Origin of the sequence: Nitrosomonas sp. Is35, from assembly GCF_033063295.1 — a bacterium.
In the GTDB taxonomy this organism is placed as follows: domain Bacteria; phylum Pseudomonadota; class Gammaproteobacteria; order Burkholderiales; family Nitrosomonadaceae; genus Nitrosomonas.
Genome location: NZ_JAWJZH010000001.1, coordinates 1,956,700 through 2,014,370, shown reverse-complemented (window position 1 = coordinate 2,014,370; position 57,671 = coordinate 1,956,700). Strand labels below are relative to the sequence as shown.

49 protein-coding genes and 2 pseudogenes (2 of these 51 only partly in view) are annotated in these 57,671 nt (G+C 49.2%); 18 read left to right on the top strand and 33 right to left on the bottom strand.

Features of this window, described 5'->3' with window-relative positions:
* Both earP and efp read left to right on the top strand, forming a co-directional pair.
* Positions 1-596, top strand: the 3' portion of a protein-coding gene (gene earP / locus R2083_RS09470) for an elongation factor P maturation arginine rhamnosyltransferase EarP (protein ID WP_317538309.1). Its footprint begins 541 nt before the window's first position; 596 of the gene's 1,137 nt are visible here — the last part of the coding sequence; its start codon lies beyond the left edge, outside the window; its stop codon occupies positions 594-596.
* Positions 597-677: 81 nt separating this feature from the next.
* Entirely contained in the window at positions 678-1,241 is a 564-nt protein-coding gene (efp, locus tag R2083_RS09465) for an elongation factor P (protein WP_132428623.1), read from the top strand.
* A gap of 60 nt (positions 1,242-1,301) precedes the next feature.
* Here the strand turns inward: efp and R2083_RS09460 are convergent, their stop codons facing one another.
* The 8 genes from R2083_RS09460 to iscR all read right to left on the bottom strand — a co-directional run bounded on the left by R2083_RS09460 (position 1,302) and on the right by iscR (position 8,349).
* Positions 1,302-1,862 carry a NifU family protein gene (locus R2083_RS09460; protein ID WP_132428621.1) on the bottom strand — a complete coding sequence of 187 codons (561 nt, stop codon included), beginning with the start codon at positions 1,860-1,862 and terminating at the stop codon, positions 1,302-1,304.
* Positions 1,863-1,974: 112 nt separating this feature from the next.
* Complete coding sequence (gene sufU / locus R2083_RS09455) at positions 1,975-2,454, bottom strand: Fe-S cluster assembly sulfur transfer protein SufU (protein ID WP_317538308.1); 480 nt, start codon at positions 2,452-2,454, stop codon at positions 1,975-1,977.
* Positions 2,454-3,713, bottom strand: a complete 1,260-nt coding sequence (locus R2083_RS09450) for a cysteine desulfurase (RefSeq protein WP_317538307.1) — start codon at positions 3,711-3,713, stop codon at positions 2,454-2,456. The genes sufU and R2083_RS09450 overlap by 1 nt, the downstream gene beginning before the upstream one ends.
* Entirely contained in the window at positions 3,710-5,017 is a 1,308-nt protein-coding gene (sufD, locus tag R2083_RS09445; RefSeq protein ID WP_317538306.1) for a Fe-S cluster assembly protein SufD, read from the bottom strand. The genes R2083_RS09450 and sufD overlap by 4 nt, the downstream gene beginning before the upstream one ends.
* Positions 5,014-5,808: a Fe-S cluster assembly ATPase SufC gene (sufC, locus tag R2083_RS09440; protein WP_317538305.1), complete on the bottom strand. Its 795-nt coding sequence runs from the start codon at positions 5,806-5,808 to the stop codon at positions 5,014-5,016. The genes sufD and sufC overlap by 4 nt, the downstream gene beginning before the upstream one ends.
* Entirely contained in the window at positions 5,805-7,241 is a 1,437-nt protein-coding gene (gene sufB / locus R2083_RS09435) for a Fe-S cluster assembly protein SufB (RefSeq protein ID WP_090449356.1), read from the bottom strand. The genes sufC and sufB overlap by 4 nt, the downstream gene beginning before the upstream one ends.
* Positions 7,242-7,362: 121 nt before the next feature.
* Positions 7,363-7,704, bottom strand: a complete 342-nt coding sequence (locus R2083_RS09430) for a HesB/IscA family protein (RefSeq protein WP_317530442.1) — start codon at positions 7,702-7,704, stop codon at positions 7,363-7,365.
* A gap of 183 nt (positions 7,705-7,887) precedes the next feature.
* Complete coding sequence (gene iscR, locus R2083_RS09425; RefSeq protein WP_108699241.1) at positions 7,888-8,349, bottom strand: Fe-S cluster assembly transcriptional regulator IscR; 462 nt, start codon at positions 8,347-8,349, stop codon at positions 7,888-7,890.
* 418 nt (positions 8,350-8,767) lie between these two features.
* On the opposite strand from iscR, the gene R2083_RS09420 reads away from it, so the two are divergent.
* Positions 8,768-9,160 carry a hypothetical protein gene (locus tag R2083_RS09420; protein WP_317530443.1) on the top strand — a complete coding sequence of 131 codons (393 nt, stop codon included), beginning with the start codon at positions 8,768-8,770 and terminating at the stop codon, positions 9,158-9,160.
* 117 nt (positions 9,161-9,277) lie between these two features.
* Here the strand turns inward: R2083_RS09420 and R2083_RS09415 are convergent, their stop codons facing one another.
* Positions 9,278-10,726 carry an undecaprenyl-phosphate glucose phosphotransferase gene (locus R2083_RS09415; protein ID WP_317530444.1) on the bottom strand — a complete coding sequence of 483 codons (1,449 nt, stop codon included), beginning with the start codon at positions 10,724-10,726 and terminating at the stop codon, positions 9,278-9,280.
* Positions 10,723-12,009 carry an XrtB/PEP-CTERM-associated polysaccharide biosynthesis outer membrane protein EpsL gene (epsL, locus tag R2083_RS09410; RefSeq protein WP_317538064.1) on the bottom strand — a complete coding sequence of 429 codons (1,287 nt, stop codon included), beginning with the start codon at positions 12,007-12,009 and terminating at the stop codon, positions 10,723-10,725. Before epsL ends, R2083_RS09415 begins: the two co-directional genes overlap by 4 nt.
* A 392-nt stretch (positions 12,010-12,401) precedes the next feature.
* Here epsL and R2083_RS09405 point away from each other — a divergent pair, with 392 nt between their 5' ends.
* Positions 12,402-16,157, top strand: a complete 3,756-nt coding sequence (locus R2083_RS09405; protein WP_317538304.1) for an ATP-binding protein — start codon at positions 12,402-12,404, stop codon at positions 16,155-16,157.
* A gap of 10 nt (positions 16,158-16,167) precedes the next feature.
* Here R2083_RS09405 and R2083_RS09400 read toward each other — a convergent pair whose 3' ends face one another.
* From R2083_RS09400 to R2083_RS09380, 5 genes are all read right to left on the bottom strand, one after another.
* Positions 16,168-17,400 carry an EAL domain-containing protein gene (locus R2083_RS09400; protein WP_317538303.1) on the bottom strand — a complete coding sequence of 411 codons (1,233 nt, stop codon included), beginning with the start codon at positions 17,398-17,400 and terminating at the stop codon, positions 16,168-16,170.
* 206 nt (positions 17,401-17,606) lie between these two features.
* The gene (locus R2083_RS09395) at positions 17,607-18,188 is read right to left on the bottom strand and encodes a hypothetical protein (RefSeq protein WP_317538302.1); all 582 of its coding nucleotides are present in this window, start codon (positions 18,186-18,188) and stop codon (positions 17,607-17,609) included.
* Positions 18,185-18,625: a hypothetical protein gene (locus tag R2083_RS09390; RefSeq protein ID WP_317538301.1), complete on the bottom strand. Its 441-nt coding sequence runs from the start codon at positions 18,623-18,625 to the stop codon at positions 18,185-18,187. Before R2083_RS09390 ends, R2083_RS09395 begins: the two co-directional genes overlap by 4 nt.
* Before the next feature lie 219 nt (positions 18,626-18,844).
* Entirely contained in the window at positions 18,845-19,426 is a 582-nt protein-coding gene (locus tag R2083_RS09385) for a hypothetical protein (protein WP_317530450.1), read from the bottom strand.
* 276 nt (positions 19,427-19,702) lie between these two features.
* Entirely contained in the window at positions 19,703-21,211 is a 1,509-nt protein-coding gene (locus tag R2083_RS09380; RefSeq protein ID WP_317538300.1) for an NAD(P)H-hydrate dehydratase, read from the bottom strand.
* A gap of 91 nt (positions 21,212-21,302) precedes the next feature.
* On the opposite strand from R2083_RS09380, the gene purL reads away from it, so the two are divergent.
* Genes purL through R2083_RS09365 form a run of 3 tightly spaced genes read left to right on the top strand, consistent with a single transcriptional unit; the run spans position 21,303 to position 28,613 of the window.
* On the top strand, positions 21,303-25,289 hold the full coding sequence (purL, locus tag R2083_RS09375) for a phosphoribosylformylglycinamidine synthase (protein ID WP_317538299.1): 3,987 nt from the start codon (positions 21,303-21,305) through the stop codon (positions 25,287-25,289).
* Between the two features lie 44 nt (positions 25,290-25,333).
* The gene (locus tag R2083_RS09370; protein ID WP_317538298.1) at positions 25,334-26,557 is read left to right on the top strand and encodes a ChaN family lipoprotein; all 1,224 of its coding nucleotides are present in this window, start codon (positions 25,334-25,336) and stop codon (positions 26,555-26,557) included.
* Positions 26,558-26,573: 16 nt separating this feature from the next.
* Positions 26,574-28,613: a M1 family metallopeptidase gene (locus R2083_RS09365; protein ID WP_317538297.1), complete on the top strand. Its 2,040-nt coding sequence runs from the start codon at positions 26,574-26,576 to the stop codon at positions 28,611-28,613.
* Between the two features lie 912 nt (positions 28,614-29,525).
* On the opposite strand, the gene R2083_RS09360 is transcribed toward R2083_RS09365, so the two are convergent.
* Both R2083_RS09360 and R2083_RS09355 read right to left on the bottom strand, forming a co-directional pair.
* Positions 29,526-30,131 (bottom strand): pyruvate-binding protein, encoded by a 606-nt coding sequence (locus R2083_RS09360; RefSeq protein ID WP_317538296.1) that lies wholly within the window; start codon positions 30,129-30,131, stop codon positions 29,526-29,528.
* Between the two features lie 236 nt (positions 30,132-30,367).
* Positions 30,368-31,129, bottom strand: coding sequence for a DUF5765 domain-containing protein (locus R2083_RS09355; protein ID WP_317538295.1), 762 nt, complete (start codon positions 31,127-31,129; stop codon positions 30,368-30,370).
* A 339-nt stretch (positions 31,130-31,468) separates the two neighbouring features.
* On the opposite strand from R2083_RS09355, the pseudogene R2083_RS09350 reads away from it, so the two are divergent.
* Positions 31,469-32,008 (top strand): annotated as a pseudogene (locus R2083_RS09350) (type II toxin-antitoxin system HipA family toxin).
* 221 nt (positions 32,009-32,229) lie between these two features.
* Here the strand turns inward: R2083_RS09350 and R2083_RS09345 are convergent.
* The 7 genes from R2083_RS09345 to R2083_RS09320 all read right to left on the bottom strand — a co-directional run bounded on the left by R2083_RS09345 (position 32,230) and on the right by R2083_RS09320 (position 38,085).
* Entirely contained in the window at positions 32,230-33,114 is an 885-nt protein-coding gene (locus R2083_RS09345) for a hypothetical protein (protein WP_317530457.1), read from the bottom strand.
* Between the two features lie 560 nt (positions 33,115-33,674).
* Positions 33,675-33,827 (bottom strand): ATP-binding cassette domain-containing protein, encoded by a 153-nt coding sequence (locus R2083_RS09340; RefSeq protein ID WP_317538294.1) that lies wholly within the window; start codon positions 33,825-33,827, stop codon positions 33,675-33,677.
* Positions 33,828-33,877: 50 nt separating this feature from the next.
* The gene (locus R2083_RS09335) at positions 33,878-34,291 is read right to left on the bottom strand and encodes a hypothetical protein (RefSeq protein ID WP_317538293.1); all 414 of its coding nucleotides are present in this window, start codon (positions 34,289-34,291) and stop codon (positions 33,878-33,880) included.
* Between the two features lie 83 nt (positions 34,292-34,374).
* Positions 34,375-35,256 carry a hypothetical protein gene (locus tag R2083_RS09330; protein ID WP_317538292.1) on the bottom strand — a complete coding sequence of 294 codons (882 nt, stop codon included), beginning with the start codon at positions 35,254-35,256 and terminating at the stop codon, positions 34,375-34,377.
* Positions 35,257-35,360: 104 nt separating this feature from the next.
* Entirely contained in the window at positions 35,361-36,965 is a 1,605-nt protein-coding gene (locus R2083_RS09325; RefSeq protein ID WP_317530461.1) for an ABC-F family ATPase, read from the bottom strand.
* Between the two features lie 305 nt (positions 36,966-37,270).
* Positions 37,271-37,390: a hypothetical protein gene (locus R2083_RS15410; RefSeq protein ID WP_411172537.1), complete on the bottom strand. Its 120-nt coding sequence runs from the start codon at positions 37,388-37,390 to the stop codon at positions 37,271-37,273.
* Positions 37,336-38,085 (bottom strand): DDE-type integrase/transposase/recombinase, encoded by a 750-nt coding sequence (locus R2083_RS09320; RefSeq protein ID WP_317537419.1) that lies wholly within the window; start codon positions 38,083-38,085, stop codon positions 37,336-37,338. Before R2083_RS09320 ends, R2083_RS15410 begins: the two co-directional genes overlap by 55 nt.
* A gap of 492 nt (positions 38,086-38,577) precedes the next feature.
* Here R2083_RS09320 and R2083_RS09315 point away from each other — a divergent pair, with 492 nt between their 5' ends.
* A complete protein-coding gene (locus tag R2083_RS09315) occupies positions 38,578-40,002 on the top strand; it encodes a hypothetical protein (RefSeq protein ID WP_317538291.1) in 1,425 nt (474 codons plus the stop codon).
* A 244-nt stretch (positions 40,003-40,246) separates the two neighbouring features.
* On the opposite strand, the pseudogene R2083_RS09310 reads toward R2083_RS09315, so the two are convergent.
* Positions 40,247-40,387, bottom strand: a pseudogene (locus R2083_RS09310) (ATP-binding cassette domain-containing protein); the annotation flags it as partial.
* A 515-nt stretch (positions 40,388-40,902) separates the two neighbouring features.
* Between R2083_RS09310 and R2083_RS09305 the strand changes: the two are divergent.
* From R2083_RS09305 to R2083_RS09290, 4 genes are all read left to right on the top strand, one after another.
* Positions 40,903-41,666, top strand: a protein-coding gene (locus tag R2083_RS09305; protein ID WP_317529838.1) for an IS5 family transposase whose coding sequence is annotated in 2 segments (ribosomal slippage) — positions 40,903-41,218 and positions 41,218-41,666 — 765 coding nt in all. Because the reading frame shifts where the segments join, the coding sequence is not laid out codon by codon here.
* 153 nt (positions 41,667-41,819) lie between these two features.
* Complete coding sequence (locus tag R2083_RS09300; RefSeq protein ID WP_317538290.1) at positions 41,820-42,491, top strand: hypothetical protein; 672 nt, start codon at positions 41,820-41,822, stop codon at positions 42,489-42,491.
* Positions 42,492-42,713: 222 nt separating this feature from the next.
* The gene (locus R2083_RS09295; RefSeq protein WP_317538289.1) at positions 42,714-43,199 is read left to right on the top strand and encodes a VOC family protein; all 486 of its coding nucleotides are present in this window, start codon (positions 42,714-42,716) and stop codon (positions 43,197-43,199) included.
* Between the two features lie 94 nt (positions 43,200-43,293).
* Positions 43,294-44,145 carry a PA4780 family RIO1-like protein kinase gene (locus tag R2083_RS09290; RefSeq protein WP_317538288.1) on the top strand — a complete coding sequence of 284 codons (852 nt, stop codon included), beginning with the start codon at positions 43,294-43,296 and terminating at the stop codon, positions 44,143-44,145.
* On the opposite strand, the gene R2083_RS09285 is transcribed toward R2083_RS09290, so the two are convergent.
* Positions 44,142-44,780, bottom strand: a complete 639-nt coding sequence (locus tag R2083_RS09285) for a glutathione S-transferase family protein (RefSeq protein WP_317538287.1) — start codon at positions 44,778-44,780, stop codon at positions 44,142-44,144. The two genes, R2083_RS09290 and R2083_RS09285, sit on opposite strands and share 4 nt — an antisense overlap.
* 298 nt (positions 44,781-45,078) lie before the next feature.
* On the opposite strand from R2083_RS09285, the gene R2083_RS09280 reads away from it, so the two are divergent.
* A complete protein-coding gene (locus R2083_RS09280) occupies positions 45,079-46,764 on the top strand; it encodes a GIY-YIG nuclease family protein (RefSeq protein WP_317538286.1) in 1,686 nt (561 codons plus the stop codon).
* A gap of 194 nt (positions 46,765-46,958) precedes the next feature.
* On the opposite strand, the gene R2083_RS09275 is transcribed toward R2083_RS09280, so the two are convergent.
* From R2083_RS09275 to R2083_RS09250, 6 genes are all read right to left on the bottom strand, one after another.
* Positions 46,959-49,157: an endonuclease/exonuclease/phosphatase family protein gene (locus tag R2083_RS09275; RefSeq protein WP_317538285.1), complete on the bottom strand. Its 2,199-nt coding sequence runs from the start codon at positions 49,155-49,157 to the stop codon at positions 46,959-46,961.
* A 51-nt stretch (positions 49,158-49,208) separates the two neighbouring features.
* Complete coding sequence (locus R2083_RS09270) at positions 49,209-50,159, bottom strand: alpha/beta hydrolase (RefSeq protein ID WP_317538284.1); 951 nt, start codon at positions 50,157-50,159, stop codon at positions 49,209-49,211.
* Positions 50,156-50,548 (bottom strand): hypothetical protein, encoded by a 393-nt coding sequence (locus R2083_RS09265; protein ID WP_317530469.1) that lies wholly within the window; start codon positions 50,546-50,548, stop codon positions 50,156-50,158. Before R2083_RS09265 ends, R2083_RS09270 begins: the two co-directional genes overlap by 4 nt.
* Before the next feature lie 136 nt (positions 50,549-50,684).
* Positions 50,685-51,938 carry an OFA family MFS transporter gene (locus R2083_RS09260; protein ID WP_317538283.1) on the bottom strand — a complete coding sequence of 418 codons (1,254 nt, stop codon included), beginning with the start codon at positions 51,936-51,938 and terminating at the stop codon, positions 50,685-50,687.
* 296 nt (positions 51,939-52,234) lie between these two features.
* Positions 52,235-53,092 carry a porin family protein gene (locus tag R2083_RS09255; RefSeq protein WP_317538282.1) on the bottom strand — a complete coding sequence of 286 codons (858 nt, stop codon included), beginning with the start codon at positions 53,090-53,092 and terminating at the stop codon, positions 52,235-52,237.
* Between the two features lie 606 nt (positions 53,093-53,698).
* Positions 53,699-54,664 carry a methyltransferase domain-containing protein gene (locus tag R2083_RS09250; RefSeq protein WP_317530472.1) on the bottom strand — a complete coding sequence of 322 codons (966 nt, stop codon included), beginning with the start codon at positions 54,662-54,664 and terminating at the stop codon, positions 53,699-53,701.
* Between the two features lie 216 nt (positions 54,665-54,880).
* Between R2083_RS09250 and R2083_RS09245 the strand changes: the two genes are divergently transcribed.
* The 3 genes from R2083_RS09245 to flhC all read left to right on the top strand — a co-directional run bounded on the left by R2083_RS09245 (position 54,881) and on the right by flhC (position 56,241).
* Positions 54,881-55,210 (top strand): hypothetical protein, encoded by a 330-nt coding sequence (locus R2083_RS09245; RefSeq protein ID WP_317538281.1) that lies wholly within the window; start codon positions 54,881-54,883, stop codon positions 55,208-55,210.
* Between the two features lie 145 nt (positions 55,211-55,355).
* Positions 55,356-55,673: a flagellar transcriptional regulator FlhD gene (gene flhD, locus R2083_RS09240; RefSeq protein WP_317530474.1), complete on the top strand. Its 318-nt coding sequence runs from the start codon at positions 55,356-55,358 to the stop codon at positions 55,671-55,673.
* A gap of 31 nt (positions 55,674-55,704) precedes the next feature.
* Positions 55,705-56,241 carry a flagellar transcriptional regulator FlhC gene (gene flhC, locus R2083_RS09235; RefSeq protein WP_317530475.1) on the top strand — a complete coding sequence of 179 codons (537 nt, stop codon included), beginning with the start codon at positions 55,705-55,707 and terminating at the stop codon, positions 56,239-56,241.
* Between the two features lie 29 nt (positions 56,242-56,270).
* Here flhC and R2083_RS09230 read toward each other — a convergent pair whose 3' ends face one another.
* A complete protein-coding gene (locus tag R2083_RS09230) occupies positions 56,271-57,464 on the bottom strand; it encodes a pyridoxal phosphate-dependent aminotransferase (protein ID WP_317538280.1) in 1,194 nt (397 codons plus the stop codon).
* Between the two features lie 78 nt (positions 57,465-57,542).
* Here R2083_RS09230 and uvrB point away from each other — a divergent pair, with 78 nt between their 5' ends.
* Positions 57,543-57,671, top strand: the start of a protein-coding gene (gene uvrB / locus R2083_RS09225) for an excinuclease ABC subunit UvrB (protein WP_317538279.1). The gene runs 1,902 nt beyond the window's last position; only the first 129 of its 2,031 coding nucleotides appear in the window; its start codon is at positions 57,543-57,545; its stop codon lies off the right edge, out of view.

Genomic DNA, 57,671 nt, shown 5'->3' with positions numbered 1-57,671 from the left:
GCCGGTCCGGTGAGATCCGCATTGCGCTGTTTTGTTACGACACAGCACCGGTTGAGGACCTGATCGGTGTTTTGTCAGAATCTTCAAGCCCGGTTTTGCTGATTGTGCCGCAGGGGTGTGTGGCGGATCGTATCGAGATAATCTTAAGTCATGTTGCTTCGCCGAATGAATCATTAATCAAACATCGGCAGTTAACCGTGCAGATCATTCCGTTTATGGCGCAAAATGATTTCGACCGGTTGCTGTGGAGCTGCGACATCAATTTTGTGCGCGGTGAAGACTCTTTTGTCCGTACGCAGTGGGCAAGCAATCCTTTTATCTGGAATATTTATCCGCAGGCGGAAGGTGCGCACTGGAAAAAGCTGGAAGCTTTTCTTGATCTGTACACTGCGGGTATGCCGCCGGAAATGGCCATCGCAGTGCGTGAAATGTGGTTTTGCTGGAATGGCGGGAAGGCATTGAATGCTACGATGTGGATGAACTTCTTGGCATTGCGTGAGTCTCTGATCCAGCATAATAAAAAATGGGTTAAACAATTGCTCGAACAGGATGACTTAGTGTCTGGTCTGGTGCAGTGTGTTGAAAATCAGCTATAATTCGCCGTTTTTGAATCCGATGTTGGCGCTGCAACATAACATCATCTTTGCTTATAACTTAATTTTGGAACTGACAGAAATATGAAAACCGCAATGGAATTACGCTCAGGTAACGTCGTCATGGTTGGTAATGACCCTATGGTTGTGCAGCGAGCAGAATTTACGAAATCTGGCCGTAACGCATCTGTGGTTAAAATGAAGCTGAAAAATTTGTTTTCCAGCACCACGACGGAAACGGTTTACAAAGCGGATGAAAAGTTCGATTTGGTCGTTCTCGATAGAAAAGACTGTACCTATAGCTACTATGCCGATCCGCTCTATGTTTTCATGGATGCCGATTACAATCAGATCGAAGTGGAAGCGGATAATATGTCGGATGTTCTGAATTATCTGATCGATGGCATGGAAGATGTTTGTCAGGTCACTTTTTACGATGGTAAAGCGATTTCCGTTGAATTACCGAACACGATTGTGCGTGAAGTGGAATATACCGAACCTGCGGTACGGGGCGATACCACCGGAAAAATCATGAAACCAGCCCGGCTTCTGGGAACAGGCTATGAAATCCAGGTTCCCGGTTTTGTGGAAATTGGCGACAAGATCGAAATTGATCCGCATAACCACGAATTCAGAAAACGTGTTTGATCGATTACTGTGATCTACTCAATAAAAAAGGTGACCGAGGTCACCTTTTTTATTGGAGTGTTAACTGGCGATTACTTGGATATCCGGTTCAAGCGTTTTCAGCATATTCTCGATTCCTCTCAGGGTACCGGATATCGAGCTGGGGCATGTGCCGCATGCGCCTTGATAATGAATGCGCAAAATATTGCCTTCCAGTCCCAGAATGTGCAAATCTCCGCCGTCGTGCTGCAAGTACGGGCGCACTTCTTCGTCCAGCAGGACATTGATTTTCTCCAGACGCAATTGATCTTCCGGACTTAAATCGGCGAGTGCATTACTGGCAGCCGCTACGGTTTCGGCGGATTGCGCCGTGGCAGCGGGCGCCGCACGGATAGGATCGGCGATTTCGCGCGCCAGATCCTGCCAATTGGCGTCTCCGTCTTGAGTGACGGTGATCCAATGATCGATGTAAAAAACATTCGTGACATGATCGATATCGAATAGCGCGGAAGCCAATGGATCGTCCTTGGCAGCTTCGGCGTTATCGTACGAGCGTGCAACCCCCCATGTCAGTGGTTCCTTGAGGATAAACTTCAAAGCGTTTTTATTCGGCGTACCTTCAATATCAGCAATTTTTGGCATTTTGATGGGTGTTAATATTGAGTCCAGCAGTTAATCAATGGGGCTACACAGGGCCGCAATATGAGATCGAATCGGCATATACGAACCTGGCGTTGAACGTTGTTTTGTTACATCAAGAATGATCCGGCATCGTTGGCGCGGAATCGTCTGCTTCAGTCGATGCGCTATCGAGCGAATTCAATGCGGCATGTAATGTATGCCACGGTAGAATCGCGCATTTGACCCGTGTCGGCAGATCCCGTATGCCGGAAAAAACAGTTAACCGGCCCAGATGATGCGGTTGATTGGTATCCAGTTTTCCGGTAGCCAGTTCACGGAATTCATGAATCAATGTTTCCGCGTTCGCGCGCGACTTTCCCTTGACCGCCGCAGTCATCATCGAAGCGGATGCTTTGCAGATGGCGCAGGATTCACCTTGAAACGCGATGTTGTTGATCTGATCATCTTCCAGTTGCAGCGTAATATCCAGGCGATCACCACAGAGCGGGTTATGCCCGGTGGCATGATGGCTGGCATGATCCAGTTTACCGTAGTTGCGCGGTTTCCGGTTATGGTCAAGGATGACCTCTTGATACAATGAATTGGTATGCATTATAAAAAAATCTTTTGGACAGTTTTTATGCCCGCCACCAAAGCATCAACTTCTGTTTTCTTATTATAAAAAGCAAATGAGGCGCGGGAAGTGGCCGGTACATTAAAGCGTTGCATGACGGGTTGGGCGCAGTGATGTCCGGTACGGACTGCAACGCCATCCTGATTCAGGATGGTGCCGATATCATGCGGATGAATGCCGTCGATGGCGAACGAAATGACCGCTGTTTTCTCTGCGGCGGTGCCGATGATTCTGACCCCGGGAATGTCGTTGAGGCATGCCGTCGCATACTTCAGTAATCCTAATTCATACGCAGCGATTTGTTCGATACCGATTGCCGTCAAATAGTCAACGGCTGCACCGAAACCGATGGCGGCAGCGATTGGCGGCGTGCCAGCCTCGAATTTGTGCGGAATGGTGTTGTAGATCGTTTTCTCAAATGTGACGGAAGTGATCATATCGCCACCGCCTTTAAAGGGTTGCATCGCTTCAAGCAAGGCCGCTTTGCCATAAAGAATGCCGATACCGGTCGGGCCGCACAGTTTATGAGCGGAGAAGGTGTAAAAATCGCAATCGAGCGCTTGCACGTCGATGGTGATATGCGGAGCTGCCTGCGCACCGTCAATCAATACCGGCACACCGTGCCGATGCGCGAAATCGATCATTCCTTTGATGGGATTGATCGTGCCGAGTGCATTTGATACGTGGATCAGGCCGACAAACTTGGTACGTTCGTTAAATAGTTTCTCATATTCATCAACTTCCAGTTCGCCCTTGTCATTGACCGGAACAACACAGATCGTTGCGCCTTTCTCGTTAGCAAGCATTTGCCACGGCACGATGTTGGAGTGATGCTCCAATGTGGTCAGAATGATTTCATCGCCTGCTTTGATGAATTTCCGGCCATAACCATGCATTACCAGGTTAATGGAATCGGTCGTGCCGCTGGTGAAAATGACTTCCCGGTCTTCGCGTGCATTGATGAATTGCTGCAACTTGCATCGCGCGTTGTGATACTCCAGCGTGGCGACTTCGGATAAATAATGGACAGCACGGTTGATGTTGGCGTGTTGCGTTGTCTGATATCGCACCAAACGATCAATCACTTGTTGCGGCATTTGACTGGATGCTGCATTGTCAAGGTAGGCCAATGGCTTGCCATCAATGTGGAGTTGCAAAATCGGAAAATCGGCGCGAATCTTTTCCCAATCCGGACTGGAAGAAACGTCAGATTTCAAAGAAGCATTCGCTGGCGTCATGATGGGTTACTCTGCGTTTGATCGAGTACCGCTTGCTCGAGTTGCTGTCTCAGCGAAGAGACAGGGATATGGCTGATAATTTCGGCACCAAAGGCATACGTTAATAAATTGCGTGCGGCCGTTTCTGACAAACCCCGGCTGCGCAAATAAAAAATTTCTTCCTGATCGAGCTGCCCGACCGTTGCACCGTGCGAGCATTTCACATCATCGGCAAAAATTTCCAGCTGCGGTTTGGTATCCACTTGTGCTGTTTTACTCAGCAATAAGTTACGGCTGGATTGCGATGAGTTAGTGCGTTGTGCCTGAGGGCGTACGATGATTTTTCCATTAAACACGGCGTGCGCGGCGTCATCGGCGATGCACTTGTGTTGCTGATGGCTGGTGCCATTCGGTTTGGCATGATCGATACAAGTATGGGTATCGGCCAGCTGGCGATCCGATATCAAAGTCAATCCGTCTATGGTGCATTCAGCTGCTTCATCGGTTAAACGCACATCCAGGTTATAGCGCGAAATCTGCGATCCTAGCGAAATGCTGACCGATTGATAATTGCTGGCATGGGCGAGCGATACCGCGCAATTCGCCAAATGAAAAGCTTGCGCGCTTTCGCGTTGCACGCGAATATGCTTGGCCTGTGCATTTGCGGCCAGACTGATTTCCGTGACTGAATTGGTAATGTAAGCCGCGTGCTGAAGTGCGACATAATCTTCGATCAACGTAACATGACTGCCCGTTTCGCCGATTAACAAGCAACGCGGGTAACTGGTGACTTCATGTTGTGTTGCAATGAACAACAGGTGAACCGGTTCAGCAATGACGGTATTTTTGGGCACGATGACGACAGCGCCATCCTGCAAAAAAGCGGTATTCAATGCGGCAAACACATTGTGGTCAAATGGCACGTATTGACCCAGATGAGATTCCAGTATCGATGCCTGCGTGGATAGCAATGCCGAGAGATTACCAGCGATCAGTGCCGCAGGTTCGGCGATGGCCGATAATGACTGAGAAAAGTGACCGTCAACAAACACCAGACGATTTTTAGCCTCATTCAGAAACAAATGCTGAATGTCTTCTATTTTTAGGGTCGGATCCGGTTGAGATGGCCGATAGGGCAGAGTGGTGAGCGGTGAAATATCCGTAAAGCGCCATTCCTCGTCACGCTTGGTCGGCAGTTTTTGTGTACTGACGCAATCGATGGCCTGAGCGCGCAATTGATTCAACCAAGCGCGTGATTCAGCCGGCTTCGCCTGCCAGGACTTCAGCAGGCATTCAAGGTAGCTGGTACTGATCGCTTCACTCATGCGCTAACTCCGGCAGCCGGTTGCTTGTTCGCAGTGATCCAGTCATAACCGCGTGTTTCCAGTTCCAATGCGAGCTCTTTGCCGCCGGTCATGACAATGCGGCCTGCCTGCATGACATGCACAAAATCGGGCACGATATAATCCAATAAGCGCTGATAATGGGTTACCAGAATCGTTGCATTGTCTTTGTTGGTGATCCGGTTGACGCCATTGGCGACGATTTTGAGCGCATCGATATCGAGACCCGAGTCGGTTTCATCGAGTATGCTCAATCTGGGTTCCAATAACGCCATCTGCAAAATTTCGTTACGTTTCTTTTCACCACCGGAAAAACCTTCATTGACACTGCGGTCGAGAAAATCAGCTTTCATTTCCAGTAGTTTCATTTTCTCACGCACAAAATCATCGAATTCGAGCGGATCCAATTCTTCTTTGCCGCGTTGCGTTTGTACCGTGTTATAGGCAAGGCGAAGGAATTGCGTGTTGGCTACGCCTGGAATTTCAATCGGATATTGGAAAGCCAGGAATAATCCGGCACGGGCACGTTCTTCGGGTGGTAATTCCAACAAGTTTTTATCTTCAAATTGAATCGATCCGCCGGTGACTTCATACGCGGAATGACCTGCCAGCACTTTGGCAAAAGTGCTTTTACCCGATCCATTCAAGCCCATGATGGCATGTATTTCGCCACTTCTGACCGTAAGATCGATTCCTTTGAGAATTTCAGTACCGTTGATGCTGGCGCGCAGGCCTTGCACCGAAAGGATGGTGGGACTATTTGCAATAATCATCCGACACTGCCCTCCAGTTTGAAGCTCAGAAGCTTGGTAGCTTCAACCGCGAATTCCATCGGTAATTGTTGAAATACATCTTTGCAGAAACCATTGATAATCATCGAGACAGCTTCTTCGGCGTCTATGCCGCGTTGTGAAAAGTAAAAGAGCTGATCTTCACCGATTTTTGACGTGGAAGCTTCATGCTCAACCTTGGCGCTGTTATTGTGCACCTGAATATATGGAAACGTATGCGCGCCACATTGGTCACCGATCAGCATGGAGTCGCATTGCGAATAGTTGCGTGCACCTTCCGCAGTTGGCGCAATTCGCACCAATCCGCGATAGCTGCTATTGGAATGACCTGCGGTAATGCCTTTGCTGACGATGGTGCTGCGTGTGTTTTTTCCAATATGGATCATTTTGGTGCCGGTATCGGCCTGTTGATAATTGTTCGTGACCGCGACCGAATAAAATTCGCCAACAGAGTTATCGCCGCGCAAAATGCAAGAGGGATATTTCCATGTGATCGCAGAGCCGGTTTCCACTTGCGTCCAGGAAATCCGAGAATTGACGCCTTTGGCCAGTCCTCGTTTCGTGACGAAGTTATAAATACCGCCGACACCATTTTCATCACCGGCATACCAATTTTGTACCGTTGAATATTTAATATCCGCATTATCCAAGGCGATCAGTTCAACAACAGCAGCATGCAGTTGATTCGTATCGAATCGCGGAGCAGTGCAGCCTTCTAGATAGGAAACGGATGCACCTTCTTCCGCTATGATGAGCGTTCTTTCAAATTGCCCGGAACCTTCCGTGTTAATGCGGAAATAGGTTGATAAATCCATGGGGCATTTGACGCCTTTCGGAATGAAACAGAAAGAACCATCGGTGAATACTGCGGAATTCAAGGCTGCAAAGTAATTGTCGCCAACCGGCACAACAGACCCCAGGTATTTCTGAATGAGCTCAGGGTGAGTATGTACTGCTTCCGAGATGGAACAGAAAATAATGCCTACTTCCGCCAGTTTTTGCTTGTAAGTGGTGGCCACTGAAACACTATCGAATATCACATCGACAGCGACACCGGCCAGTGCAGCGCGTTCGTGCATCGGCACGCCCAGCTTTTCAAATGTGCGTAATAATTCAGGATCGACTTCGTCCATGCTGGCCAGTTTTTTCTTCGGCTTTGGTGCTGAATAGTAGCTGATATCCTGGAAATCGATTTTTGGATAGTGCACATTCTGCCATTCGGGTGCGGTCATGGTCAGCCATTTTTCATAGGCTTTCAGACGGAATGACAAAAGCCACTCGGGTTCATTTTTTTTAGCCGATATTAACCGGATTATTTCTTCATTTAATCCCTTAGGGGCGATATCGGACTCAATATCGGTAACGAAGCCATGTTTGTACGGTTGATTAACCAGACTTTGCAATACTGCACTCATTTGGTTTATTCCTTTTTAGTATCTTTTGTTTGAAACAGATCGCTTTGAATCTTAAATTGCCGGATAGCTGGTTTGGTTAATTCGCAAATTGAGAAACCATTGTAATTGAAGTTGTTGTTGCTTAAATCTTAGCAGATTCTTTAACACTGAAACTATCGCCGCAGCCGCAGGTATTATCAATATTAGGATTGATAAATTTGAAAGAATAATTAAGACCTTCTTTGGTAAAATCAATTTGCGATCCGTCCAGATAAGGCAAGCTGTTGGTATCTACAACCACCTTGGTTTCATGAGACTCGAATAATTGATCATTCGAATTGATCTCATCCGCATAGTCAAAGGTATAAGCAAAGCCCGAACAGCCGGATTTCTTGATTCCGACGCGCAGGGCAAAACCCTTACCCCGTTTTGCAAGTTGTTGCCGGACATGTTTCGCGGCATTTTCAGTTAATGTGATTGGCATAACAGTTCAATTTTCTCAATTTAAAATCAGGTGCGATACTTTAATTTTATGAATTCCGTGCTATTAAACGGGCTTCAGATATCAATGAAGTTACCGGAAAATTGGACACGGATTCAATTAAAATGTTCTGTAAAGTATTGTGATTTCATGGCAAATTGAGTGCTTTGATCAACTGGTTTCAATTTACGCAGCGGTTGATTCACGCATATCAAGGAGCGGCATAATGGTGTCACCTTGTTGATTGATTTGATTATCAACCAATTCTTTAAGTGTTACCGCACCCAGATATTCGAAAATAAGTTCATTCAGTTTTGCCCATAAGTCATGTGTCATGCACTTTCCGTCGTTATGACAATTTTCTTTACCACCACATTGGGTTGCGTCAATAGGCTCATCGACGGCGAGAATGATATCGGCCACCGAAACTTTGTCCAAATCTTTCGCCAAGCAGTAACCGCCCCCAGGACCACGAACACTATCCACAAGCTCAGATTGGCGCAATTTTGCGAACAGCTGCTCCAAATACGAGAGCGAGATTTTTTGCCGTTGACTGATGTCAGCTAGCGTTACGGGATGATTGCTTTGTTGTAAAGCAAGATCTAATAGTGCAGTTACTGCAAATCTTCCTTTCGTTGTTAATCTCATGATTGACTCCTTGTAAGAATCGGATGGGTTGATGGTTATATATAAAATACTTGTTGTTAAATAATACTTGATCAATATAGTCAACTATACAATACCCGATTGATTTAGTCAACTATAAATCTTTTTTATGTGAAGCTTGCAGGGATTTGCTGGGAATGCACTCTTGGTTAATGGTTAACTGGATGATAGATAAGTGAAAACAAAATGAATAAATTTGTTATGGGGTGAGACTACAAATAGAACTAATTTAGCTATAATCATCAAGCTCTAAAATAGCCTGGAAAATAAAAAAGAGTGATCGGTTTTGTGCATGCATACTCGATTTTTGCTGACGTCGAATACATGAATTCATGATCGTTTTTGATGGTTTTATAAGTTTGGATAATCTTTAAATTATTTTGTTAAGAGGGAGAGGAATATGAGTATGGAAAGTGAGTTTAGAATGAGATTCGGAGGTTTTTGGAACTCCCTCATTTTGCTCTTTGTGATTATTGTTTGTCTTCGCTTCTCAAGTCTTGAGTTCGCTGACGAGAATCTGACCAAGCGAATCTTTTGTGCGCTGCATCTATTTCTAGGCTGTATTGCCACGGGTGTGTTACTGGGGATATTAAAAATATTTTTGGCGTTTTCCAATCAGACATACACGCGTGCTCCGGCATCGGCCAATTTTGCACGGGGTCTCAAATATGGAATTGTTGCTGGCGGTTTAATGATACTTATCGTTGGCGTGCTGCAATTGAATAATTTCTTGGGTGTATTCCAACCTATATTGAATGGATTGGTAGCGAAATTGACTGCTATTTTTGTATAAGCAGTAAAGGGAAGGGCCAGTTAGAATGGCTGGCCTTTTTCAATTGGAATATTGTCTTTCAAAGATTTTTATCGTGTTTCTTCATCCGATGACATTGTCATATCGAATTTTCCTAAGTTAGTAAGCATTATCTTTTTTGAAGACGACCAAGACGGTTTTGAAGATGATCCAGAGGTCGAGCCAGATGGACCAATTTTTGAGGTAGTAGAGATCGTGTTCGATGCGGGCTTTCATTTTTTCCAGCACATCGGTTTCGCCGCGCCAGCCGTTGACCTGAGCCCAGCCGGTGATGCCGGGTTTGGCCATATGGCGCAGCATATAACCCTTGATTAACTTGCGGTAGAGCTCATTATGCGCCACTGCGTGCGGACGCGGGCCGACGATACTCATTTTACCTTCTAGCACATTAAAGAACTGCGGTAACTCATCCAACGACGTGCGGCGCAGGAAGCCGCCGATTTTGGTCAGACGCTGATCGTTCTGTTTCGCTTGTTGAATCGTGGCGCCATCCTCGGTCACCGTCATCGAGCGGAACTTATACACGATGATTTCCTCCCCATTCAAACCATAGCGGCGCTGCTTGAAGATCACCGGGCCGGGCGACGTGACTTTCACCGCCAAGGCAATACACGCCATGATGGGTGATAGCAAAATAATGATCAGCACAGCCAATATAAAGTCACTGATACTTTTCACCACCCCGTCGACACCGATGAAAGGCGACTCGTTCATGGCCACGACCGGCGTATCGCCGATGTACTCGAAACGCGCCTGCATCAAATCGAAGATATAAATATCGGGCAGAAAATAGATCGACGACGTGGTATCCGGCAACTCATCCATCAATTTCTGAATGCGCGGCTGCGACGACATCGGCAGACTGATGAACACCATCTCGGTATTATGCTTCTTGATATAAGGAACAACATCGTCCAATCCCCCCAAACGCGAACCGAAGTCGTCCGGTCTGGTGATGGCAACGGCGGACGAGGGATCATCCGGCTCATCGGACTGGGAGCCGAAGTTGCCGGCGGCGATGCGTGAACTGTTGCGCTCATCGAAGAAACCCTGATAACTGATCAGCAAAAAGGGCAGCTCGGCAATGTGACGAATGAACGCCAGACTGTTTTCATTCGCCCCGATCACAATCGCCGAACGCAATTTACCCTTGTTGTACAGATTGTTGATAATGCTTCGCACCGTAATGTGGCTCGCAATCAGCATCAACGGCGTGACGATGAACCAAGTCAGCAGCACTTGCGGAGAAAATTGGTTGTGAAATTTGGTGGCATACCCCAGAAACACCAGGATAGTGATAATCATCAGCCAACCCACCACCGTATCGCGCATATAAGCAAACAAACGCCCCTTGCGCCAATTGCGGTAAATGAGAATGCGCTCGTAAATGTAGGTGGAAACGAAAAAGGTAATGATGACCAGCACCAGGTAGTAACTGGTGAAATCTTCATCGTACAACCAGGCGGTCAGTATCAGCATGCTCCAGATGATAAAAGGATCGAGCAGATGCTTGAAAAAGGCTACTATCGGTAAATCGTTAACTGTCATCGTTTTCCGTACGTGTATTGCAGATTGATATTGGCGCCATTGGCGTTAAATCCGCCCAATCTGTTATTGGTTTGTAAATCATTGTGATAGACCGAAGCCATCAGCTGCAAACCAGGGTAGGGGGCGTATATGAGTTTTACCGCGGCATTGCGAAGCGTATTGTGCGTGCCGATCGGTGCGAAGGAATCGGTAAAGATTGAAAAGTTATCAAACTTCAGATCCTGATAGGAAAAATCTCCTTGGAGTTTCACTTTTTGTGTGATATCCCAATACGGTATAAAACTGCCCCCGGTGTTAAGGCTGAAGCTAGCGGTAAGCATTTGCAGTGCAGCGGTCTCGCGCCAACCGCTCACCGATAATCCAACCCGGTCGGTGAGTTGCCAGCTATAGATTAGGCGGGCATTAAATCCGTTAAAGTCACGTACGGGGAAACTTGCATTGGTACGCTCTACCCATCCGCCCGTTCCGTAAAGATTCGATTTAGCGGTTACGGCCCAGTTGATTTTTGCCAATGCCTCTTTCTGATGATAGCTATTGTCTGTTAATGAACCATCGGCTGCCAGGACACGAACCGGAAAATCACCGATGGTGCCGCGAAACAGCACGCCGATGGTATTTCTGCCCGATGTCACAAAATCGATTCCGCCTTCGAAGCGATCTTCAATACGGTTAAGAAAGCGCAAGTTGGGACTGTTTGAATTGAGATCGTAGCGGGTGTAAGCGCCATTCAAGCGCCAGCGTGGATGGAGACTCCAGCTGGCGTTAAAAAACTCGGTTTGTTCGGTTCTCACATTTTTAACGCCCGGCTGAAACAAAAACGGCGCCAGTGACTGCACATAACTGGCACCCATATTACCTTCCAGACGGTTGCCAAGAAACCAACGCCAGCTGCCACTGAAATTCTTCAGGTTATTATTCATCTGGTCGAATCTCTCAAAACGGGTATGCGACCAGTTTAAATTCGCATTCAAGCGTTGCCGCCCGACTTCTTTCTCAAACATCACGCCGCCGGTAAAGCGATGGGAGATATCAAAAAGATTACTCGTACCCAGCAGCGGCACGGGATCCATACCAGTGCGCAAACGCAATATATTGTCGTCCGCGGTAAAGCCATAGCTGCCGAAAGGCTGTATCAGCTTACCAAATGCAGCGGCCCATGCGGTGTGGCTGCACAGCAGCAATACCATCCCCGCAGCCGTGAGCGCCTGCAGCCGGGTGGTTCGTGAGAAGCAGATTGCGATAGGCGTAATGGACTGAGTGATACGAGTAAATGTAACTTCCATGAATTGATGGTTCATTAACTTGAGATTCTCAGAGTTTCCAGTGGACAAAAATCAATGCGTTTGACACAACGACACAACCTAACCTTCCCATAGCATGTTCTCATAAAATTATTTCTAACAACACTTTTTTATTCTTTTGCTTTCCTTAACCGGTACTTCTTACAGTTTGGATGAGATTCATGAATCAAATTAAGTATCGGCTGTGGTGCGGAAATAATTGTGGATGGGATTACGGCATCCGAGCGCAGTAAGATTAGCCGGGATAATATAAGCCGCTATCAATAGCACTTAATCAACCCAAAACTGTCTTTGTTTCATCCTGTTTGATTTTCTGATCAAATACAGGAGAATAGGCTAAAAAACCGGTTTGCAGCTCATGCAAGGAGGAACTGATGAAATTCACTTCACTGACACAGCGTTTTGCTGTTTGGTTCACATTGGTTTCTTTGCTGCCCATATTGGTGATTGGCAATAGCCTGCTACATACTTTTGAGAAGGAAATAAAAAAATCGGCTATCCGGAATGTTTCTGCGATCGCCGATAAAAAGATCGAGCAGATCGATAGCTACTTGAAGGAGCGCTTTCTTGATTCCAGCTTGGTGCGTGATTCCAGCACGACACATAATGCTCTGATGGAATTTACCAGAATATTTGAGCAAAGCGGGGTGGATTCAGATGATTACCGCCAATTGGACGCCAGTTACCGTGAAAATTTCAAGCGTTTTGTTGAGGAAGCGAAATATTACGATATTTTTCTTATTTCCACTAAAGGCGATATCGTCTATACACAGGCACATGAATCCGATTTTGCCACTAACTTGCTCACAGGTCCTTATCGCGATACGGCACTCGGTAAAGTTACCCGTTATGCACTGGATAATTTAAAAAGCAGCATCTCAGATTTTGAGCGCTATGCGCCATCTCGCGGTGCTATCGCAGCATTTGTTGCGACGCCGGTAATAATAAACGGTGAAATTAAAGGGGTACTGGCGCTGCAAATCTTTAGTGAACGTGTATTTGCTGTGATTGCGAACAATGTCGGGCTGAGCGAGAGTGGTGAAACAGTTGTAGTGCGCCTAGAGGACGATCAGACCGCATTGGTCATGGCACCGTTAAAATACGATTCCGCTGCGGCGCTGGAGCGCAGAATTTCTCTCAAGATACCTTCTGCGGAGTCTATCCGGAATGCCCTGAGCGGTGATTCCGGGGGGGCGCTGACTCTAGATTACCGCGGCAAGGAAGTGGTTGCCGCCTGGCGCTACTTGCCGCTCATGAGATGGGGCATCGTGGTGCATATTGATGCCGATGAAGCGTTCGCCTCCGTGCACAAAGTGCATTATGTTGGTTTGATGATTCTGGTTTTGACGTTACTCGCCGCGCTATTGGGGGCCGTTCTGTTTAACCGCCGTGTTGTTGATCCTCTGAAGCATTTGAACCGTAGCGCCATGGAGATTTCGGCGGGTAATTTGCATCAGCGCGTGGCAATTGAAGGCTGGGATGAAATGCGGCAATTAGCGAATACCTTCAACTTCATGGTGGAGCAGCTGAATGCCAGCGATCAGGAACGCAACAAAGCGGAAGGAAATCTGGTGCAGCTCAATCTGGAACTGGAGCACCGCGTTGCAGCGCGGACCGACGATTTGCAGCGCGCCAATGTGGCTTTGGCGATCAAAGAAGAAGAAATGCGTTCGGTGGTCGAACATATGGTGGATTGCGTGGTGACCACCAATGAAATCGGCACGATACTTTCCGCCAATCCGGTGATGGAAAAATTATTCGGTTACAGCCACGAGGAAATGATCGGTCAGAATATATCCATTATCGTGCCCGAGCCGGATCGCAGCAAACATATCGGCTATATGGAAAACTATTGCCGCACCGGGCATGGTCAGGAGTATGTCGGCCGTGCTTATTTATCCGGTTCGCATGGGATCGGTTTGGGCCGGGAAGTGGAAGGCGTGCGCAAGGACGGGGAGCGGATTGAATTGTATCTTGCGGTCAGTGAATATTTTGTCGCAGGGAAGCGGCATTTTACCGGTGTCATGCGTGATATCCGCGAACATGTGCACATCATGAAGGAACTCAGGCAAGCCCGGATAGAAGCGGAGCAAGCCAGTAAAGCCAAATCGGCGTTTCTGGCCGCCATGAGCCATGAAATCCGCACACCGATGAATGGTGTGATCGGTATGATCGACGTGCTCAGGCAGACCAGTTTAAGCGGTTATCAAATGGAAATGGCCAATCTGATCCGTGATTCCGCTTATGCCTTGCTGGCCATTATTGAAGACATTCTTGATTTCTCCAAAATCGAAGCGGGTAAGCTGGAAATCGAAAAAATTCCGATGCCGCTGGCCAGCATCATCGAGAATGCGTGCGGCATGCTGGCGCATTTGGCGCTGAGTAAGAAGGTGGAGCTGACGCTATTCATCGATCCCGCGATCCCGGAAAATGTCTTGGGCGATCCGCTACGCTTGCGCCAAGTACTGGTGAATATCATTAATAACGCGATCAAGTTTTCCAGTAAACAGGAAAAACAAGGCAAAGTCTCGGTGCGGGTATTACTGACGGAATCCAATCCGGATCAGGTGTTGGTGACCTTCCAGGTAACCGATAACGGCATTGGCATGGATAAGGAAACGCAGGAAAAGCTTTTCAAATCATTTTCCCAAGGCGACCCTTCCACCACAAGGCGCTTTGGCGGAACCGGACTTGGCTTGGCGATTTCCCATCATCTCGCGGAGCTGATGGATGCGGAAATAACCGTGCAAAGCGAGCCGGAACAAGGCTCGACCTTTATCATACAAATGCCCTTCAAACCGCTGCCGGCGGCTGCCGTTGCCGACCATAAGATCGAAGATCTGGAAGGTATGAATTGCTTGATACTGGGTGACAACGATAGTCTGAGCAATGATCTGGCTGTTTACTTAAAAAGCGCCGGTGCGCAAGTTGAGCAAGTGACCGATCTTGACCGGGTTGATCAGTTTATTCAGGAGCTCGCGCCGGGTTTGTGGCTCGTTGTCATTGACGCCGGACAGCATGTTCCACTCATCAAGGAATTGCGTGCCGCGTTTAACGCCCGTTCAAAAAAAATAACAGGCGCAGCGAAAACCGGGCTGGAAACATCGCAATCTTCCATCGAACCGCGCTTTGTCGTGATCAAACGTGGCCGCCGCCGGCAAGCACGTATCGAGGATATCGATATCATTACGCTGGACGGCGATGTCATGTACCGCCAATCGTTACTGCGCGCGATGGCGATCGCTGCCGGTAAGGTGGAAATGAACACGGAAACCGCGCCGGTTGTCAATTTACTGAAATCCGGACCGGTGCCGATGCCGCGCGAAGAAGCCTTGCGGCAGGGTAAGCTCATCTTGGTGGCGGAGGATAACGACATCAATCAGAAAGTCATCCGCCAGCAGCTCAACTTGCTCGGCTATGCAGCGGATATTGCCAACGATGGGCGTGAAGCGCTAAAACGATTGCAGAACTGCAATTATGCGTTGCTGTTGACCGATTTGCATATGCCCGAAATGGACGGTTTTGAATTGACGCAGGAAATCCGCTCCCAAAATTCCGTCTGGAAGCACATGCCGATTGTCGCGCTGACCGCCAATGCGCTGAAAGGCGAAAGGGAGCATTGCCTGAACGCCGGTATGGACGATTATCTGAGCAAACCGGTGCAGCTTGACGATTTACGCCGGGTTCTGGAGCAGTATCTGCCGGGTGACAAACCGGCTGCAGCGGCGCAATCCGTTATTCCCGCAAACGTGACCGTACGCGAAATGGAAATAGCCACAGTGCCGGTCGACGTGCAGGTGCTGGAAAAATTAGTCGGTGATGATCCGGCGATGATCCAAGACATGCTGCGGGATTTTCGCGCCAGCGCGGAAAAAATCGCAACCGAATTGCACGCCGCCTATCAAGCAGGCCAGTTTGCTGCGGCCGGATCATTGGCGCATAAACTTAAATCGTCTGCGCGTTCGGTGGGCGCGCTGGCGCTGGGTGAGCTATGCGCGGCGATGGAGCAAGCGGGGAGAAAGAACGATGCGGCGGAATTGGCCGTGCTGTTGCCGCAGTTTGACGCGCAGCTGATTGCAGTCAAAGCCTATCTCGATGGGTTATGCGCGCAAGACGGGAAAAACGCCTGATCCTGCTTGATTAGGATGCCGGGGAATTGTCCAATAATCCGGCGTGCACGCGGTTTTTCCATTCCGCCATCCAGCGGGGCAAGTCATCGGCAAGCAGCGGTTCGGATATAAAATTCCCTTGCGCCATATCGCATCCCGTCTCGCGTAACAGTTCCCAATCGTTGCGATCCTCAACGCCTTCCGCGACGATGTCCATGCCGAGCTGTTTGCCCATCGCCAAGCTGGCATCGTAAATGGCGCGCAGGGTATCGTCGCTCCAAGCGCGATGCACAAACCCCTGGTCGATCTTCAGTTCATTGAATGGAATATCGCGCAGTTGTGCCAGGGATGAGTGTCCGGTGCCGAAATCGTCAATGGATAAATGAAACCGTTTGAGCCGCAGGCGGGTGAGAATTTCCAGCGGAATGCGCGCGTCCGGCCCCATGACCTGACTTTCGGTGATTTCGATGACGATTTTTTGCGGCGGCAGATTATTCTCGTTGACGAGATTGACCACCATGTCTTGAAAATTCAAAGAAGCGAGATTTTCCATGGTGACATTGATGGACACGCGCAATGTGAGCCCGCTTTGATGCCATTTCCCCGCCTGAACGATCGCTTGTGTCAACACCAAACGTGTCAGATCGTCGATCAGATTGTTGTCTTCCGCAATGTGAATAAACCGGTCCGGCATGATCACGCCATCTTGCGGGTGATGCCAGCGCACCAGCGTTTCCACGCCAATGACGTCACCGTTTTCAACCGATACCTTGGGCTGGTAATAATTCACCAGCTCCTGACGGGCAATGGCCGATTTAATATCGTCCGCGCTATAAATTTTACGGCTGGGTGACAATGGATTCACTGCATCCGCTGTCCATCCTAGCAGTATTTCCGCTAATTTAACGGGATCGACGGGTTTATGCACATAGCCGAGCATCGATATCTTGTGCGCGTGGACCAGCCTCTCAGCGGTTTTTAACATCCGTTCATCTTCGCCGCTGACTAAAATCAGCTTGCCGTGATATTGGCGATCCACCAGATAGCGGACAAACTCAATGCCGTCCATATCCGGCATATTCAGGTCGAGCAGGATCAAATCCGGGCATGTATCCGCATGATCGATTTTCTTGAGTGCATCCGAACCGTTGTCACAAGTTGCGATAGCGCTATAACCCAGCTTGATCAGCATCCGCGACAGTAGCTTGAGCATAAAGGTGTCGTCATCAAGGATCAGTATCTTAATGTGAGATGCGCTATCCATATGGTTTTTTCTAATAGGGACGGATTGGAATGCCAAATGCAATGATTCTCGGAATATCAGCGCATGATCATACACTGTGTATCGATAAAGAAGATAGCGATCGTTTTTTTCCGCTATGCAACGGGACGATAGCGATGGTTACCGGCTGGGAACCGGTTTAAGGTCATAGGGATGCAGGATTGCAGGCCAATGACGGAAAGATGGAATCAATCATCGATCAGTACATGGCCGAAGAGAGCGAAAACACCGATCGCGATGCCGGTGACGAATTGCGCATGTACCAAATAGGAAAATTTCTTGAACTCGACCGGTGAATAGCGCAAGGTCAAAAACAAACCGAAAACCCCCTGCCACAGCACCAACGCCAATAATGCCGGGAAGAAAAGAATATGGCTATAACGCGAGAATCCCATCATCCCGATGTGCAGCAAAATGATCGCAACCGCCGCGATACCGAAATAAATATGCGTGCGGTTCAACCAGATCAATAAACGATTCAACTGCGATGATTCAATTGGAGCGATATAGTCCGGGAGCAGGCGCTGCGCCAATTTTCCTTGACCCAGCGCCAGTTTTAATAAGGTGCGGAAATAAATAAATACCAACAGCGCCAGCCCCGCTTTGCCAAACCCTTCACCGATTTCGGTGAGGAACGTTTCGCGTTCTTCCGGGATGGGATGAACCGAGTAAGCGTAAATAAAATACGCCAATGAAATCAGCGAGATTACTGCCGTATAGAGCAGAATGTTGCGAATATTTTTCAGTGATTGCTGCATATTATCAGTCATTTGTTTACCGGATAACCCGTCACTTTTAGAATTTCCCAATTGAAATCATGAACACCGGCGACATCATCGGGCAAAGCCATCGATAGCGCACCCTTGGATAGCGGTGGCAGGTCAAGATCGATGCGATGCACTTTCGCATCATGCGACATGTTTGCATGCATGTGCATATGGTGATGGTCATGCACCGGTGTCATGCTGACCACGAGTTGCGTGATATGGTATTGGTTGTTGCCGTTGTAGATCGTACCGCTGAAAATCCCCCAGCCGAATCCGGCGTCGATTTTTAGCTTCTGGACGGCTTCTTCAGGTAATTCAATCAGTTCTGCGTTCGGTGGCGGTTGAACCGCTTGCGCGTTCGATGAAACGATCAGTAAAGCCAGTAATAATCCGGTGAACAGTCTGAAAAATTTTTCCCGTTTAACGGTGTGTATAACCATTGGATACCTTCAAATATTATGTGCGTAATTTTGTTAAGAATAGGGATTATGCCAAAAATGAAACAGCCTCGTGAGACTTTGCTCAGAGGCTGTTTCATTAATTTCTAAAAAATTTAATGTCTCGTAGCTTGTTGCAGGAATGCCTTATTAAATTCGCTTTAGAAAGCCTTTAGAAGTTGATATCAAAGGTTGATTATTAAATGCCGATGCAGAACTGGATTAAGCAATTACATCGAGAAATGGTAAGAATCCGGCTTGCGTGCCTACCATATGAATTTGCAAATCAGAGCCACCGTATACATCCGCAGTAAACATTCCGTTAGCTGAATTGTAAGTCATTTGACTCGATGTAAAAGCCTGATTTCCTGGGAGGAAAAGATCGGCATCAATTGTTGATAAATCAATTTTATCGCCTTGACCCCAATTGAAGTAATAAAGTTGATCAACCGCGCCGCCCGCCGGGCTGTCGCTGACTGAGTCAAAATCAAATATATCCGCGCCTAGACCGCCAACCAATGTATCTTGGCCATTTCCACCATTGAGATAGTCATTACCGTTACCGCCATCTAAATAATCATTTCCGTTTTGACCAAAGATGCTGTCATTGCCATCATCACCATAGAGTAAATCCCCGCCTTCTGAGAAATACCAAAAATCCGGGCTTTGAGAATATCCATAAATCGTGTCATTTCCACCATTGCCATGAACCACATCACCCCCTCCAAACCCTTGGATAAAATCAGCAAAAGGTGTTCCGTTGAGGTTATTATCATTAAAGATTGATCCATTAATATTTGCCATAATATAACTCCTTGTTTATTTGTGATTGAATGTATATAGCGCATATCACATATGCCAAGGCAGATTAATTTAATAGTGATTATTTGTAAGTGATTAAAGTCACAAGATTCGTGAAATTGAATCTGTCGATTGAAACTTCATGGATAAAGGGCCGATGTGTTGATTGAGTGCAGTGCAGTATTTCTGTAAAAAATTTGAAACCCGGGGCATTCGGCGAGACAGGGAAGAAATTTTTCATGGGATCGAGTGGAATCTAAACTGCTATGAGAAACATGCTCAAATAATCCACTCATTCAGCAACAATCGCGCTTCAGCAATCACTTCCGACGCCACCATCCCCAGCATTCCGTGATGCTGCTGCACCCAGCCATCTGCCGCAGCGCCGTGCAGATAAACCGCCAGCAACAATGCGTGTCCGGGATTCAAACCTTGGGCGATTAGCGCACCCATTATTCCGGCTAATACATCGCCGGTCCCGGCGGTGCTGAGTGCGGGATTGCCGCTGGTGTTCAGGTAGCGTGTTCCATCAGGGAAGCAGCAAATGCTGCCTGCGCCTTTCAGCACGACATGGCAATGGAATTGCTGTGCGATTTGAAGCACTGCATTCATGCGGTTTTGTTGCACGGCGGCGGTGCCGGTGTTCAGCAGGCGCGCCGCTTCGGCGGGGTGGGGTGTCAGGATGGTGGCGGCATTGCGCTGACTGAGTTTCTTCGCCAGCGGTGAATGCTGTGCGATCAGATTAAGCGCATCGGCGTCGATGACCAGCGTGCAATTACTATCGAGTGCTTTCTCCAGCCACCGCAATGCCTCCGCCGATTGCCCCAAACCGGGGCCAACGATCAAGCAATCGAGCGGCGCTAATTTGAACAACTCGGATGGCGCGCGCAGCATCAGCTCCGGTTGGGAAAAATCGACCGGCGGCGCATTGTCGGCCAGCAAACCGAGATAAACGCGTCCCGCACCCAGATGCAAGGCAGCGCGTCCTGCCAACAGTGCCGCGCCGGTCATGCCGGTGGAGCCGCCGAGGATGGCAGCGTTACCGAACGTGCCTTTATGGCTATTCGCGCGACGCGCAGGCGGCAGTATCGATTGCGCAAGTTTATGATTCAGCAGCCAAGTGTGCGGCTCAGGCGGCGAGAGTAATTGAATATCCAAGTCGCGCAACACGATCGTGCCGCAGCATTCCGGGCCGGAATGGGTGAACAACCCCGGTTTTAAACCAATAAAAGTGATCGTCAGCGTGGCGCGAATGGCGATGCCATAAATACAACCGTCGTCACTACCCAGCCCGGACGGAATATCCAGCGCGACAATGGGAATCGCCATTGGATTGACGGTTTCAATCCATTCGCGGTATTTTCCTTCAATCGGGCGATGTTGCGATTGATCCAGCCCGATGCCGAATAAACCGTCGACCACGATATCCCAGTTTCGGTCGCCATCCGGTATTTCGGCGTAAATATCGCCGCCGATATCGAACCAGGCTTGCAGCGCTTGTTTAGCATCCGGCGGAACACGATTGCCATCACCCCCGAATACCACGGTGACGGCGTTGCCCCATTCCTGCAAATAACGCGCCACGACGAAGGCGTCGCCGCCGTTGTTACCCGGCCCGGCCAGCACCAAGATTTGATGACCTGGGCCTTTCAATAACTGGTCGCGGATCACTTGCGCCGCCGCCAAGCCCGCTTTTTCCATCAATCGGGGCGGTTTGGGCAGCCTTGCCGCTTGCTGTTCAATGTCGCGGATTTCAGCGGTGAGAAAAACCGGGTCGGCGGATATCATGGTTGTACGCGGATTGGGATTGGATGATCAGCGATAAGTACATCTTCTCGTGTAAAATTGCAATCTTTAAATAACCGCCTTATTTCCTCTGATGCTCCAATTTTGTGGTGGACGTGCGCTTTCTCCGTTTCGTCTGGAAAAATTACGACAACAAATTAACTCGCTGAATCTGCCGGTATCCGCGCTGAATACCGAGTACTGGCATTTTTGTTCGCTTACACGGAACTTGCAAGACGCTGAGCTGAACGCACTGCGCAAATTGCTCAACCATGATCATACGCAGGAAAACACGCGGCATCCCGGTGAGTTCTTTTTGGTGTTGCCGCGTCCTGGCACGATTTCGCCGTGGTCGACCAAAGCCACCGATATTGCCCGGCACTGCGGATTAGCGGCGGTTGAGCGTATTGAACGCGGCATTGCCTATTACATTCAATGCGATGCGCCGCTGTCTACCGAAGATAAAGCGCGCCTCAAGGCATTACTGCATGATCGCATGACCGAAGCGGTTTTTTATTCATTCGACGATGCGGCCAAATTATTCCAGCATTTTGCAGCGAAGCCGCTCAACACCGTCGATGTGCTCGGTGGCGGCATCGATGCATTGCGGCAAGCCAATCAAAGCATGGGGCTGGCGTTGTCGGAGGATGAAATCGAGTATCTGGCGCATAACTTCCAGCAAATGGCGCGCAATCCGACCGATGTCGAATTGATGATGTTTGCGCAGGCGAATTCCGAGCATTGCCGCCACAAAATCTTCAATGCGGATTGGATTATCGACGGCAAACCACAGGATAAATCCCTGTTTGCGATGATCCGCAACACGCACCAAACTCACCCGCAAGGCACGCTGGTGGCGTACGCCGATAATGCCAGCGTGATCGAAGGCGCAACCATCCAGCGGTTTTATCCGGGCGGCGGGCAGATTTATGGCTACGCACAGGAAAAAACGCATGTGCTGATGAAGGTGGAAACGCATAATCACCCGACCGCGATTTCGCCATTTCCCGGTGCCGCGACCGGCGTCGGCGGGGAAATCCGCGACGAAGGCGCGACTGGACGGGGGGCAAAACCGAAAGCCGGGTTGAGTGGTTTCTCCGTGTCCAATTTGAATATTCCGGGTTTCGTGCAACCGTGGGAACTCAATCGAAGCGATGAACAATCAAACTACGGCAAGCCCGGACGCATTGCTTCGGCGTTGCAAATCATGCTGGAAGGGCCGATTGGCGGCGCGGCGTTCAATAACGAATTCGGCCGTCCCAATCTGGCGGGTTATTTCCGCACTTTCGAGGAACGCGTGGGCGGGGAAATGCGAGGTTATCACAAGCCGGTCATGCTGGCGGGTGGCGTTGGCCAGATTTCCGACCGCCATGTGCGCAAGGAAAAATTCCCACCGGGCGCGCTGCTGATTCAATTGGGCGGCCCCGGCATGTTGATTGGTCTGGGTGGCGGTGCGGCGTCCAGCATGGATACCGGCGCCAATACCGAAGCGCTGGATTTCGATTCGGTGCAGCGTGGTAATCCGGAAATGCAGCGGCGCGCGCAGGAAGTGATCGACCGTTGCTGGCAATTGCAACGCAGCGGTGAGGAAAATCCGATTTTGTTCATTCATGACGTCGGCGCGGGTGGTTTGTCCAATGCCTTTCCCGAATTGGTGCACGATTCCGGGCGCGGCGGGCGTTTCAATTTGCGCGCGGTGCCGTCCGAGGAAACCAGTATGTCGCCGATGCAGATCTGGAGCAACGAAGCGCAGGAGCGCTACGTGCTGGCGATCAAACCGGAGTCGCTGGCGTTGTTCCAAAGCATCTGTGAGCGGGAACGCTGTCCGTTCGCCGTGGTGGGCGAAGCGACCGGCGATGAACAGCTGGTAGTCGAAGATCCGCAATCCCCCACGCCGCCGGTCGATATGCCGTTGCCGGTTTTGCTTGGTAAACCACCGAAAATGACGCGCGATGTGGCGCATGGAGAACGAATCCTGCCCGCGCTCGATTGGTCGGGTGTAACACTGACTGAAGCCGCGTACCGGGTTTTGCGCTTGCCTGCGGTCGCTGATAAGAGTTTTCTGATTACCATCGGTGATCGCAGTGTCGGCGGTTTGTCGGCGCGCGATCAAATGGTCGGCCCGTGGCAGATCCCGGTCGCCGATGTCGCGGTCACCAGCATGGGGTATCAAACCGTTTTGGGTGAGGCGTTCGCCATCGGCGAGCGCACGCCACTGGCGTTGATCGATCCGAAAGCCGCTGCGCGCATGGCTGTGGGTGAGTCGATCACTAATATCGCCGCGTCGGCGATTGCCGGGATCGGAAAAATCAAATTGTCAGCCAACTGGATGGCGGCCGCCGGACATCCGGGCGAGGATGCCGGGCTGTACGACGCGGTGCACACCGTCGGCATGGAACTGTGTCCGCAATTGGGTATCAGCATCCCGGTCGGGAAAGATTCGATGTCGATGAAAACCGCTTGGGACGAAGCGGGCGCGCGCAAGGAAGTCACGGCGCCGCTGTCGCTGATTATTTCGTCTTTTGCCACGGTGACGGATGTGCGCAAAACTTTGACGCCGCAGTTGTGCACCGATTGCGGCGATACTGAATTGATTCTGATTGATTTAGGGCGAGGACAGAATCGTCTGGGTGGTTCGGCATTGGCGCAAGTGTATAAACAAGTCGGCAATCACGCGCCGGATATTGACGGCGAAACCGGCGCGCAACAATTGCGTAATTTCTTCAACGCCATCCAGCAACTCAACGCAGCGGACAGATTACTCGCGTATCACGACCGCTCCGACGGCGGTCTGTTTGTAACGCTGTGCGAAATGGCGTTTGCCGGGCATACGGGCATAACGGTGAATCTGGATCAATTGTGCTTCGATCCGCAATACAGCGATCTCGACGGATCGGAATTGCGCCCGGAGCAGCTCGGAGGGCGCTTCCTGGAGCGCATGCTTGCGGTGCTGTTTAATGAAGAGCTGGGGGCGGTGATACAAATTGCCGCCGCACAACGTCAAGAAGTCATGCAAGTGCTGGCCGATGCGGGGCTGCGCGATGCCAGTTTTATCATCGGTCAATTGAACCGGTCGGACGAGATCCGCCTGATGCGCAATAACAAGGCGGTGCTGGCGGAAAAACGGGTGGATGTGCAACGCGCCTGGTCGGAAACCACCTATCAGATGCAAAAACTGCGCGACAACCCGGTCTGTGCGCAACAGGAATTCGACCGCATTCTCGATACCGCCGATCCCGGTCTTCAGGTTGTACTGAAGTACGATGCAAGTGACGATATCGCCGCGCCGTTCATTCAAACGGGTGTGCGCCCGCGCATCGCCGTTCTGCGCGAGCAAGGCGTCAATGGCCATGTGGAAATGGCGGCGGCGTTCGACCGCGCCGGTTTTACTGCGATGGATGTGCACATGAGCGACATTATCGCAGGGCGTGTTTCCTTAAGAGACTTTAAAGGGTTCGTTGCGTGCGGCGGATTTTCGTATGGCGACGTGCTGGGCGCCGGAGAAGGCTGGGCCAAATCGATTCTGTTCAACCCGCGCGCGCGCGATGAATTCGAAGCATTCTTCCAGCGCGGCGACACGTTCGCGCTGGGCGTTTGCAATGGTTGCCAAATGATGAGCAACTTGCACGAAATCATTCCCGGCGCGGATACTTGGCCGCTATTTAAACGCAATTTGTCGGAACAATTCGAAGCGCGCTTTGTCATGGTGGAAGTACAGCCCAGTCCGTCGCTGTTTTTTGACGGTATGGCGGGCAGCCGGATGCCGGTCACGGTAGCGCACGGCGAAGGCAGAGTTGAGTTTTCCTCTGCTCAACCCGAAAGTGTGAAGGCCTTGGTGACGTTGCGTTTTGTCGACAATCACGGACAAGTCACCGAGCGCTATCCGTTCAATCCGAACGGCTCGCTGCATGGAATGACCGGTTTAACCACACCCGACGGGCGTTTCAATGTGTTGATGCCGCATCCGGAGCGAGTGTTCCGCGTGACGCAGCATTCCTGGTATCCCGATGTGCGTTCCGGTAAAGCGGAAGACGGTCCGTGGATGCGCTTATTCCGTAATGCGCGTAAATGGGTAGGGTGAACGAGTCCGTTGTGATCAATTGAACCTTTAAAAGAATGAATAAAATGACAAATTTCAAGATAACCCAACGCAACAGCCTCCTGTATCTCACCTTTTTGCTGCTGAGCCTGGCAATGCATCCTGCGGCTGCGGTGATTACTCCGGCAAAGAAACCGGTGCCGAATAACTGCGTGCCGCTGGGGGACTGGATTGTTCCCGGCTCCGGCAAAACCTCGCAACAGGAAGTCATCGCGCGTGCCGCCAAAGCCTCGGTGGTGTTGCTGGGCGAGACGCACATCAACGCCGATCATCACCGCTGGCAATTGCAAACGCTGGCGGCTTTGCACGCGCAACGTCCGAATATGGTGATCGGTTTTGAAATGTTTCCGCGCCGCGTGCAAGCCGCGCTGGATAAATGGATTGCCGGTGAATTGAGCGAAAAAGAATTCCTGCGCGCGGCGGAATGGGATCAAGTCTGGAATACCGATGCCAACCTGTATTTGCCGTTGTTTCATTTTGCCCGAATGAATCGCATTCCGATGCTCGCGCTGAACATTGAAACCAGCCTTCGCCGCCAAGTGGCAGAAAAGGGTTTTTACGGTGTTCCGGTGGAAGAACGCGAAGGCTTGACGCGTCCGGCGGAGCCCAGTCAGGCGTACGTCGATTTTTTACTGCCGATCTATAAACAGCACGACCGTAAACATAAAAATGAAACCACGCAGGACGATCCGGATTTCCGCCGCTTCATCGGCGGGCAGCAATTGTGGGATCGCGCCATGGCGCAAATTCTGCAACAAGCCGTGACGCAATCCGGTGGCGCGGAAAAACCGTTAGTCGTTGGCATCATGGGCACGGGTCACGTGTTGCACGGTTTTGGCGTGCCGCATCAATTGCACGACTTGGGCATCAAATCCGTTGCCGGATTGCTGCCGTGGGATAGCGATAAATCCTGCAAGACCTTGGTTGCCGGTGTGGCCGATGCGGTATTCGGTGTGTTGCCGCATGTTTCCGAATCTTTCCGGCCGCAGTTTCAGCGTCTCGGTATCCGCTATGAAATGGGCAGGGGTGGCGCGGTGATACTGCAAGTGGAAAAAAACAGCATTGCCGATGCCGCTAAGTTACAGGATTCCGATGTGATTTTGGAAATGGCCGGTCTGCCGGTTAAAACGCTGGAAGACGTGACCACCATCGTAAAGCGCCAAGCGCCGGGAACCTGGCTGCCGCTCAAAATCAAGCGAGATGAGCAGGAAATGCAGATTATCGCCAAATTTCCGGCCTTGCAGCATTAATTCTTTCAACATAACCATGACTACTTCCACTTTCATCAGAACTTGTTTTTTTCTGCTACTTACCAGCATTATTGTTCAACCCGCGTTATCAGCGCCTGTGCCGGTCAAACACAATGATGTCGAGTACGACATCACGGTGAAAATCGATCCGGTTAACCGCACGATTGAGGGGAAAAGCCTCATTACCGTGGATAAACCGAGAGAATTACAGTTGGTGCTGGGCGCAGGGTATGAAGTGATTCAAGCGGAATCTAACGACGGGCCGATGGGTGCAGGCCGCGAACAGGCCAATCAACCGCATATTTGGAACATTCCGTTTCTTTTCCGGCACCGGGTTCAATTCCTGATTCGTTGGAAAGGCGTATTAGCGCCGCTGGATACCTCACTCGACCACCAGCAGACGCTGGCCAGGCCGGTCGCTGTCAGCGGCGAAGCCGGTACTTTCCTGCCGGATAGCTCGGATTGGTATCCGCGCGTTGTTGGGCAGCTGGTGCGCTATAAAGTCAGCATCGAATTGCCGTCCGGCCAGAAAGGTTTGGTGGCGGGCCGTTTGATCGAAGAACATGAATCGCCGCAAAGCTATCAGGCGGTGTTTCAATTCTCGCATCCCGCCGAAGGGATCGATTTGATGGCGGGTCCATACGCGATCGAAACGCAGACGTATCAAAATATCAATCACAAGCCGATTCAATTGCGTACCTACTTTCATCCGCAGATCAGCGGTTTGTCGAAGGATTATCTCGACGCCGTGAAGCGCTATCTGGAACTGTACGAATCCTCGATCGGCGAGTATCCCTATACGGAGTTCAGCGTCGTATCGAGTCCAACGCCGACCGGTTTCGGCATGCCGACGTTGACTTATCTCGGTGTCGATGTGCTGCAATTGCCATTCATCCGCAGTACTTCGCTTGGCCATGAAGTGCTGCACAACTGGTGGGGCAATGGCGTTTATCCGGATTACAAGAGCGGCAACTGGTCGGAAGGACTGACCACGTTCATGGCCGATTACGCGTACAAAGAACAGGAAAGCGACGCCGCCGCGCGCGACATGCGCTTAAGCTGGCTGCGCGACTTCGCCGCATTGCAGCCAGGGCAGGATGCGCCGCTGACGGCTTTTACCTCGCGCACGCATGGCGCATCGAAAATTGTCGGTTACAACAAAGCCGCGATGTTTTTCTTCATGCTGCGCGATCATCTGGGTGAGACGCTTTTCCAGCGCGGCATCCAGGGGTTGTGGAAGGTGCAGCGCTTTAGAATGACGTCTTGGCTGGATGTGCAAAAAATGTTTGAAATGGTTTCCGGGCAACCGCTCGGGCCTTTTTTTGCGCAATGGCTGAATCGCAGCGGTGCTCCTGCAATCGAGCTGGCTGAGGTGAAAAATGCGGCGGCGGGTTCCGGGTATGAATTGTCGATCACGCTGAAACAAGCCGAACCGGCGTATCAGCTGCAAGTTCCGGTCGCAGTCGAAACGCAGCAAGGCAGCACAATCCACCGATTCGATTTACAGCAAGCGCAACAGACATATACGCTGAAATTGACGGACAAACCGCTAGCCGTTTCACTCGATCCCGATCTGCGTCTGTTCCGGCACTTGGCCCCCGGCGAAGCGCCGCCGATTCTGCGCGAAGTGATGGTCAACGCCGCCACGCAGACGGTGCTGTTGTCCGATCAACCCGAAGTCCGCAAAATTGCCGAAACGCTTGCCAGCAAATTGCAAGATCGCAAGCTTCACACGGTAGCGCCCGGCGATCTGCTCTCTGCCGCACCGACCCTGATTATCGGCCTGCAAGCCGAAATCGACACCTGGCTCGCCGCCAAACAACTATCACCCAGACCGGATGAGACCGGTAAAAAAGGCAGCGCGCAAGTCTGGACATTGGCACGCACCGATGGCGCATCGCTCGCCATCATCTCCGCGCAAGATGCCGCATCGCTCGAAGCGCTAATCCGCCCGCTGCCGCACTACGGACGGCAAAGCTATTTGGTGTTTGATGGCCGGCAAGCGACTGAGAAAGGGACTTGGCCGATGTTGGTGCAGAGGGTGGTGATAGAGTGATGATTGGATGTATAACGGTGAATGGGTTTATGTTTTGGGTAACCTGCGATTCATTACCCGATGCTGGTTTTTGTTGGAATTGAATACTCTTGATTCTGGAACTGACAACGTTTTACCGTTCTGGTATAACACGCGATCGAATAATAATAAGGATAGAAAGATGTTTCAGAGAAATCTCATAATAATTGTGCCGGTGGTTACCTTAGGGTTCTGTTTATGACTTTACCTTTACCTGCCGACTTCTGCACATATACTAATATCGCTTATGTAGTTGCACTCAGTGGTCTTGTTATATGCATATTGATAGCTAGATTCAGAGTGCGTGTTGTGCCCCATAGTTCGGGATCTTCAATTGTTCGAACCCGAACCGGATACAAAGGCAAAACATTGGGTTTTGTCGCCTCTTTTTTTAATCTATTAAGTTTTCTCTTTGCGGTTATTGCAGTTGCTGGAATTGGAGTGATAGTTTACTGCAACTAAAAATGCAGTTGGCAAAGTTAAGCATCTTAAGGGGAAGTCAAATCGGTTCCGCCGCGTGAAAGTGCTTCATCAGTATGATTCTTTCCCTCATATGATCCGGTCAAATGATCGAGAATTTATGCAATGTTGCTGGCGGGTCTCGGTATTATCGGTTTTGCCGGTCGACGATTCAGAAATAGTTAATTTCTCTATCCGGCAAACAAAAACCTCGCTGTTAACGGTAGCGGGGTTTTTTATTGTTTCATATTCCATGCGGTGCCAATATTTATACTGCGTTACGGCTTGAGCTGTTCTTTTGAGGTCTGGCCAGGATTAAACACGAGGTGATTCTGGCAGGGAAGGTACAGCAGGATTCTTGATTGCAAGGTCGCGGAGCAAGAATCATGCGGTCATATTTTTGACCCGCGACTTATCTCTATCGTCTACGGTGACTTAAAGCTTATTTCTTGAGAAATAAGCTTTACTGGTGCGGCGAAGTGTAAGGCTCAGTAATAAAAAACCAACCAGTATCATCTCGACAATTTTCGGTTCAGGTATCGTGCTGGTCATTGAAATCATATCGAGTGAGCCACCGAGACTGTCGCTTCTTCCGACCGCACTGAAAGTCAGTAGCGCCTCACCATCAAAGTTAAATAGCGCCGAATAATTTTGCCAATTATGATCGCTTCCTCCACCGACACCGGTCAAAACAGTGACCGGAGCCGAGCCGTCCAATGTGAACGACAAATCGTTGGTGTCACTAGCGGTACCGGGGCGGGCCGAAAACCAGAAGCTGAGTTGATACAAGCCAGGCGTGCCAATCAATAACTGAGAAATAGAACTGTTTGAATTTGTGTCCAATTCGATAAAATTTGAGCCATCAAAAGCGGATCCGGCGACATTGTTGCGCAGTTCGATATCCGGAGCGCCGCTCCATCCAATCAAAGTTGAATAGAGATTCCATGAGCCATTGTCTTGCAAATCGGCTTCAAAGCTTCCGTTAGTGACAAGATCGACGGCAGCCGAAGCGTATATCGGGGCTACAAGTAGAATGCTCATTACAGATTTATAAAAATTTTTCATTACAATCGTCCCTTAAAATTGAAAAATAGACTGGAAACAACCCGTTGTTTACAACGATGCAATGAGGTAAAAGCTTTAGCGCACCGGATCAAACGGTGCGCTAAAGTAGACTGATATTTTGATTGAGAAGGGTTATGTCCGAAACGGAGGGGCTTAGATTAGTGCGAGTGAGCCGCAACCGTTTGATGCGATGATGCTGTTTTAAGGCAGTTTCAAGTGTGCGAGGATGCGCGCAAAAATTTTGGTAACGGTAATCCGTACCAGCTGTTCACATACAAATATTGCCGGATCGGTGTTTTAATCATCAGCAACAGCAAACCGATGGAATACAAGCACCAGACGGCTGCCCATTCGTTCATGTCATCAGTGGTCATATAGGCTAGCAACGGTCCCGATAGGAAATGGTACACCACCATTTTCCAGGAACCGTACAACAGAGGCAGTACAAAAGCGGTATAGCCGTAAACATTTGCCATGTACACATTGCCGTTGGCGGGAATGGCCCAGGCGATATGCCAAGCACCCGAAGTCGAGCAAATCTCTTTACCGCAGAACGGCATGGTGTATTTCGCGCTGGTGAAAAATGTCATGTTGTAGTCTCTATCGAAGCAGTAAGTCATCCAATCGAATGGATAAATACGCATCATAAAGACAACCGCAGCAGCGGCGCATATGGTGTAAACCGCAGGCGCGATGCGGCGGCGCAAACTGTCCGGAATGAAATGCATCGCGACTGCATTGACAAAAAACGGTTGAAAAGCGATATGCATGTAACCCAGAAACGTGGCAATCTGATTACGCGGATCCGCGCACTGATCGATCACTGTATAGGTATACGCTTGCAACAATTCCATCAACGAAAAATACGCCAGCGCGGCACACAACACGCCAGACTCGCCTTTCCGGTAAAAATAGGCGGTACTGGCAAGACCCGTCACCGCAAGCACAGCAGATGCTTCACCGCTCCAGCACATAGAACCTCTATAAAAATATGAATATGCGCCAGATTGGTTGACAGGCTAACCGGAAGATTTCAGCGGCACGTCAACCGTCTGTTCACTCGATAACCGCTGGCATGGAAGAAACCGGAAAATGGCAGGACAGGGATACAAAGGGCATTGCCGCTGATTGTACACATTTGCCTATAAAATAGACAGCGCATTCTCAACGTCACACATGAGAATTGCTGTGAAAATATTGTTGAAGATGATAGGGAATTGGAACAGATTTCAAATCAAAATTTGGCTGGTAGTGCCGGTGCCAAGGAGGTGATTACCTGGAATCCTGTAACCAACGAAGCGCGCTCCGGCTAGGTGAAGGTGCTGAAAGACTTCGGTTATTTTTTGCTGAAGTTTGACGGCGCTAGCGGCAACAAGGACAAAGAATTGGAAGATCCCAAAGGCTATGGTGAGATTGAGTATGCCTATTGCCGGATGACGTGTGCTGCCGGTATCCATATGAACGAATGCCGTTTGCTGGAAGAAAAAGAACGCCGTCATTTCATGACTAAACGTTTTGATCGTCTCGACGATGGTGACAAATTGCACATGCAATCTTTGGGCGCTCTGGCACATTAAGATGACAATCTGGTGTGCGCCTACAGCTACAAACAAGTGCTGCAGGTGATCAAACGACTGCATTTGCCCATGCGCGACGTGGGGCAGCAATTCAGGAGTATGATGCTCAATGTCGTCGACTGCAACCAGGGCAATCATGTCAAAATCATCGCGTTCCTGGTGGATAAGCAAGTTAACTGGTCATTGGCGCCCGCGTTTGATGTCACCTACAATTATCAACCCAGCCGGACGCTGGACTTATTCGCATCACCTAATACTGAATGGCAATTGGGATGAATTCGATCTGTCTGATTTTGTCGCGGTTGAAAAATTGGCCGGTTTGAAACGCGGGTAAGCCAAAGCGATCCTATATGATGTGCAGCACGTGGTATCCCACAGGCAGCAACTTTGCAGATGCTGCGAGCGTGAGCAATGATCATCGTGACAAAATTCACACTGTGTTACAGCTTGAATCGTTCCTCTGAAATCCAAAGACAACGGAAGCCATGAAATGTTTTCTAGTCTGGTGTATTGCCGATCCTGAATTGCCAGAAGGTTTTTGAGCTTAAAGATGCTTTGGGGGAAAAATATAAATGGTTCCATTCATGATCAATCCATGTATAACTATCAAAACTTGCTGGGTCATCCGATGAGATTGAAGCCGTTCCCCATTGGCAGCCTAATAAATTACTGATGTCATCGGGGGACATCGATGTATTAATGGCATGATAATCCGCTTCTGTAATTAGGTTGCATACGGTAGGCGGATTGCTATTGGGCGTGATTAAATAACTGACTAACTCGTATCGATTGCCATCGTGGAATTTGATGTAAACATCGGATACGGTAGCAACATTGTCTATTATTACATATTGTATGTAAAACAATTTTTTGCTGATATCGTAGGGATAAAAAGCAGTGTAAAGATTACATCCCATTTTATTTTTTTCGACTGATGAGAAACTAACGCTGTTAGATGATTGATCGAATCCGACAGAGAGTGTTTGACAAGACGCATCCAGCCAGGAAAAAGCTGGACCATTTTCCTCATTATTAAACGAAGACCTTTGTTGGCTGTACCAGTGGCATCCTAATAGGGAGTTGGCTTCATCTTTACCTTTGGCAGATTTGATGAGTTCCAATGTTGCACTGGTGAAATTGCCGCTACATACAAAGGGCAGTGCCGATTCGATGCCGCTTTGAATGATGTAAGTTCCATCCGGATTTAATTTTATGACAGCATTCAATAACGATTGAGTGCCATTTATCAAGTGAGGCAGAAATAATTCGCCCGTTGCGGAGTTGAAAGTGCCCGCCTGAGTATTTCCAGTGAAGGATAAACTGGTAATCAAAAGTAGTATCGATAAATTGTGATAAATAGTCGACTGATAAATATAATTCATAAGATTGATTAACCCTAAGTAAGATGTGATAGTTAGCTGATTGAGTGAAGAGTTTGCCAGTTCAAGTCTTTTTGTTGTTCAAAGGCTTTGATTTTAGAGCCCTATACTTCATCTCGCCAATTTAAGTTTGCATGGATGTTTACCACAACGTAGTACTCTCCGCCTTGAGTGCCACTGCCTGATTATCCAAACTGCCTTCGATGGGTGAGTTCCTCCTAAAGACCAAAAGTAGTGCCTCAGATTCAAACAAAAATTCGCGACCAGGGCAAAATTTATCTATAGCGATAGTGGTGATTGGTCGGTTCGTTCATCAAAAAACATTGGATTTCTAAAGGAGCCGCTGGCCAAACGGCATACGGCTTTGTTTTTCGCGAGAAATCACGTGCGTAGATTTTTTCACATCGTCGCTGCGGAGAACAGTAACTGGCCCGGCGTGTCATGGATCGTTTAACCGTCGCCATTGATCCTTCCATTCGGTCAATGACAATTCTTCCGCGAATCGACCGCATAAATAGTCGGGGCGGGTTTTTCCGCCCATTTGATCACACCGGAATCCGAAGTTAAACGCCGGTAAGGCAACGCAGCAGCGTGGTTTTACCGATACCGTTCGGGCCGATGATGGCGACTTTCTCGCCCGCTTCGATGTCCAGGCTCAAGCCATCGATAACGGCTTGTCCATGCCGGGGAAACTTAAAAGGGATATCACTCCGCACCCCGCCAGCACGTTTGCGCTCGTGCTTTAGCGGGTAATGTCATTGCATCTTTACTGCACTTCTATCAAGCAGTAGTTTTGTCCAAGTCTTTTGTTATTTGCACCGTAAACACCGACTCCTATATTTGAAAAAATACCTTTAGGCGCGTCAGCTGGAAATTTCGTGGTCAAATATTCGGTTGTAACACGTTCAAATGGATTGAGTTTCACGGAAATTGGAATCACATAAGGGCCTCTGACATCCAAACTTCCCAAATGAATAATAAGACCACTCTTGGCAATGTTGGTGTCGGCATAACTCACCAAATTTAATTTGATATTTAATGTGCCTCCTGGGGTAATCGTTGTTGGGCATTCGAGTGTAACATCGACTACATCCGCATAAGCGGCTTTCATGGTTGCGACAAACAATACTGCACCCAATGACAGCTTCAAAAAACGATGTTCTCTAATGGCTGAAAACAATTTTTTCTCCTCATTAAAAAGTTATCAATAGAATGACCAAAGTTAACGCTGCATTGTACTGTATTGCCGTATCTGAAAGTTGCTTAGAACCAAATGGATTTTTGGAAAACATGATTAAATAACTCAACCTCGACATCATCCAAAATATCGTTGTATTCGACTGGTGAGGAAATCTGGTGCAATTGGCAGCTACCGTCGTGTAAGAATCGATAAAAATCACCGGATCCGTGATGATGGCCATTCAGTTGATATGCTTCTGGAAAAAACAAGCCATTATGATTATTTGACCAAATTGCCAATGCGGCTGAGATTGTACATTGAGAAGATTTAAAAATTACATTGCGTTCAAATTTCAGGTTCGTTGTATCGGATGTCATCCTTGCATGGCTTGCACTTAATGTCATGACCTGACCATTGACCGGTTTGAAGTTGATTTGGATATCATCAATCAGTATTCGATTTAACCAACAACCTTCCAGGTTTTTATTTGATTTAATTCGTTCCTTTGAGATCCCGGTTGTTTTTTTAAAGCTTTCAAAATCCAATTGCAAGCTGGGCCCATGGATAGGTTGATCCAGCACCATGTTATGCAAATTAAGTTCGTAATAGTTCTTAAAGAGGAATTTCTGACCTTTCCGCGGGCTTTGGATTAAAGAATCGGCCTGCACCTGGTACAAAATAATCGAATCATCGGAATGAACGGAAGAGAATCCTTGGATTGAGAATTTTTGCCCGCATTGGTTTTTGCCGGCGTGATCAATGAATAGCGATTGTTCCTCTGCTTTCTCGATGGTATGCGCCAGGAATAGCATCAATAGACAGAGCGAGATTATCCATGCATGAGATAATTCTTGGATTTTATGACCATATCCAGAATTCCGGCTAAATACATTCAATCGCATCAATTTGATTCTCCAATCCATGTTGACCGGTTGAAGCGAACCTGAACATGCTTGAATGCGCAACGCCTATTTTTAATTTCCCCGTCTTTCTTCCATAAATCTGCACATCGCGAATCCAGCAAAGAGAAATATATAGCAATATCTTAGAGATTACAGGGGCTTCAGCGTCACTCAATCCCTTGCGAACGCAAATAATCCTCGTAATCGCCCTTGAAGTCGTTGATGCCGTCCGGTGTCATTTCCAGAATGCGGGTGGCCAGCGAGGAGACGAATTCGCGGTCGTGGGAGATGAAAATCAGTGTACCGGTATATCGTTCCAGCGCGCTATTGAGCGATTCGATTGATTCCATGTCGAGGTGATTGGTCGGTTCGTCCATCAGCAGCACGTTCGGTTTTTGCAGGATCAGCTTGCCGAACAGCATGCGGCCTTGTTCTCCGCCGGAAATGACTTTCGTGGATTTTTTGGTGTCGTCACCGGAGAACAATAATCGGCCGAGCGTACCGCGAATCGTTTGATCGTCGTCACTGCCTCGCCGCCACTGATCCATCCATTCCATCAATGACAAATCTTCCGCAAAATCGGCCGCATGGTCTTGCGGGAAATAGCCGGGGCGCGCCTTATCGGTCCATTTGATTTCGCCGGAATCCGGCGCGAGATCACCAGCCAGACAACGCAATAGCGTGGTTTTGCCGATGCCGTTCGGGCCGATGATGGCGACTTTCTCACCGGCTTCGATGCTTAGGCTTAAATCCTTAAACAGCGGTTTATCCATGCCAGGAAAGTGCTTGCCGATGGCTTGAAGGGAAACGGCCAGGCGATGCAATTTTTCCTTGTCGTGAAATTCAAAGCGGATGAATGGATACTGGCGGCTGGACGGCTTGACGTCTTCCAGCTTGATTTTTTCAATCTGCCGTGCGCGGCTGGTGGCCTGCCGGGCTTTCGACGCGTTGGCAGAAAAACGGCTGACAAACGACTGTAAGTCGGCGATCTGCGCCTTCTTCTTGGCGTTGTCGGCCAGCATACGCTCGCGCGCCTGGGTCGAAGCGGTCATATAATCGTCGTAGTTACCGGGATAAATGCGCAACTCGCCGTAATCCAGATCGGCCATGTGGGTGCACACGCTGTTCAAAAAATGCCGGTCGTGCGAAATGATGATAATGGTGTTCTTGCTGGCGTTGATGACATCTTCCAGCCAGCGGATGGTATTGATGTCGAGGTTGTTGGTCGGCTCGTCCAGCAGCAGGATGTCGGGATTGGAAAACAACGCCTGCGCCAGCAACACGCGCAATTTGTAACCCGGCGCGATGGCGCTCATCAATCCCTGGTGCTGGGCAGTGGAGATGCCAACGCCGAGCAGCAGTTCCCCGGCGCGCGCTTCTGCCGAATAGCCGTCCAGTTCGGCGAACTCGGACTCCAATTCGGCGGCGCGCATGTAATCGTCCTCAGTCGCCTCCGGGTTGGCGTAAATCGCGTCGCGTTCCTGCTTGATGCGCCATAAATCCGCGTGCCCCATCATCACCGTATCGATCACCAGACAATCTTCAAACGCGAACTGATCCTGCCGCAATTTGCCCACCCGTTCGCCGCTGTCGACCGAGACATTGCCGGAAGTCGGCTCCAGATCGCCGCCGAGAATTTTCATGAACGTCGACTTGCCGCAACCGTTCGCGCCGATCAACCCATAGCGGTTACCCCCGCCGAATTTAACGGAAACGTTCTCAAAAAGCGGCTTGGCGCCGAATTGCATGGTGATATTGGCGGTTGTAATCAAAACGGATACCTACGGATGATAGTTACTAGAAAGGGGCGCACATTCTAAACGTTTTTCAAGGGGATTGCTGGGTTATGGTACGAGTTAATTTAACTCATTGCATGATGCGGCGGTTGGGTGGGTATGTTTCGTAAGCATGGAATTTTGAGGTATGGGTCTAAGATCTTCTGACAAAATATTATGGCGAAGTTTAAAACAGTGATAACCTCATAAAAAGTAAAGAGATAAAATGAATGCTGCGGGATTAACTATTATGCTTGACGTAATAGATCACGCTATTTTGAACGCCTAATTTGTAAGAAATCTCAGGGTTGTTTACAGAGAGGTTGATTGAAATAAGCGTGAAGTATTTCATAAGGGGTAGCATTATTCAAACTCTTATGAGGTTTGACGGTATTGTAGAAGTTAATGAAACGGGAAAGCAGAACGCGCCGATCGGCGCAGTCTTTAAAGGAAATCTGGCTGTGCCACTATCCATCAGGGTGCGGATGACTCGTTCGGCTTTGCCGTTGGTTTGCGGACGATTGATGCGGGTAAACTTCTGTCCGATACCGTGTTGTGTGCAAGCTTTGCCGAAAGCATGGCCGTCAGTTCCTTTAAATTCCTTGCCGTTATCGGAATAAGCGCAGTCGATCTGATACGGACATTGGGCAATGACAGTGTCTATGAGAAAGCGAGCTGCGCTGTGTTGAGTTTTATCGGGAAAAATATCGGCATACAGCTCCCTGGAAAAATCATCGATGGCCACAAACAGGTACTCGCGAGGTTCATTGGCGGATTGCCCTTTCAACAAGGAAAGCCGCTTGGTATCAAAGTGAACAAGCTCACCTGGGTAAGACTTGTTATAGCGTTTGGCTTCACGCTTGAGCCGTTCCTGGATGGCTTGTTCGACCTTAGCCAGGCGCTTAAGACCGTATTGCAACGTCTTGAACCGCTGATTGGTGCTGTCACGCGGCGTAAATTCCTGCAGTCTCGCGCGTTTCAGTACATCATAAATCGTTGGCCGGCTGACATGAAAGCGTTCCGCCAAATGCGCCACCTTCCACAGCCGGGTTTGATAAAGCCGCCAGATTTCCTGACGATCTAATAAAGTTAATCGGGTGCGTTTGTGTATGTTCATCTACAGTATTCTCCCAAATACTGTAAACAACGCTAGTAATTCTTACACCTAATTTTAGTTAGATTTCAATGTAGTGGAATCCTAAAATCCTTAGCAAGCTCCTGGCTCCCGACATCACTAAATATATCTCCACGGACATACCTGATTTGTCGCAACGCTTTTCGGAGCCTCCGCATGGGATTAGCAATCACTTCCTGAACAACGTGTTCCGAGGTCACTTCAAGGACTGCTGGCGACAAGTGGTTTTGGCATACATCAGGCGAGCTCAAAATGCTTTATTCGTCCCATAAAGCTGAATGAATTCGCAAGTGAAGAATGGGGAATTGTAATAACTTAAAATGCTGTGTGATAACTCATAAGATTTACACAGAAAAGTATACACATATGCTTTATTATTCATGGTTTTTAGTTTGACACTTAATGCGGATCCTGCTACTTTCTCCCTAAGCATTTGCGGGGTTTATTTTTCCGGTACATACGGCAGGACGCACCATGAAATCATCCAAAATAGCGCAGCTCGAACATTACCAGCACCCCACTGCAAAATCACTTCGCACTATTTCAAAGCCTCCGGAAGCCCGGTTTATAAACAATCGTCCGGAAAGCATCGCTCAGCGCAAATTGGCGGATTCGATCAAACATAGTCCGAGGCAGCTTGCTCAGAGTAAGACGGCAAACTTGATCAAGAACAGTTCGAAACAACTTGCCCAACGTAAGATCCTGGAAGCCATGCAAGGCAGCGCTATTCTCTCGGCTCAGCGCCGGCAACCAACGATGCAAATGAAAGATGGAGTGTTTGCCAATGACGACCGGGGATCGGAGCAGGAAGCCGATAAGACGGGAGAAAATGCGGTGCAAATGAGGCGTGATACTTCTCGTAAACAACCGGAACCACACGGCGTAATTCAGCGTGCCAAATATTCCATTGAGAAGCGGGTTTCGTTGACGACCGCGGCGAAGCCATGGAAAGAAAAAGACGGTCAATCGGCGAAGAAACGCGCGGTTGGGGCAATGCTGGCGACGCTTCGCGAAGAGTATCCCTTACCTTCCAGTTACAAAAAAACCCAAGATAATAATACCGATGACAATTTCCGGGGAAAAGATTTCTTGGAACGTAAGGCGGAGATTCTTAAAAGATTCGAAGATGTAGATGAGAGCGCGACCGATGTGATCAGCACGCGAGCCAGCATTGAAGGGGACAAGGAAGCCGGTAAGCGAAGAAGCACTTCGCAAGCGGCCGATGTCAGCCGCATCGCTCCTGGTTTTAAATGGATTGGAGCGCATTTGATCAAACGGGAGTGGGGCGGCGCCGACAATATGTGGAACGTAGTGGCCTGGCCCCAGGAAGCCGAAGACAAATGGGCCGATCAATTTGAGAAATCCGTCGATACGGATGGACTATACGGCCGCGATCCCGGGACTGTCGGCATTGCCGTCACTAAAGAAGACGATACCATCGATAAAGACTTTATCGACGAGGTTGAAAAATATTCCCTCGAAATCGGCCTCAACAATTCAGTTACAGCGGAAACTGCGAAACAGACAGGTAAATTTAAAGAAACCGTGGCGAAAAAACGCAATTACCTGAATCGCGCAATGGAAAGCATACCGGTCAATGCCGCAGGAACCAATAAGCTGGGAACTACAACATTGTCCACCAGTGAAACACGCTACGATGAAGCGAAAGAAAGTGCCAAGGCTGAATTCGCGGATACCGTGACGGATGCGCTGGCCGATACATCCGAAATAACAAGGCACACGAAAGATAAAACACCCATACCAAAAACGATGGAAGAAGCCGAGAAGGTAGAAAGCGGAAAGAGGCTTAAGGAAAGGCAAAAAGATTGGAAGGAAGAAAAACAAAACTACAGAGCCGACAAATATGAGTTCACCAATACCTTGTTTCCGGATGGTTGATAATCAACGAGAAAAATATGGTTAACAATCGGGCGGCGAGTAACCTGCTGCGATGACCAATTAATCGCATTGAATTTGCGATTCTCCACGATTTGCCAAAGCGTGCTTAAGGAAATCCTAAACAAGTGTCATTTCGAGTCAGATCTGGAATCTATTGCATTGATTATTTAAGATTTTTCACTGCATCCGGCATGACAAATGCAAGTTATCCAGAGCTTCCCTGATCATTCACCTAAAATACCCCCAGAATCTTCATGAACGTCGGCTTGCCGCAACCGTTCGCGCCGATCAACCCATAGCGGTTACCCTCGCCGAATTTGACGGAAACATTTTCAAACAGCGGCTTGGCGGCGAATTGCATGGTGATATTGGCGGTTGTAATCAAAACAGGTACCTGCGGATGATGGTTACTAGAAAGGGGCGTGCATTCTAAATGTTTTTCAAGGGGATTGCTGGGGTATGGAGGGTGTAAAAATCAATTGCATGAAACTGAGATTGGAAGTTATGCTTCGCAAGAATAGAATTCTTGGTTATGGATCTAATGACCTCATTGTTATGAAACCTAAATCAATGGTAATTTCATAAGAAATGGGGAGATAAAATGAGTTTTGTGAATTTGGATATTTCTTCTGACGTAATCTATTGCGTCGTTTCGGATTTTTAATTGTAATTGGGTCTCGGCACGAGTATCGTTATTCGATGAACTATACATCATCACATAAAAAGCTGATCCACAGCTTTCCTCGTCCTAGGTCCGACGAAAATGAAGATGCCACCCTAGAGCGGGCGTTCGGCATCCTCGCGTTGATCCGGGATATAGGTCTTGTTTTGGCACCTGAAATCCTTGAATGGAACCTACAGGAACTAGGGCCTGTTAACGCTATTTGATATAATTTGGTGATGGAAATCACCGAAACTCAATATCAACAGATCGAGCACTGCCTGCCGCGTCAGCGTGGCAACGTCAGCCATTCCAATCTGCAAGTTCTCAATGCCATTCTTTACGTTGCCGAGCATGGCTGCAAGTGGCGAGGACTGCCCAAGCGATTCGGCAACTGGCATACCATCTATACCCGCATGAATCGCTGGGCAAAGAGTGGTGTACTGAGCCATGTATTTGGGCAACTTCAGCATCAGCAAATCATCCGTATCCGTATTGAAACTGTTTCGCTGGACAGCACCAGCATCAAAGTCCATCCCGACGGTACGGGTGCGTTAAAAAAAACGGCCCCCAATCCATCGGAAAATCTCGAGGTGGATGGACCACCAAAATTCATCTGGTTGCCGCAGATTCCAGAACAACCATAGGCTTTGCCCTCTCGCCCGGTCACGCCCACGATGCGCCAGAGGGCAGGCAGCTTTTGCTTTCCCTCGGTCCCGTCAATACGCCCACCTACCTGCTGATGGATCGTGCTTATGAGGGCGACCAAACCCGGCAACTGGCACTAGATTTGGGTTACATCCCGGTTGTTCCGCCCAAAGCAAATCGCTTGTCACCCTGGGAATACAACCGTGCCATGTACAAAAAACGCAACGAGATCGAACGATTGTTCAGAAGGCTCAAGGGATTTCGCCGCATCTTCTCCAGGTTCGATAAGCTCGATGTCGTCTTCATCTCCTTTATCCACTTCGCTCTCATCGTCGAAGCAATCAGATTGTGTTAACAGGCCCTAGTACCGGGCCAGAAACCACTCTTTACTCTCCAGCGCAGATTGTGCCTAACAGAGCTCTCTGTTGAAGATCTTCCAAATCACAGCAAGGTCTTTGGACCACTCGCGCTCTCTTTTGACAACGCAAAACTCCGGGATAATGGAGCTATGCCCGTCATTTACATACCGCAAGGCCTTTCTACGCCCCTTAGCTTGATTGGCACATTCTGTGTAAACGGTACTTATCACACCAAGTACGTGCTCGGGCAACTCCAACAGCTAAAGAACCTTAGCAATCCACAGAGTGCGGCTCAGGTGCTTGGTTCGCCTGTAGCTCCAAACTACACGCTGGATTTACAGAACACCGATGCGGCAGGGCAGGTTGCTGCCACATATGCGGTTCCGGCTACTCACGTGCAAAATGTGCTTCAACATGTCGGGTTTAACAATATTCCTTTCGACCATAGCATCGGTGTTCTTGGCGTCTTTCTGAACATGTTCTGCCCAACAGACAATCTGCATCTCGGTGAGCTACTCGGTTACTATCGTCAGAGGGAATGGCGTCTGATTGCAGGCGATATACGCATCAACAGTCGACCGATGGGTCGCGAGCTATCAGATGCAGAAAAACAACGTCTGGCTACTGTTGATTCTATCTTCTGGAATCGACAACTTGATGTAGATGGTAAATCCGTTCCACGAAAAGACTTGGCCTTTATCTATGATCCAGTGCCTGGGTGGAATCCATTCGATCTCATAGAATCGATCCATGCCCCGTCGAGTGCGCTTACACGCATTAAGCAGATTGTTGGTAACAAAGTACCAGTCCACAAGGTTTAGGGTAACGCACCCAACCCGCGTAAGGCGTAAGCTGAAAGTATTCCGCCGGATGAAAGTGTTTCATCCGCATGATTCCACCGAGTGAGCGTGATGGTAGCATTGCATGATAGGTTGACGCCGGTTTTGATTTGACGGATCACCCTTCGGTCATCGCGTCCTGCGAAACTTCATTTCGTCTGCCGAATCAATCGGCGTTTTTCTAAACGAAAAAGGAGCTATGACATGACCAAAATTGCAAAGAACACGATCTGCCTCTGGTACGACAACGACGCCGAAGGTGCGGCGCGATTTTACGCCGGAACCTTCCCCGATTCGTCAGTCGGCGCGGTGCATCGGGCACCCGGGGATTATCCATCGGGCAAGGAAGGGGATGTATTGACTGTCGAGTTTACCGTCATGGGCATCCCGTGCCTCGGACTCAACGGCGGGCCTGCGTTCACACACAACGAGGCCTTTTCGTTTCAGGTTGCGACCGAGGATCAAAGTGAAACGGATCGCTATTGGAATGCAATCGTTGGCAACGGCGGTCAGGAGAGCGATTGCGGCTGGTGCAAGGACAGGTGGGGTATCTCCTGGCAGATTACGCCGGTTGCCCTGACGAAAGCATTCACCAGCCCGGATCGCATAGCTGCCAAACGAGCATTCGATGCGATGATGACGATGAGGAAAATCGACATTGCCGCAATCGAAGCGGCATTCCGCGGTTGAGACGCGAGCGGTCTGGCAATTCAATTAAGCCGCGTAAGACGGAAGCTGAAAGCATTCCGCCGAATTTCAAAATATAAGCGTAGTATTTACCCCCATGAAAATCCCAAAAAGAATTGAACCCCTGATCCAGGATGGCTTTATCGATGAAGTGATCCGTCAATTAATGAGCGGCAAGGAAGCGTCGGTTTATGTGGTTCGCTGTGGAGAAGAAATACGTTGCGCGAAAGTGTACAAAGAAGCCAACAAACGTAGTTTTCGCCAAAGCATGGACTACACCGAAGGCCGTAAGGTAAAAAACAGCCGTCGTGCGCGTGCCATGGAGAAAGGAACCCGCTACGGACGCAAAGCACAGGAAGAATCCTGGCAAAGCGCCGAGGTGGATGCCCTGTACCGGCTTGCTGCTGCCGGGGTGCGTGTGCCCAAGCCGCATCATTTTCACGAGGGCGTATTGCTGATGGATCTGGTGACTGACAGCAACGGCAACGCAGCCCCGCGGCTCAGCGAACTGGTGCTGACTGCCGAGTTAGCGCGTGAATATCACCGCGCGCTAATAATGCAGGTGGTTCGCATGCTTTGTGCAGGGATTATCCACGGCGATCTGTCCGAATATAACGTGCTGGTCGACAGCAACGGGCCTGTGATCATCGATTTGCCGCAAGCGATCGACGCGGCCGCCAATAACCAAGCGTGCAAAATGCTGCTGCGCGATGTCGAGAACCTGGCGATTTATTTCGGCCAATCTGCGCCTGAATTGCTCACGACGAGTTATGGCATGGAGATATGGTCACTCTACCAAAGCGGACAACTCCATCCGGACAGCGTTTTGACCGGGCACTTCGAATGTATTGAAAAACCAATCGACCTGCAAAGCGTTCTGCGTGAAATTGATGACACGCTGAAGGAAGAAGAAGCAAGGAATCTGTATCGGGCATTACATCCCCATTAGTGATGCGCAGATTTGGATTCGCTGTAGGGGGCAATTCCCGCTTTCCTGCATGCCGGTCTCGATAAAATCGCATCCAAATACCGCACCACATGGCGATAGGGCGAGAAATCAAATTCGCCGCCCAGCGCATAAGACAAAACACCCGTCATATGGATATCCGCGACGGTAAATTTGCCGGCCACCAAAAAATCTTTACCGGCGAGATAGTTGTTCAAGACTTCAAGCGGTTTCACCAGTTTCTTTTCCGCCGCCTGGATGATGTCCGGGTTTCTAATTTTCACATCGAAAACCTTCCGGTGCAGAATCAGATCCACACAGGCAGTTTCCATTTGAGTGACCGCAAAAAGACTCCATTTGTAGATTTGCGCTTCGTCTTCCAGCCGGTCCGCCCACAGCTTCCCAGCGCCGTATTTTCTCGACAGATAAAAATTGATCGCCATCGCCTCGGTCAGCACCAGATCGCCATCGACCAGCGTGGGCACCTGCGCCAGCGGGTTCAGCTTTAAATACTCGGGCGCATTCTTCTCTTTCTCAAATGGGTTGATCCGGACATGCTGGAAATCCAGACCAAGCTCCGCCAGCGTGAACAATACATATTTCGCGCGCGACCATTCAATGCCATATAGAGTAATCATGTTTTCACCTTATTGCATAACGGAAGCATTATTGCATTTTAGCGGGGTTGATATGATGAGTGCTGATCCACAGATTCGGCGATCCATTGCACGGGACGGCGGTTGGAGGGTATGCTTCGCTGGTATGGAATTCAGGAATAGAGATCTAATACCTTCTGGCAATATCTTGCGATGAAACCTAAAAATGTAACAATTCTATGAAAAATAGGGAGATAGAATGATTTCTGTAGGATTATCGATTACGTTTGACGTAACATATCACGTCATTTCGAACATCTAACTTCATTTTAGCTCCATCGTGCCACGTAAGAAATTACAGACAGAAGTGATAGAAGGATTTCAAGCAGTGCATGGCGACAGCTGCGATTACTCCAATGTCTACTACACGAACAGTACAGCGAAAGTTGAGGTGGTCTGCCTGAAACATGGTCCGTTCCTCATTCTGCCTGGACACCACATCAACGGAGTTGGCTGTAAGGAGTGTTTCTTTGAGTCACAAAAGGTAACGAAAGAAGATTTTGTTTCTAGATCCAGAACGCATTTTGGAGATCGGTACGATTATAGTCTTTTCCATGAATTGCCGCCCTTTGGGGAGAAGGTTAAAATTCGATGTGTTGCACACGATTTAGTTTTTTTACAGGAGCCTCGTAATCATCAACGTGGCCACGTTGGGTGTCCCAAATGCAAATCCCTCAAGCATGCACTGGGACTAGGTCATCTAAAGCCCGAGCATAATGAATCTCGTTTGCTTGATAGTTTTCGCGAGCGAGTTCAGATCGTTCACGGTGGAAAGTATGGCTACGACCAATTTGAGTATGTAAATACCACAACAAAGGGAATCATTCATTGTCCTGAACACGGAATATTCCATCAAAGTCCAAACAACCACCTGCGAGGTAGCGGGTGCCCCAAATGCGCCACGAATTTGTGCAAGATCGGAACGTTCAAACAAAAATGCGAAGAATTGGGAATCGATTACTGGAGAGCTCTCAAGCGACGCCAAGCAGGAATGAGCGAGGATAGAATTCTCAGCGAAGGATACGTGAGGGCTTCACGAAAGGTCAGAAGTGTGACGGTGCACGGAGATATTTATCCCAACCTGGAAGAGGCGATTCGGGCTCTTAGTCCTCCAGCAAGTTCAACGACTATTGCGCGATGGATTGAGTCCGGCGTTTCGGCAGAGAAGGCTTTTTCCCGAGTACCCAATCCAGGCTACGGTGAGGGAATCATTTATATCGTAACTCACCAGGGCACTGGTAAAAAGTACGTTGGCATCACGGTTCAATCGCTGGATCGACGATGGGAGTATCACCTGGACCAAGCGAGAGCTGGGCATATCAAAAATAAGCAATCGCTTCACGCAGCAATACGGAAATATGGCGAATCTGAATTCACCATTGAGCAAATCGACACGGGAAGCAGCAAAGGAAGTCTTGAAGCCAAAGAAAGAAGGTGGATCCAAAAATTGGGCACTATGGTGCCCGCTGGTTTCAATATTTCTACAGGCGGAACAAGCGGGGGCTCTAACTCTCGTTCAATAGAGGTGGATGGCATTACCTTTCCAAGCATAAAGGCAGCGGTGGCATACGTAGCAGAAACGCGTGAAATTAGCCTTTACGCCGCAGCAGCGCGCATCCGAAAAGGCAGAGTAAACGTCAAACAACCAGCCAAGCCAGGCGAGAGCTTGGTGAAAACACCAGCTTATAAAGTCTGGAGCAGGCTGGTGCATGGTGTTATCAACCCAAAGTCTAGTGAATACATTGTAGGCATCGAGCTTTTTAATGCATGGAGAGACTTCGATCAGTTTCTGGCCGACAACGGGCAGCCGCCAGCTAAAGGAATGGCCTTCGCTCGAGTGGACAAGACAGGAGGCTATTTTCCAGGGAACTGTGAATGGATGACTAAGAGTAAAGCCAGCAAGATAAATGCTGCACATATGAAAAAGATTGGCTTGTTGGTTGGAGGAAGGGGAAAAGTCTCGTGATTGCTATCTTGCTGATGGGGTCCAACAAATCGCTGTAGGTGACGTTTGACTCACCACCCATTTTTGCTATCGTAAGAACCCGCGTAAGGCGGAAGCTGAAAGCGTTCCGCCCGCATGATTTGACGAATCACCCTCCGAGCATCCGTCCTACAAGCTGAAAACAAACCGTCAAAACAATAAATTCATCGCAGCCTTCACCGGTTCGGATTCCGGCTTAACCTGTAACTGATTTGATACTCCGCACCTTCCGCTTCGATGATGAGCGACGATTCGCGGTTGTTTTCGCCTTTTTTCAATGCGGGAATCGTGGTGGTGAAGGGGCCGTCGTCGTCTTCGCCGCTATCCAGTTCGAACACGGTGATGTTGAGCCGGTTGTCAAAAGCGGTGTTTTTCGGGTAATAAGAATTGAGCATCCGCCGTTCATCGTCGTCAAAATCTTCGTCGGTGAAGTCGAGGAAGTTGGTGGTCATATCGTCGGCGGTCATAGTGAGGTGGATTTCATCCGCGCCCAGGCCGCTTTGGTCTTCGATGCTATAGATTTCCAGGTAATTCAGGTAGGAAATACTGTAGCGGTAGCCTGCAAGGAATTCATAATCTGTGGTCTGGCTGCGTTCCAGCAGCATATATACATCCTTGATGTCGGTGGCGCGGTCGTAGCCGATCAAGGTGAGTTTGTCTTCATTGGAGACTTGCTCAAACGGCGCGGGGGCGGCGATGCCTTCGAACAGGCTGAGGCGGATTTTCCGGGCAAAATCGTTTTGGATGTAAAACTGCACCGGATAAGGATTACCGCTCAATAATTGCTCCGCTAGCGGCGCGCGGAACCAGCATTCGTCGTTTGCGCCATTTTTCTGGCCCACCGGCAAGCGCGGGTCTTTGGGAATATCGTTTGGTTGCAGGCCGATGGCGAGGAAACGGTTTTCGCCGGTGTGCTTGATGAAGGAAAAAGCGATGTTGCCGGTGAATTGATCGTCTCTCTCGGCAGCTTTCAGGCGGATGAACATCGGCCGGTGCACGTCGACCTGATCACCCGTTTCGCCAAGCTGGAATTCGTGTTGCAAACTGTTCAGCCAGTTGTGGTCGGGTACTAATTCAGTCCATTTGACTTGATTGAACGGATCAATTTTGGTGGACATAGCGTTGTCGTAATAAAAAGCGGCTTCCAGATTGGGTGAGTAAGTGAACGTGTAGGTGCCTGGTTCGTGGATATAAATCCACTGAAACACACCGGGAGAGGGAATCTTCAGGTCGTTGGCGATGTTGACTTTGACCAATGAATCCGGCGCTTGAAAATGCACAAAATCGCTCTGGATTTTGGCTTGGTTCGGCGTGTTGTACGGAAACTGCCAATGCACCTGCGCCAAAATGCCGCGATGGTCGCTTTGGATTCTTTCGAATGCCATATCCAGATCGGAAAAATTGGACGGCAAAATCCGCATGTGCTGCGCGACCAGCCGGCGCGGCGTTTCGCCTATCTCATTGGTGCGTTGCTTCGGAAAGCAGATGTAATCCAGCCGCTCTTTCAATCCCGCCGGTAAATGCTCGCCTTCCTTCAGATTGGTGTTGGTCAAACCGGGGTCCGCTTCCATGAAAGCGCCGGGCGGGGCCATGAGCGTGCGCCAGCCGTCGATCAGCTGCCCGGTGAAAATCAGCTGGTTTTGCCTGAAGGGGATGCCTTGCGAAGCATTGTTGTACGGCCCGCCGTTGTTGATGAATACATTGGTCCATTCGCCGTGGCCCTCGGTGGAATAGGGCGGCGTATCGCCACGGATGTTCAAATCGCCCAGCACGATGACTTTGTCCCAATTGCCGTTGTCTTCCGGTGCGCCGATGAGGTCGATCAACGCGCCTTCGATGACTTTCAGTTGGCGCAGGCGGATGGTGTGATGTTCGCCGACTTCTTCGTAAAACGCCTGCAAATGTGTCAAAGCAATGGTCACGACTTCAAAGTGTAATCCCGTACTGATCTGCACGATGGCCACGCCTTTTTCCGCCAAGCCGTCATCACCGGCGCTCATCGGGTAAAAAAGACCGCTTTGATAGGGATAAAACCGGCTGCGGTTATTGGAGAAATTGTTGTCCGACGGCGGCAATTCGCGCAACTCGAATTTGCTGAATATTGCCAGTCCACCGTCGTCCAGATCGCCGCTGCCGCCGTTGAACGACACGATGTAATGCGGATAGAGAGGCTTCAGTCCATTTTCCAGAATCTCTTTTGCATCTTCATTGTCCGCTTCATTGAACACCACCACATCGGGATGCTCGTCAAAAGCAAAATTGCCGGGATCGAGCGCTTTTACCACCGCTTCAGCGCGCCATTTGGCGTCACTATGAGGGCCTGCGGGCCAAGCTTGCGCTTGGATGTTCATGGTCAGGATTCTGATATTTCTCATGATAGGTTAGCTCTTAACGGTGAATAATGAATCATGCAGGTCGCCTGGTGTTCAGGGGGTGACGGCCGTGCGGTGCGATCCGGCTTCCAGGAAACTGCGCAAGTGCGGCAAAAGCAGCGATGGCTTTTCTTCTTGCACAGCGTGACCGACACCGCTCATGATGACGAGCTTTGAATCCGGTATATTTTCATGCAGCCTTTTGCCGACAGCCAGCGGCACGATTTCATCTTCCCGGCTCCAGACAATCAGGGTGGGAATGGTCAGACTGGCGTAGTTTTCCGAGAATTGTTGCAAATCGGTTGGCAGCATTTGCCGTACCGACGTGAGCAGCGCGTATTTGGCGTCGGGTTTGCCGAGATCGGCGGCGTAGTGGTCGATGGCTTCTTGCGGAATGAGGTCATCGTTGAAATACACGATCTTCAGCAGATTCTTCACCTGGAAGGTATTGGGCACGGCATAAGTGATCAATGGCCCCAATATTGGCGTTGCGAGTATTTTTACGAAACCGGGCAGTTCCTGCGGGTAGGCAACGCTGTCGATGAGTACCAGGCTTTTTTGCAGCCCCGGATTGGATGCCGACAAATAGATCGATACCGCCAATGCGACTCCGCCACCATAGGAATGGCCGATGATGTGGAGATTCTTTAAGTTGTTTTCGAGAATGAAGTTTCTCACCAGTCTGGCTTGCTCGTAAACGGAATACGCATCATCGCGCGGTTTCGGAGAATCGCCGAAGCCTTTCAAGTCAATGGTGATGACCCGGTTCTTTTGCGCCAGCGGTTCAATAACATGCCGCCAGCTATAACTGCTTGCGCCAAAACCATGAATCAGCAATACCGGTTCGCCGGTGCCGGTGCTCCGGGATGCCAGTTCCAGTGCGTTGGTTTTGTCCAGATTCTGGTATTGCGTCCAGCCGGGAATGTTTTTATCCATGACAGCACAGCCGCCGGAAGTTAAAACCGCCAGTAGCAGCGCGAGTGCCGGGAGGAGATTTTTTCTCATTTCAAGGCGTGAATCAGCATCACCAGATCGAATACCCCGCCGCCGCAAAATGAGAGTGCGCCAAAAATAGGCAATACCGCAATGTAATTGCATGCGGTCTTGAGCCGTTTGGCCTCATCTTCATTTTCAATCTTCATGTGGCGTGGAATGGATAAAATGACATAGCTGATCAGGTAAAGAAAAATGATGTTTCCGATCGTCAGCGGCAGAAGATTGGTCAGATAGATTTCCACCGGACCGAGCGTTTGTTCCGGGCAATAACCGCATTTGTCGATCAATTCAAACACCATGTCGCGTCTGGCGTTGATGAATTGAAAGAAACTCAATGTGGTATTGACAGCACCCCATAAAGCCGCCAATAAAACAATTGGAAGTCCCAATTTATCCATTTGATTGCTTTTCCTTGATCATTCCTTGTTGAAGGTTATCACGGGGAGATTTAAAACGAAACGAATTGTTATCAACCGGGATGAAAGTGAAGATCAGCGGCGGCAGGCCGTGGAGCCGCCGCGGTCAGCGGCAAGTTCAAGATGTGCGTTTATCCGGTGCGTTGAGTCCTATTGCGGCGATCAGCATCCCGAGAACCGCCAGCCCCGCGACAACGGCAAATGCATGCAGATAGCTGCCGGTGATGTCCTTGATGCTGCCGGACAGCAGTGTTCCCAAGATGGCGCCTGCACCGTAGGCGGTAAACATCAGTCCGTAATTTTGCGCATAGTGCAGTTTTCCAAAGAAAATGCCGGTGGCGGTGGGCGCGAGCGCCAGCCATCCACCCAGGCACATCCACAGTACGCAGAATGCCAGCAGATACAGCATGGCGTTGCCTTGTCCGAAAAAAAACAACAGCAAAGACGCGCTCAGGATCAAGGTAAACGAAACCATCGCGGTGTGCTTCGGGCCGAGCTTATCGGTTAACGCGCCGAACAGCGGCCGCCCCAGTCCGTTGAATACCGCAAACAATGACACCGTAAGCGCTGCGGTGGGCGCGTCCAGCTGCGCCACTTCGGTACCGACCGGCGATGCGATGCCGATCGCCATCAATCCGGCCACACAACCGATCGTGTACGTTGCCCATAGCGCATAGAAACGGGTGGTTTTTAGCATGGCTTGCCGGTTTAAATGCAAAGCGGGCGGAACCGGCGCGGCGTTCAGCGTGCCGGATCCGGCAGGATTCCATGCGTCCGGCGGGAAACGCAATAACTGCGCCAGCAGGGCGATGACGATGGTGAATGCAATACCAAGATACAGAAACGTATGCATGATCCCGATCTCCGGTTGCAGAATCATCGCTTTCATCAGCGGTGCAATCAATAATGCCGATACGCCGAAACCCATGACGGTCAATCCAATCGCCAGCCCGCTGTGGCGTGGAAACCATTTGACCACGACGGCAATCGGGCAGCCGTACACGATGCCGACCCCGGCGCCGCCGATGACGCCGTACAACAACGTTAAAGTGGCGATATCCGTGGAAAAACTTGCCGCGATCCACCCGGCTCCCGCCAGTAAACCGCCGAGTGTAGCTGTCATTCTCGGTCCCCAGCGCTCGATCAGATTGCCCGCCAGCGGCATCGCAACGGCAAATACCGCCAGAAACACCATGAACGGATATCCGCTCTGGCTCGACGTGATCCCCCACAAAGCTTCCAATGGTTTCCGGAAAACGCTGAAGGCATAAATCGATCCCAGGCACACATTGATCAATAACCCGATCGCCACAAACACCCAGCGGCCTTTTGCCGCTTCCATACCGAATAATTTCAAATCGTGCCGGGTCATCTCAGTTTTTATCCATTGTTGTTTTTTAACCGCTGCTTTTTGCTGATCTTACCGGTTCTTGGTCTGCACGGGGCGCTAATCCGGGTGATTGCTGCGATTATTGCAACAGGAAGCTAACATGTTTCCCGGCGGGATGGTTAATGAGCGGAGTGAAGCCGTATTAGTTGTATGCCACTGGCACTTGAAATGGATGATGCAGGTATTAAATCGGTTGATTTACCCACTCGAGCGAGGTGAGCGGCATTGCCACTTACCTCACTTCATGGGACTTCAGATCGTTTGATGAAATGTGAACGTTAGAAGCCGATGCCTAAATAACCACCAGCCGTCAAGCCATCGACATTGATACCATCTTTTTTACCACCGGTAATATGGTAACGAGCGTCGACACCGGCGTAAAAATCTTTCCAGACTCGATATTCCGCTCCTCCGGCAAATACGACGCCGGGAATAAAAAAGGAGGCCGATTCGCCCGGCGGGCTGATGATGTGCATGCCGAAACCGGCCGGAATGATCCACGGCCTGAACCGGTTGCCTTCAAGAAACTTGATTTTGGGCGATGCATAAATTGATAGTTGGCTGACTGTCACGCTGTGTGGATTGATGGCGCCGCCGATCAGTTGGGTCGGCATATTGGCCAACGCATTACCTTGCACATGTGAGCTGAATTCTTTGTACTCGAACATCAATTCAGCTAACACATTGGTTCTAGGTGCCAGATCCCAGGCATTCTTGGTGAGATTCCAATCGAAACCGGCACCGAAATACCAGCCATTCTTATCGGGCCGGTCTTGTGCACCGGCAGAGACCACATCACTATGGAATACCATGCCATCGCGATGTTGCGAGCTATGCGCAAAGCCACCGCGGAAAAATACCATATTGCCTTTCTTTTGATCTTCCTGATTTGCTTCTGCTGAACTTGCTGTTTGCGGGATTTTTCTAACTTTTTCAGTTAGCTGAGGGATTTGTTGGTTTTGCGGGTTTTGTTGAATTTTTTCAACTTTCCCGGTTACCTGGGAAGATTGAATTTTCAAGCTTTCCAGTTCATTTTGCATCGTTTGCATGCCACTCTGCATGGCCCGCAATCGTTCTTCCAGTTCTTTAATCCGTTGCGCTACCGCATCTTGTGCCAGAACCTGAGATGAGGCCACACTACCAAAAAAAAATCACACCAACGAATAAAACGGAACGTACCTCGTTAAGAATGTTTTTCATTCAGACTTCCTTTCATTTTAGTAGGTTATTTTATTTCCAATCAAATTGCATGGAAGCTTCCACTTGCTGACTCAATCCAGCTGTTAATCAGGTCGCATGCCTTGCTTCTCTCTTTCATTTTGATTGGGCGGCCAGTATAAGGGCCTAAATGTTAATTCTTTGTTAAGAATCACGGGTATTGAAGACGGTTTGCCGGGAGAAAATTAGCGAAGATTAGAATGAAATCCGGGTTTTTAAGGGCGAACAAAACGACTGTTCCAGCACTCCATTGAGACTTGCCAAGCGACATCTGTCAAGGCTCTGGAAAGATTTTATGCCTTTAGAGGTGATTACAGGAATCGGTTCGTTTGCTAGGGTTATAAATGTGAATTTTTTGTTAAGAGTGCGGCGTATTGAAGAGGGTTTGGCGGGAGAAATTAGCGAAGGGTAGAATGAAATACGGTTTTTTAGGAGCGAACAGAACAGCTGCTCCGGTACATGATTGAGCCTTGCCAAGCGACGCCTGGCAAGGCTCCGGAAAGATTTGATACCGTTAGAAGTGATTACAGGATACTGGCATTTTCAGCGGCTTGTGGGCGAAATTCTGTTGAGCGATTCATTGCTTCCATAGCAAATTCCAATACTGGGGTTTGCTTGCTTATTAGGCGGACTTGTAGTGAATCCGTCAGGGCATTCAGGGGTGCGCCACCTTGGTAACTGAAGCGGATGGAAACTTGGTCGCCTCTGGAAACTTTGATGGGTTCGGCTAACGGAAAGACGATGTATTGCGTGTGCCAATCGATGGTGCTGCATGTTGCCATATTGATGGCCAGTAAATTCTTGGTAATGAGCCGCAAGGCATTAAGTTGACCGTCTTCGGTAATCAGAATTTCCCCGTCCCATTGGCAAGTTTGGCTATACGGTTCGGCATAGGCCAGTAATTGGAATACTTCGGGATCTCCCAAGCCCTTGCTGCGTTCCTGAGTGGCGTAGGGGTTCTGGAACTGGATGGTGGGTGCGTAGAATCCTGCAAAATGAAAATCGTGTTGCATGGGTTGGATCGCCTGAATGCTTGCTTCGGGAATAAAGGCAGGCAATGGTCCGCCAAATTTCTTCAAGTAACGTTGTTTGAACGAATCGATCACCGGCATTTGCTTTTCGCGGAGCAGACCGGTATGCAGCATTTCACAAATCACCACATCGACCGGTTCCGGCGGCAGGTAATGCATGGCATCGGCCTGAATTACTTCCACTTTGTCTCCGTTACTGTTTTGCGCCAGCAGATTGCGCGCGGCGCTAATCAGTTCCGGGTTGCGCTCGACACAATAAACTTTCTGCGCTTTTTGTGCGGCAAAGAACGATTGCACGCCGGTGCCGCCCCCCAGTTCCAGCACTTTGGCGCCCGGCTGGACGGCGAGGTCAATCGCATCTTTAAACCCTTGCATGCGGGCAGTGTCGTTCAGCATATTGTGGTGATAGTGCAGAGGAATGAATTGGCCGAGTTCCAAGCTCTCAAATTTATTTTGCATAGGAATTCCTGATCGATAAGTGCTGCGGTTAATAATGGAAACTTTGTTGTACATGCTAAGAGCAACGATCATGCCAGTCTGCAGCAAAGCATATAGAGACTATGTTTGCGTTTTTATATTTGATTTTTTTGTGCAAACAAGCGGCAAACCCGGCAAAAATTGCCGTGCCTGAAAATAGTCACAACTTAGTATTTGCCGGAATTTCCGGAAGTGGAAGTGAAAATCACAATGAGCGTTGGTTCCTCTGTAGCTCAAGTGCGGGATGAACAGGAAAATAATGTTGCCGCGTGGTATCCATCCGATGCGATGGGTATCTCAATCGATCACGGTACCGATGGATTTTGCATTTTTAGCAATTTAGAACACTTTTCCGCCGGTATTCCTAAGATAGACTGTTCTATAACACGTGATAGTATTGCCGATCTTGCAAATCTGGAGATTATTGCCGAGGCTGTAGTCTTGGTCAGGAGACTCAAGTTTCTTGGCGTATCCCGGCAGTCAGCAACGAGTCTTCCAATCCCGTTCTATGAAGCGCTTCTTCTGTAGGTAAAATTCCTACATTTTGATGAGAAGATTACCTAACCTCGATTAAGCTCATCTTCCATTTACTTCCACTGCCCCATAATTGAAAATCTCACCTGTGCGTTACGGTGTTTTAATTCAAATATTTTCAATTAAAAAGGGTGATGAAATGGAAACCAATCAACTGCTAGACGAAATCAGAGATATCAATTTAAGTTATTTGCTGCTGGCTAAACAGATGTTGCGGGATGACAGAGTAGCCGCCATGTATCGATTGGGAATTAATCAGGATATTGCTGATATACTGGAAAAACTGAGTTCAGCACAGCTGATCAAAATGGCGGCTTCCAATATGTTACTGTGCCGTTTCCGCTTTGACGATCGATTGATTGCCGATATGCTGTCCAACGATTCCCGCGACCAATCGGTTACCAAATCGCATGCCGCGATTCTAATGGCAGGAAAACCGGCAGAAGCGATTGCATAGCATTCAATAGACGAAATCAGGGAGTAATATCATGCGCAATCGAAGCATTATCACCGAAGCCAAGCAAATTCAGTTGGCGACAGAATTAATTGAATTGGGTGCCCGGTTACAAGTTCTGGAAATGAATACCGATCTGAGCCGTGAAAGACTGGTTAAACTTTATAAGGAAATCAGAGGGGTATCGCCACCTAAAGGGATGCTGCCGTATTCGGAGGATTGGTTCATGAGCTGGCAACCGAATATGCATTCTTCGTTATTTATCAATATCTATCATTATGTAACGAAAAATACCGGGATTGACGGCATCGATGCGCTGATTAAGAGTTACCGGCTCTATACCGAGCACATCACGGTCCATCAACTCGAGAAAGTGTTAAGTTTGACCCGCGCATGGACTCTGGTGCGTTTTGTGGAAAGCGGCGTATTGTGCATAGCGCCTTGTGTGAATTGTCACGGCAGTTTTGTCGTGCACTCACTGGAGATTCATTCCAACCATGTGTGCGGTTTGTGCAATATTCCTTCGCGTGCTGGGAAAACGAAAAAAGCAGCGCTTGCTAATTTGCACTAGAAAAACATAAATTTGCCAAGTCAATCCGGTTATTTCAGCAGGTCTTTGATGCGGCTGAGCGCTTGCTTTAAATTATCCATTGATGTGGCGAAAGACAAACGCATGTAGCCGTCACATCCGAAAGCGGAACCGGGAACTACGGCAACCCCGGCTTTTTCCAGCAGATATTCGCTAAATGCGATATCGTTTGCTGCACCGATCAGGTTTTTCTTGTAGAGATCATCGATCGATTGACGGGCATCCGCAAAGGCATAAAAAGCACCATCGGAAGATAAGCAACGCACACCGTTGATTTGATTCAGTTGCTCGGTAACAAAAATATTGCGTTCCTTGAACGCCGCGATCATCGGATTCATACAGGACTGATCACCGTTCAATGCCGCTTCAGCCGCTGCTTGCGAAATAGAGCTTGGGTTGGACGTGCTTTGCGATTGAATATTCTCCATTGCGGTAATAATGTGCGCAGGTCCGCCGCAATAGCCGATACGCCATCCAGTCATCGAATACGCCTTGGAAACGCCATTCAGAACCACGGTCTGGGCAAATAATTCCGGGCAGGCGTTGACGATGTTAATAAATTTCTGACCCGATAACAGAATATGCTCGTACATATCGTCCGTAGCGATCAGAATCTGCGGATGCTTGCGTAACACTTCCCCCAATGCTTTCAGTTCATCCAGTGTGTAAACCGCTCCGGATGGATTACTCGGACTATTGATGACAAACATTTTGGTTTTCGGGGTGATCGCGGCTTCCAATTGTGCCGCGGAAATTTTGAAATTCTGCTCGATGCCGGTATTGATGAAAACCGGTTTGCCTTCCGCGATTAACACAATGTCAGGATAAGAAACCCAATACGGTGCCGGAATGATGACTTCGTCGCCGGGATTGATCACCGACAATGCCAGATTAAAAAAGCTCTGTTTACCGCCGCAGGAAACCAGAATTTGTTTGGCATCGAAGACAAAGTTATTTTCCCGTTTGAACTTTGCCACGATGGCATTTTTCAGACCGGGTGTGCCGCCAACCGCCGTGTATTTGGTTTGACCTTTATTGATCGCGGCAATAGCGGCATCCTTGATGTGCTGAGGGGTATCAAAATCGGGTTCGCCAGCTCCCAATCCAATGATGTCTTTACCTTCGGCTTTGAGTTTCGCAGCCCGGGCGGTGACAGCAAGAGTAGGAGATGGCTTGATGGTTTGAACGCGGTTAGAGAGTTCCACAAAAATCCTCGCACTAAAATAGATAGACCGGCATGTTAAAATGACACAAAGAAACAATTCAATGATGGAATTATACCTGTGATCGCAACCTTCCCCAATAGTCCGTACAAATTACATCAAGCGTTCGCTCCCGCGGGAGACCAGCCGGTTGCAATTGCGCAATTGGTCGAAGGCATAAACGACGGCTTGGCGTATCAAACATTATTG

What these genes read in the sequence shown, in the direction of transcription:
- efp (WP_132428623.1), top strand. Translation starts at nt 678, where the DNA reads ATGAAAACCGCAATGGAATTACGCTCAGGTAACGTCGTCATGGTTGGT.
- R2083_RS09460 (WP_132428621.1), bottom strand. Translation starts at nt 1,862, where the DNA reads ATGCCAAAAATTGCTGATATTGAAGGTACGCCGAATAAAAACGCTTTG.
- sufU (WP_317538308.1), bottom strand. Translation starts at nt 2,454, where the DNA reads ATGCATACCAATTCATTGTATCAAGAGGTCATCCTTGACCATAACCGG.
- R2083_RS09450 (WP_317538307.1), bottom strand. Translation starts at nt 3,713, where the DNA reads ATGACGCCAGCGAATGCTTCTTTGAAATCTGACGTTTCTTCCAGTCCG.
- sufD (WP_317538306.1), bottom strand. Translation starts at nt 5,017, where the DNA reads ATGAGTGAAGCGATCAGTACCAGCTACCTTGAATGCCTGCTGAAGTCC.
- sufC (WP_317538305.1), bottom strand. Translation starts at nt 5,808, where the DNA reads ATGATTATTGCAAATAGTCCCACCATCCTTTCGGTGCAAGGCCTGCGC.
- sufB (WP_090449356.1), bottom strand. Translation starts at nt 7,241, where the DNA reads ATGAGTGCAGTATTGCAAAGTCTGGTTAATCAACCGTACAAACATGGC.
- R2083_RS09430 (WP_317530442.1), bottom strand. Translation starts at nt 7,704, where the DNA reads ATGCCAATCACATTAACTGAAAATGCCGCGAAACATGTCCGGCAACAA.
- iscR (WP_108699241.1), bottom strand. Translation starts at nt 8,349, where the DNA reads ATGAGATTAACAACGAAAGGAAGATTTGCAGTAACTGCACTATTAGAT.
- R2083_RS09420 (WP_317530443.1), top strand. Translation starts at nt 8,768, where the DNA reads ATGAGTATGGAAAGTGAGTTTAGAATGAGATTCGGAGGTTTTTGGAAC.
- R2083_RS09415 (WP_317530444.1), bottom strand. Translation starts at nt 10,726, where the DNA reads ATGACAGTTAACGATTTACCGATAGTAGCCTTTTTCAAGCATCTGCTC.
- epsL (WP_317538064.1), bottom strand. Translation starts at nt 12,009, where the DNA reads ATGGAAGTTACATTTACTCGTATCACTCAGTCCATTACGCCTATCGCA.
- R2083_RS09405 (WP_317538304.1), top strand. Translation starts at nt 12,402, where the DNA reads ATGAAATTCACTTCACTGACACAGCGTTTTGCTGTTTGGTTCACATTG.
- R2083_RS09400 (WP_317538303.1), bottom strand. Translation starts at nt 17,400, where the DNA reads ATGGATAGCGCATCTCACATTAAGATACTGATCCTTGATGACGACACC.
- R2083_RS09395 (WP_317538302.1), bottom strand. Translation starts at nt 18,188, where the DNA reads ATGACTGATAATATGCAGCAATCACTGAAAAATATTCGCAACATTCTG.
- R2083_RS09390 (WP_317538301.1), bottom strand. Translation starts at nt 18,625, where the DNA reads ATGGTTATACACACCGTTAAACGGGAAAAATTTTTCAGACTGTTCACC.
- R2083_RS09385 (WP_317530450.1), bottom strand. Translation starts at nt 19,426, where the DNA reads ATGGCAAATATTAATGGATCAATCTTTAATGATAATAACCTCAACGGA.
- R2083_RS09380 (WP_317538300.1), bottom strand. Translation starts at nt 21,211, where the DNA reads ATGATATCCGCCGACCCGGTTTTTCTCACCGCTGAAATCCGCGACATT.
- purL (WP_317538299.1), top strand. Translation starts at nt 21,303, where the DNA reads ATGCTCCAATTTTGTGGTGGACGTGCGCTTTCTCCGTTTCGTCTGGAA.
- R2083_RS09370 (WP_317538298.1), top strand. Translation starts at nt 25,334, where the DNA reads ATGACAAATTTCAAGATAACCCAACGCAACAGCCTCCTGTATCTCACC.
- R2083_RS09365 (WP_317538297.1), top strand. Translation starts at nt 26,574, where the DNA reads ATGACTACTTCCACTTTCATCAGAACTTGTTTTTTTCTGCTACTTACC.
- R2083_RS09360 (WP_317538296.1), bottom strand. Translation starts at nt 30,131, where the DNA reads ATGAGCATTCTACTTGTAGCCCCGATATACGCTTCGGCTGCCGTCGAT.
- R2083_RS09355 (WP_317538295.1), bottom strand. Translation starts at nt 31,129, where the DNA reads ATGTGCTGGAGCGGTGAAGCATCTGCTGTGCTTGCGGTGACGGGTCTT.
- R2083_RS09345 (WP_317530457.1), bottom strand. Translation starts at nt 33,114, where the DNA reads ATGAATTATATTTATCAGTCGACTATTTATCACAATTTATCGATACTA.
- R2083_RS09320 (WP_317537419.1), bottom strand. Translation starts at nt 38,085, where the DNA reads ATGAACATACACAAACGCACCCGATTAACTTTATTAGATCGTCAGGAA.
- R2083_RS09315 (WP_317538291.1), top strand. Translation starts at nt 38,578, where the DNA reads ATGAAATCATCCAAAATAGCGCAGCTCGAACATTACCAGCACCCCACT.
- R2083_RS09300 (WP_317538290.1), top strand. Translation starts at nt 41,820, where the DNA reads ATGCCCGTCATTTACATACCGCAAGGCCTTTCTACGCCCCTTAGCTTG.
- R2083_RS09295 (WP_317538289.1), top strand. Translation starts at nt 42,714, where the DNA reads ATGACCAAAATTGCAAAGAACACGATCTGCCTCTGGTACGACAACGAC.
- R2083_RS09290 (WP_317538288.1), top strand. Translation starts at nt 43,294, where the DNA reads ATGAAAATCCCAAAAAGAATTGAACCCCTGATCCAGGATGGCTTTATC.
- R2083_RS09285 (WP_317538287.1), bottom strand. Translation starts at nt 44,780, where the DNA reads ATGATTACTCTATATGGCATTGAATGGTCGCGCGCGAAATATGTATTG.
- R2083_RS09275 (WP_317538285.1), bottom strand. Translation starts at nt 49,157, where the DNA reads ATGAGAAATATCAGAATCCTGACCATGAACATCCAAGCGCAAGCTTGG.
- R2083_RS09270 (WP_317538284.1), bottom strand. Translation starts at nt 50,159, where the DNA reads ATGAGAAAAAATCTCCTCCCGGCACTCGCGCTGCTACTGGCGGTTTTA.
- R2083_RS09265 (WP_317530469.1), bottom strand. Translation starts at nt 50,548, where the DNA reads ATGGATAAATTGGGACTTCCAATTGTTTTATTGGCGGCTTTATGGGGT.
- R2083_RS09260 (WP_317538283.1), bottom strand. Translation starts at nt 51,938, where the DNA reads ATGACCCGGCACGATTTGAAATTATTCGGTATGGAAGCGGCAAAAGGC.
- R2083_RS09250 (WP_317530472.1), bottom strand. Translation starts at nt 54,664, where the DNA reads ATGCAAAATAAATTTGAGAGCTTGGAACTCGGCCAATTCATTCCTCTG.
- flhD (WP_317530474.1), top strand. Translation starts at nt 55,356, where the DNA reads ATGGAAACCAATCAACTGCTAGACGAAATCAGAGATATCAATTTAAGT.
- flhC (WP_317530475.1), top strand. Translation starts at nt 55,705, where the DNA reads ATGCGCAATCGAAGCATTATCACCGAAGCCAAGCAAATTCAGTTGGCG.